Annotated in this window: 62 protein-coding genes (1 of these 62 only partly in view); 25 read left to right on the forward strand and 37 right to left on the reverse strand. The window is 63.3% G+C overall.

The features are described 5' to 3' along the window. The 7 genes from lnt to miaB form a co-directional block, all read right to left on the reverse strand. The coding region (gene lnt / locus MK745_RS16965) for an apolipoprotein N-acyltransferase (RefSeq protein WP_243614418.1) at positions 1-1,089 on the reverse strand (1,089 nt) is incomplete at its 3' end. After that, entirely contained in the window at positions 1,073-1,957 is an 885-nt protein-coding gene (locus MK745_RS16970) for a hemolysin family protein (protein ID WP_243614419.1), read from the reverse strand. The genes lnt and MK745_RS16970, both read right to left, overlap by 17 nt. 30 nt (positions 1,958-1,987) lie before the next feature. Beyond that, entirely contained in the window at positions 1,988-2,482 is a 495-nt protein-coding gene (gene ybeY, locus MK745_RS16975; protein WP_243614420.1) for an rRNA maturation RNase YbeY, read from the reverse strand. Between the two features lie 33 nt (positions 2,483-2,515). Then, positions 2,516-3,553, reverse strand: a complete 1,038-nt coding sequence (locus tag MK745_RS16980) for a PhoH family protein (RefSeq protein ID WP_243614421.1) — start codon at positions 3,551-3,553, stop codon at positions 2,516-2,518. A 151-nt stretch (positions 3,554-3,704) separates the two neighbouring features. After that, positions 3,705-4,004, reverse strand: a complete 300-nt coding sequence (locus MK745_RS16985) for a hypothetical protein (RefSeq protein WP_243614422.1) — start codon at positions 4,002-4,004, stop codon at positions 3,705-3,707. Positions 4,005-4,016: 12 nt separating this feature from the next. Then, a complete protein-coding gene (locus tag MK745_RS16990) occupies positions 4,017-4,571 on the reverse strand; it encodes an OmpA family protein (protein WP_243614423.1) in 555 nt (184 codons plus the stop codon). A gap of 260 nt (positions 4,572-4,831) precedes the next feature. Next, the gene (gene miaB / locus MK745_RS16995; RefSeq protein ID WP_243614424.1) at positions 4,832-6,172 is read right to left on the reverse strand and encodes a tRNA (N6-isopentenyl adenosine(37)-C2)-methylthiotransferase MiaB; all 1,341 of its coding nucleotides are present in this window, start codon (positions 6,170-6,172) and stop codon (positions 4,832-4,834) included. A gap of 122 nt (positions 6,173-6,294) precedes the next feature. Between miaB and MK745_RS17000 the strand changes: the two genes are divergently transcribed. Next, positions 6,295-7,164 (forward strand): hypothetical protein, encoded by an 870-nt coding sequence (locus MK745_RS17000; protein WP_243614425.1) that lies wholly within the window; start codon positions 6,295-6,297, stop codon positions 7,162-7,164. Positions 7,165-7,174: 10 nt separating this feature from the next. On the opposite strand, the gene MK745_RS17005 is transcribed toward MK745_RS17000, so the two are convergent. Further along, on the reverse strand, positions 7,175-8,161 hold the full coding sequence (locus MK745_RS17005; RefSeq protein WP_243614426.1) for an NADPH:quinone reductase: 987 nt from the start codon (positions 8,159-8,161) through the stop codon (positions 7,175-7,177). Positions 8,162-8,252: 91 nt separating this feature from the next. Continuing rightward, on the reverse strand, positions 8,253-8,669 hold the full coding sequence (irrA, locus tag MK745_RS17010) for an iron response transcriptional regulator IrrA (protein ID WP_243614427.1): 417 nt from the start codon (positions 8,667-8,669) through the stop codon (positions 8,253-8,255). Between the two features lie 208 nt (positions 8,670-8,877). Between irrA and fabA the strand changes: the two genes are divergently transcribed. Then, positions 8,878-9,387, forward strand: coding sequence for a bifunctional 3-hydroxydecanoyl-ACP dehydratase/trans-2-decenoyl-ACP isomerase (gene fabA, locus MK745_RS17015; RefSeq protein ID WP_243614428.1), 510 nt, complete (start codon positions 8,878-8,880; stop codon positions 9,385-9,387). 26 nt (positions 9,388-9,413) lie between these two features. Beyond that, positions 9,414-10,643, forward strand: a complete 1,230-nt coding sequence (gene fabB, locus MK745_RS17020; protein ID WP_243614429.1) for a beta-ketoacyl-ACP synthase I — start codon at positions 9,414-9,416, stop codon at positions 10,641-10,643. A 13-nt stretch (positions 10,644-10,656) separates the two neighbouring features. Here the strand turns inward: fabB and MK745_RS17025 are convergent, their stop codons facing one another. Further along, positions 10,657-11,229, reverse strand: a complete 573-nt coding sequence (locus MK745_RS17025; protein ID WP_243614430.1) for a hypothetical protein — start codon at positions 11,227-11,229, stop codon at positions 10,657-10,659. An 80-nt stretch (positions 11,230-11,309) separates the two neighbouring features. Here MK745_RS17025 and MK745_RS17030 point away from each other — a divergent pair, with 80 nt between their 5' ends. Next, on the forward strand, positions 11,310-11,798 hold the full coding sequence (locus MK745_RS17030; protein ID WP_243614431.1) for a MarR family winged helix-turn-helix transcriptional regulator: 489 nt from the start codon (positions 11,310-11,312) through the stop codon (positions 11,796-11,798). Positions 11,799-11,848: 50 nt separating this feature from the next. Next, entirely contained in the window at positions 11,849-12,637 is a 789-nt protein-coding gene (locus MK745_RS17035) for an enoyl-ACP reductase FabI (protein WP_243614432.1), read from the forward strand. A gap of 41 nt (positions 12,638-12,678) precedes the next feature. Here the strand turns inward: MK745_RS17035 and MK745_RS17040 are convergent, their stop codons facing one another. After that, positions 12,679-13,080, reverse strand: coding sequence for a VOC family protein (locus tag MK745_RS17040; RefSeq protein ID WP_243614433.1), 402 nt, complete (start codon positions 13,078-13,080; stop codon positions 12,679-12,681). Positions 13,081-13,208: 128 nt separating this feature from the next. Further along, complete coding sequence (locus MK745_RS17045; RefSeq protein ID WP_243614434.1) at positions 13,209-13,637, reverse strand: FKBP-type peptidyl-prolyl cis-trans isomerase; 429 nt, start codon at positions 13,635-13,637, stop codon at positions 13,209-13,211. A 153-nt stretch (positions 13,638-13,790) separates the two neighbouring features. Between MK745_RS17045 and MK745_RS17050 the strand changes: the two genes are divergently transcribed. From MK745_RS17050 to pdeM, 13 genes are all read left to right on the forward strand, one after another. Continuing rightward, the gene (locus MK745_RS17050; protein WP_243614435.1) at positions 13,791-14,477 is read left to right on the forward strand and encodes a haloacid dehalogenase type II; all 687 of its coding nucleotides are present in this window, start codon (positions 13,791-13,793) and stop codon (positions 14,475-14,477) included. Further along, a complete protein-coding gene (locus MK745_RS17055; protein ID WP_243614436.1) occupies positions 14,478-15,323 on the forward strand; it encodes an alpha/beta fold hydrolase in 846 nt (281 codons plus the stop codon). Beyond that, entirely contained in the window at positions 15,320-16,294 is a 975-nt protein-coding gene (locus MK745_RS17060) for a threonine ammonia-lyase (RefSeq protein ID WP_243614437.1), read from the forward strand. Before MK745_RS17055 ends, MK745_RS17060 begins: the two co-directional genes overlap by 4 nt. Before the next feature lie 23 nt (positions 16,295-16,317). After that, a complete protein-coding gene (locus MK745_RS17065; protein ID WP_243614438.1) occupies positions 16,318-17,511 on the forward strand; it encodes an endonuclease/exonuclease/phosphatase family protein in 1,194 nt (397 codons plus the stop codon). 69 nt (positions 17,512-17,580) lie between these two features. Further along, positions 17,581-18,369 (forward strand): 3-oxoadipate enol-lactonase, encoded by a 789-nt coding sequence (gene pcaD, locus MK745_RS17070; protein ID WP_243614439.1) that lies wholly within the window; start codon positions 17,581-17,583, stop codon positions 18,367-18,369. Then, positions 18,362-19,069, forward strand: a complete 708-nt coding sequence (locus MK745_RS17075) for an alpha/beta fold hydrolase (RefSeq protein WP_243614440.1) — start codon at positions 18,362-18,364, stop codon at positions 19,067-19,069. The genes pcaD and MK745_RS17075 overlap by 8 nt, the downstream gene beginning before the upstream one ends. A gap of 134 nt (positions 19,070-19,203) precedes the next feature. Continuing rightward, positions 19,204-19,794, forward strand: coding sequence for a hypothetical protein (locus MK745_RS17080; protein WP_243614441.1), 591 nt, complete (start codon positions 19,204-19,206; stop codon positions 19,792-19,794). Between the two features lie 81 nt (positions 19,795-19,875). Further along, the gene (locus MK745_RS17085; protein ID WP_243614442.1) at positions 19,876-21,207 is read left to right on the forward strand and encodes a lyase family protein; all 1,332 of its coding nucleotides are present in this window, start codon (positions 19,876-19,878) and stop codon (positions 21,205-21,207) included. Positions 21,208-21,295: 88 nt separating this feature from the next. Beyond that, positions 21,296-22,498 (forward strand): TCR/Tet family MFS transporter, encoded by a 1,203-nt coding sequence (locus MK745_RS17090; protein ID WP_243614443.1) that lies wholly within the window; start codon positions 21,296-21,298, stop codon positions 22,496-22,498. Positions 22,499-22,584: 86 nt separating this feature from the next. Then, complete coding sequence (locus tag MK745_RS17095; protein WP_243614444.1) at positions 22,585-23,811, forward strand: mandelate racemase/muconate lactonizing enzyme family protein; 1,227 nt, start codon at positions 22,585-22,587, stop codon at positions 23,809-23,811. 65 nt (positions 23,812-23,876) lie between these two features. Continuing rightward, positions 23,877-24,209 (forward strand): ArsR/SmtB family transcription factor, encoded by a 333-nt coding sequence (locus MK745_RS17100; protein WP_243614484.1) that lies wholly within the window; start codon positions 23,877-23,879, stop codon positions 24,207-24,209. A gap of 4 nt (positions 24,210-24,213) precedes the next feature. Then, positions 24,214-26,628 (forward strand): ligase-associated DNA damage response DEXH box helicase, encoded by a 2,415-nt coding sequence (locus MK745_RS17105; protein WP_243614445.1) that lies wholly within the window; start codon positions 24,214-24,216, stop codon positions 26,626-26,628. Between the two features lie 106 nt (positions 26,629-26,734). Beyond that, the gene (gene pdeM / locus MK745_RS17110) at positions 26,735-27,397 is read left to right on the forward strand and encodes a ligase-associated DNA damage response endonuclease PdeM (RefSeq protein ID WP_243614446.1); all 663 of its coding nucleotides are present in this window, start codon (positions 26,735-26,737) and stop codon (positions 27,395-27,397) included. Here pdeM and MK745_RS19870 read toward each other — a convergent pair. Then, complete coding sequence (locus tag MK745_RS19870) at positions 27,394-28,260, reverse strand: LytTR family DNA-binding domain-containing protein (protein ID WP_243614447.1); 867 nt, start codon at positions 28,258-28,260, stop codon at positions 27,394-27,396. The genes pdeM and MK745_RS19870 overlap by 4 nt on opposite strands. Positions 28,261-28,368: 108 nt before the next feature. Between MK745_RS19870 and MK745_RS17120 the strand changes: the two genes are divergently transcribed. After that, positions 28,369-28,740 carry a PaaI family thioesterase gene (locus MK745_RS17120; protein WP_243614448.1) on the forward strand — a complete coding sequence of 124 codons (372 nt, stop codon included), beginning with the start codon at positions 28,369-28,371 and terminating at the stop codon, positions 28,738-28,740. Between the two features lie 73 nt (positions 28,741-28,813). Here the strand turns inward: MK745_RS17120 and folD are convergent, their stop codons facing one another. From folD to ruvC, 19 genes are all read right to left on the reverse strand, one after another. Then, entirely contained in the window at positions 28,814-29,716 is a 903-nt protein-coding gene (gene folD, locus MK745_RS17125) for a bifunctional methylenetetrahydrofolate dehydrogenase/methenyltetrahydrofolate cyclohydrolase FolD (protein ID WP_243614449.1), read from the reverse strand. A 51-nt stretch (positions 29,717-29,767) separates the two neighbouring features. Beyond that, complete coding sequence (locus MK745_RS17130; protein ID WP_243614450.1) at positions 29,768-30,073, reverse strand: chorismate mutase; 306 nt, start codon at positions 30,071-30,073, stop codon at positions 29,768-29,770. 57 nt (positions 30,074-30,130) lie between these two features. Further along, positions 30,131-31,807, reverse strand: coding sequence for a formate--tetrahydrofolate ligase (locus MK745_RS17135; RefSeq protein WP_243614451.1), 1,677 nt, complete (start codon positions 31,805-31,807; stop codon positions 30,131-30,133). A 209-nt stretch (positions 31,808-32,016) separates the two neighbouring features. Beyond that, positions 32,017-32,616, reverse strand: a complete 600-nt coding sequence (locus tag MK745_RS17140) for an MOSC domain-containing protein (protein WP_243614452.1) — start codon at positions 32,614-32,616, stop codon at positions 32,017-32,019. 14 nt (positions 32,617-32,630) lie between these two features. Then, entirely contained in the window at positions 32,631-33,407 is a 777-nt protein-coding gene (locus tag MK745_RS17145) for a methyltransferase domain-containing protein (protein ID WP_243614453.1), read from the reverse strand. Between the two features lie 58 nt (positions 33,408-33,465). After that, positions 33,466-35,385 carry an ATP-dependent zinc metalloprotease FtsH gene (gene ftsH / locus MK745_RS17150; RefSeq protein ID WP_243614454.1) on the reverse strand — a complete coding sequence of 640 codons (1,920 nt, stop codon included), beginning with the start codon at positions 35,383-35,385 and terminating at the stop codon, positions 33,466-33,468. 100 nt (positions 35,386-35,485) lie between these two features. Then, positions 35,486-36,697, reverse strand: a complete 1,212-nt coding sequence (gene tilS, locus MK745_RS17155) for a tRNA lysidine(34) synthetase TilS (protein ID WP_243614455.1) — start codon at positions 36,695-36,697, stop codon at positions 35,486-35,488. A gap of 17 nt (positions 36,698-36,714) precedes the next feature. Continuing rightward, entirely contained in the window at positions 36,715-37,545 is an 831-nt protein-coding gene (locus MK745_RS17160) for a tetratricopeptide repeat protein (RefSeq protein ID WP_243614456.1), read from the reverse strand. 13 nt (positions 37,546-37,558) lie between these two features. Then, positions 37,559-38,071: a peptidoglycan-associated lipoprotein Pal gene (gene pal, locus MK745_RS17165; protein ID WP_243614457.1), complete on the reverse strand. Its 513-nt coding sequence runs from the start codon at positions 38,069-38,071 to the stop codon at positions 37,559-37,561. 89 nt (positions 38,072-38,160) lie between these two features. Next, positions 38,161-39,480, reverse strand: a complete 1,320-nt coding sequence (gene tolB / locus MK745_RS17170) for a Tol-Pal system beta propeller repeat protein TolB (RefSeq protein WP_243614458.1) — start codon at positions 39,478-39,480, stop codon at positions 38,161-38,163. Then, positions 39,477-40,559 carry an energy transducer TonB gene (locus MK745_RS17175; RefSeq protein WP_243614459.1) on the reverse strand — a complete coding sequence of 361 codons (1,083 nt, stop codon included), beginning with the start codon at positions 40,557-40,559 and terminating at the stop codon, positions 39,477-39,479. The genes tolB and MK745_RS17175 overlap by 4 nt, the downstream gene beginning before the upstream one ends. 8 nt (positions 40,560-40,567) lie before the next feature. Continuing rightward, entirely contained in the window at positions 40,568-41,038 is a 471-nt protein-coding gene (tolR, locus tag MK745_RS17180; protein ID WP_243614460.1) for a protein TolR, read from the reverse strand. Position 41,039: 1 nt separating this feature from the next. After that, complete coding sequence (tolQ, locus tag MK745_RS17185; RefSeq protein WP_243614461.1) at positions 41,040-41,714, reverse strand: protein TolQ; 675 nt, start codon at positions 41,712-41,714, stop codon at positions 41,040-41,042. Between the two features lie 113 nt (positions 41,715-41,827). Next, positions 41,828-42,214 (reverse strand): tol-pal system-associated acyl-CoA thioesterase, encoded by a 387-nt coding sequence (gene ybgC / locus MK745_RS17190; RefSeq protein WP_243614462.1) that lies wholly within the window; start codon positions 42,212-42,214, stop codon positions 41,828-41,830. Between the two features lie 73 nt (positions 42,215-42,287). Beyond that, positions 42,288-42,830 (reverse strand): RNA 2',3'-cyclic phosphodiesterase, encoded by a 543-nt coding sequence (gene thpR / locus MK745_RS17195; RefSeq protein WP_243614463.1) that lies wholly within the window; start codon positions 42,828-42,830, stop codon positions 42,288-42,290. Then, on the reverse strand, positions 42,830-43,468 hold the full coding sequence (locus MK745_RS17200) for a hypothetical protein (RefSeq protein WP_243614464.1): 639 nt from the start codon (positions 43,466-43,468) through the stop codon (positions 42,830-42,832). The genes thpR and MK745_RS17200 overlap by 1 nt, the downstream gene beginning before the upstream one ends. A 217-nt stretch (positions 43,469-43,685) precedes the next feature. After that, a complete protein-coding gene (gene ruvB / locus MK745_RS17205) occupies positions 43,686-44,714 on the reverse strand; it encodes a Holliday junction branch migration DNA helicase RuvB (protein ID WP_243614465.1) in 1,029 nt (342 codons plus the stop codon). A 6-nt stretch (positions 44,715-44,720) separates the two neighbouring features. Beyond that, positions 44,721-45,419, reverse strand: a complete 699-nt coding sequence (ruvA, locus tag MK745_RS17210; RefSeq protein WP_243614466.1) for a Holliday junction branch migration protein RuvA — start codon at positions 45,417-45,419, stop codon at positions 44,721-44,723. Further along, on the reverse strand, positions 45,416-45,922 hold the full coding sequence (ruvC, locus tag MK745_RS17215) for a crossover junction endodeoxyribonuclease RuvC (protein WP_243614467.1): 507 nt from the start codon (positions 45,920-45,922) through the stop codon (positions 45,416-45,418). The genes ruvA and ruvC overlap by 4 nt, the downstream gene beginning before the upstream one ends. 329 nt (positions 45,923-46,251) lie before the next feature. Between ruvC and MK745_RS17220 the strand changes: the two genes are divergently transcribed. Beyond that, entirely contained in the window at positions 46,252-46,530 is a 279-nt protein-coding gene (locus tag MK745_RS17220; RefSeq protein ID WP_243614468.1) for a DUF1127 domain-containing protein, read from the forward strand. Between the two features lie 171 nt (positions 46,531-46,701). On the opposite strand, the gene MK745_RS17225 is transcribed toward MK745_RS17220, so the two are convergent. The 4 genes from MK745_RS17225 to MK745_RS17240 form a co-directional block, all read right to left on the reverse strand. Further along, positions 46,702-47,055 (reverse strand): hypothetical protein, encoded by a 354-nt coding sequence (locus MK745_RS17225; protein WP_243614469.1) that lies wholly within the window; start codon positions 47,053-47,055, stop codon positions 46,702-46,704. Between the two features lie 326 nt (positions 47,056-47,381). Beyond that, positions 47,382-48,251 (reverse strand): 50S ribosomal protein L11 methyltransferase, encoded by an 870-nt coding sequence (locus tag MK745_RS17230; RefSeq protein WP_243614470.1) that lies wholly within the window; start codon positions 48,249-48,251, stop codon positions 47,382-47,384. Between the two features lie 52 nt (positions 48,252-48,303). Further along, the gene (locus MK745_RS17235; RefSeq protein WP_243614471.1) at positions 48,304-49,659 is read right to left on the reverse strand and encodes an MATE family efflux transporter; all 1,356 of its coding nucleotides are present in this window, start codon (positions 49,657-49,659) and stop codon (positions 48,304-48,306) included. Positions 49,660-49,662: 3 nt separating this feature from the next. Beyond that, positions 49,663-50,898, reverse strand: a complete 1,236-nt coding sequence (locus tag MK745_RS17240) for an MFS transporter (RefSeq protein ID WP_243614472.1) — start codon at positions 50,896-50,898, stop codon at positions 49,663-49,665. A gap of 128 nt (positions 50,899-51,026) precedes the next feature. On the opposite strand from MK745_RS17240, the gene MK745_RS17245 reads away from it, so the two are divergent. The 5 genes from MK745_RS17245 (at position 51,027) to MK745_RS17265 (ending at position 54,990) form a co-directional block, all read left to right on the forward strand. Next, on the forward strand, positions 51,027-52,091 hold the full coding sequence (locus tag MK745_RS17245; protein ID WP_243614473.1) for a YeeE/YedE family protein: 1,065 nt from the start codon (positions 51,027-51,029) through the stop codon (positions 52,089-52,091). 142 nt (positions 52,092-52,233) lie between these two features. Continuing rightward, positions 52,234-52,680: a PACE efflux transporter gene (locus tag MK745_RS17250; RefSeq protein WP_243614474.1), complete on the forward strand. Its 447-nt coding sequence runs from the start codon at positions 52,234-52,236 to the stop codon at positions 52,678-52,680. A gap of 98 nt (positions 52,681-52,778) precedes the next feature. After that, positions 52,779-53,591 (forward strand): DUF4394 domain-containing protein, encoded by an 813-nt coding sequence (locus tag MK745_RS17255; RefSeq protein ID WP_431978984.1) that lies wholly within the window; start codon positions 52,779-52,781, stop codon positions 53,589-53,591. Between the two features lie 215 nt (positions 53,592-53,806). Next, positions 53,807-54,271: a sigma-70 family RNA polymerase sigma factor gene (locus MK745_RS17260; RefSeq protein ID WP_411028168.1), complete on the forward strand. Its 465-nt coding sequence runs from the start codon at positions 53,807-53,809 to the stop codon at positions 54,269-54,271. Further along, a complete protein-coding gene (locus MK745_RS17265) occupies positions 54,268-54,990 on the forward strand; it encodes an anti-sigma factor (protein ID WP_243614477.1) in 723 nt (240 codons plus the stop codon). Before MK745_RS17260 ends, MK745_RS17265 begins: the two co-directional genes overlap by 4 nt. A 117-nt stretch (positions 54,991-55,107) precedes the next feature. Here MK745_RS17265 and MK745_RS17270 read toward each other — a convergent pair whose 3' ends face one another. Further along, on the reverse strand, positions 55,108-55,629 hold the final stretch of the coding sequence (locus tag MK745_RS17270) for a primosomal protein N' (protein WP_243614478.1). The gene runs 1,731 nt beyond the window's last position; only the last 522 of its 2,253 coding nucleotides appear in the window; the start codon falls outside the window, past its right edge; its stop codon occupies positions 55,108-55,110.

The raw sequence follows: 55,629 nt of genomic DNA on the forward strand, positions 1-55,629 counted from the left end.
AAGTCTTGGCCCCGGCCCCGAAGAATACCCCGCCCCGTCCCGCGCCGCGAGGCCGTGAATGCCAACCTGCGCCATGAGATCGCCAAAGGGGACGTATTCCCCGAACGGCACGAGGTGATGTTTGTCGTAGACCCCGGCAACCAACCCGTCCGCACCAAGCACCACAGCGGAATTGTAGATGCGCCGCCCCTCGGTCCGGTTCATGCCAAGCACCACCGGCACACCGCCCGCCGCCGTGGCAATCGTGGTGAGTGTGTTCTGCGCATCGCCAAGACGCACCGGCACCGAAGTCTCGGGCCAGATGATGAGGTCCGGGCGCGTCTCACCGGCCCGCGTCGCGTCAATGGCGCGGCCAAAGTGCTTCCAGACGTGATCGGGATGCCATTTCAAGCGCTGAGGCGCGTTGGGCTGTACAAGACGCAGTACCGGGGCCTCCGGGTCTTGCGCGGGGGGCGCGGCCAAGGGCCAAAGCGCCGCCACCGTCGCCGCCACGCCAAACGCCCCGACAAAAGGCCGGATCGGCAGCACCGAAAGCGCCACCGCCAGCGCGAGGAACAAAAGGTTGAGACCATGCGGCCCGATCCACGCCGCCGCCTGCCCACCGAGGCCATTCACAAGGCCATAGCTCGGCATCGCCCAAGGAAACCCGGTGAACAAATAGGCCCGTCCGAACTCGGCCAACGCCAAAAGCGGCACAAGCGTCCAGGCCGCGCGTCCGGCCCGCCGTGCAAGTCCAAAGGCCAGCGCCCAGAATAGCGCCAGCCCAAGCGCCATCAGGATCAGCGCAAAAGGCGCCATCCATCCGTGGCGGGCACTATCGACAAGGAAGGGCTGCACGATCCAATGCAGCGCCACCGCGAAATACCCGAATCCGAAACAAAGCCCCGCCACCGCTGCGGCGCGCGCTGTTTTCATGGCAGGGAAAAACGCAAAGGCGAGCGCAAAGCCGATCAGGCTCAGAGCCGGGATGGAAAACGGCGCCTGTCCAAGCGCCGCCTCGCCGCCCAATGCGGCCATGAGCAACAGCTGATGAGAGCGCCGCCGCGCCTGCCACCAGCGCCCGAGCGCGACGTCAGCCTGCGGCGGCATCGGCAAAACGCACGCGCAGCCGTTTGATCCGGCGCGGATCGGCGTCGACGATCTCAAATTCGATCCCGTCCGGGTGGCTCACCACCTCGCCGCGCGCGGGCACGTTGCCTGACAGCATGAAGACCAACCCGCCAAGCGTATCAACTTCCTCGGTATCGACCGACGCATGGCTCGTCAGGTCGCGACCAACCTCGGCCTGAAACTCGTCCAGGGGCGCTTTGGCCTGTGCAAGGTAGCATCCCTGCGCCTCCTGCACCCAAAGCTTGTCCTCGTCCACGTCATGTTCGTCTTCGATCTCCCCGATCACCTGTTCGATCAGGTCTTCGATGGTCACAAGCCCGTCCACACCGCCATACTCGTCGATCACCAGCGCCATATGCCGCCGCCCGGCCTGCATCTTGGCCAACAGAACGCCAATCGGCATAGACGGCGGAACATAGAGAAGCGGACGCAGCATCGCCGCGAGATCGAAATCGCCGTTCTCGGCGGCAAACCCGTGCTTGAGCGCAAAGTCCTTGAGGTGAATAAAGCCAAGAGGCGTATCAAGCGTGCCTTCATACACCGGCAGGCGGGACATGCCGCTGTCATGAAAGACCGTGACAAGCTCATCCTTGCTGATGTTGCCCGGCACGGCGACGATATCGGCCATCGGAATGGCCACATCCTCAACCCGCATCCGGCGCAGGTTCATCATGCCGTGTTTTCGGGGGGCCTGGGCAGGCTGCACGCCGGAGGGTGTTCCGGTCGCGGCCTCGCCGGGGCTGAGTGCTTCAACGATGCGGCCAAAGAAGCCGCTACTCTTATGTGTCTGGCCCAACGGCTGCGCGCTCAGCGCTGCGTTAGAGGACCCGTCCTGACTGTCGCCCATTTCACCTTTCCATAGGGGATATGCCCCGTTTCATACCCTATATGGGTCAGCAATGCCCATTTTGCCAAGTATCGCCGTCTCCAGCCCCTCCATCAACGTGGCATCCTTGTCACGGATATGATCGTAACCAAGAAGATGCAGCACCCCGTGCACCACGAGATGCGTCACGTGGTCGGCCATCGGTTTGCCCGCCTCTTCGGCCTCTCGGGCGCAGGTTTCAAAGGCAATCGCGATGTCGCCAAGCTCGGGGTCGAACCCCGGCTCAGGTGGTGCGGGCGCGTCGCCGTCTTGCTCCGCACCCCTCTCTTCCGAGGGCCAAGAGAGCACATTCGTCGCCGCCGCCTTGTCCCGGAAATCCGCGTTCAGTTCAGCAATCCGCGCATCATTGCAAGCCAGAACCGCAATCTCCCAATCCCCCGAGGCGATCCCAAGATGCGCAAGCACGGCCTGTGCCGCCGCCTCTGCCAGAGCCTCAAACCCAAGGGCCTGCCAACGGTCGTCCTCAATGATCGTATCGGTTAGCATGCCCCGCCCTTCGACTCCGCCAAGAAGAGGGGCCTATTCACGGCCCTTCTTGATCATCTCTTCCTGTGCGTCGGCGTCATAGGCTTTGATGATCGCCGCCACAAGCGGGTGGCGCACCACATCGGACGCGGTGAAATAATTGAACGAGATATTGTCGATCCCCTTCAGGAGTCGTTCCGCATCCCGAAGCCCCGACGGCACACCGCGCGGCAGGTCGACCTGACTCCGGTCGCCGGTGATGACCATGCGCGAGCCTTCGCCAAGCCGCGTCAGGAACATCTTCATCTGCATCGTGGTCGCGTTCTGCGCCTCGTCGAGCACCACAAAGGCATTGGCCAGCGTGCGGCCCCGCATGAACGCAAGCGGCGCGATCTCGATACGCTTTTCCTCGATCAACTTGGCAAGCTGCTTGCCCGGCAGGAAATCGTTCAACGCATCATAAAGCGGCTGCATATAAGGATCGACCTTGTCTTTCATGTCGCCGGGCAGGTAGCCGAGCTTTTCGCCCGCTTCCACCGCCGGACGCGACAGGATGATCCGGTCCACATGGCCCTCGATGAACATCGACACACCCACGGCAACGGCAAGATAGGTCTTCCCCGTGCCCGCCGGGCCAATGCCAAAGGCCAGTTCGTGATTGAACAGCGACAGCACATAGGCCTTCTGCGCATCGGTGCGCGGCTCCACGAGTTTCTTACGCGTCTTGATCTCGACCGGACCGCCCTTGAACATCTCAAGCTGATCGCCCGCGCGCGCGCCGGTATCTGCTTCCGATCCGCCCATGCGGATCTCGCGGTCGATGTCACCATGTTCAACGGATTTGCCCGTCTCGAGCCGATGATAAAGCGCCTCAAGCACCTCTCCGGCTTCCTTACGAGCGGCCTCTTCGCCGTGAATGGCAAGCTGGTTGCCGCGGCGCAGAATTTGAACCGAGAGTTTCTGTTCGATGTCGGCCAGGTTGCGGTCATATTCACCGCAGAGGTCGATGAGCAATCGGTTATCCGGGAATTCGACAAGGGTTTCGCCGAGAGAGCCGGACGGGGACGGCGGGGTCAGGACACCTGTGGCCAATCAATTCTCCTGCACATGCGAGTCTATATGTTGAGGGTGCCAAGTCGCGCGCCCATACGCAAGGCAAAGCAGGAGAGATTTCGCGAAGCTGTCACAAAAAAGGGCCGCGTGGTGAAACTCGCGGCCCTTTCCCGAAATGTTTTGACTGGCGTCAGATCGCGTCGCCGAAGGCCGATCCCTTCTTGAACGGACCCGTCGCCACGCCCGGAGGCGCCGCACCGGAACAGACCGGTTTGCCATAGGGATCAAGGCGTTGCGAGAGGTATCCCTCGACGCCGTCATCAATGATCCAGTGGTCACAACCGTTCGGATCAACCCAGATACCGGCCTTGAGCTGGCTGAGGTGTTTGCTGTCAAAGCCGCGGTCGACTGTCTTGTCGACTTTGTTGCCGACGCAGCCCGCAACCGATGTGGCCAAGGCGAGGAGAAGGAGTCCCCGAGAGAGTTTCATATCCATTCCCCCTTAACGAATGCAGATGATTTCGACGCGGCGATTCTGCGCCATGCCGGACGACGACCGGTTCGAAGCACGCGGCATCCGCTCGCCATAACCGCGCACGTCGATCACGCGCGCGCCCACCGAGCGGGCGACCTTGGCCACCGCGTTGGCGCGGTTGTAGCTCAGGCGCATGTTGTATTCGTCGCTGGCGCGGCTGTCGGTGTGGCCGGCAATGATAAAGGCCGATGCGGTCGCGCTGTTGAAGAACTGTGCAAGACGCTGACGGTTCGCCGCGTTGATCGAATAGCGGTCCGTGGCAAAGAACTGGTCCGACGGCATCACGCCGCAGACATTGCCGCGCCGACAGACCGGGATGCCCTGGCGGTTGACGTGGGGCGACATGTAGCCCTCGACACCGTCATCCATGACCCAGTGTTCGCATCCATCCGGATCGACCCAAATGGTCGGAATGTATTCTTGTCCAAGCACAGTTCGCTGGTTCTGTGCCGCTGCGGGCTGAGCGAGGGTAACAAGCGCCAGGCAAACCGCCACTGCTCCCCCGAAAACGGCCCGGATCATGCTTTTTCTCTTATCCGCCACAGCAATATCCTTTGCCAACCTTCGGTCAGGCGAACGCCAAAAGACATCGCGTGACCGATTTCGTAATGTCGGTCACTCTAGCAAATTTGGACACCCTGTGAAGAGAGTTTCACAATATCTGGTAGTCAATTGTGGCAACAATGTGTTTTTTGCCCTGCACCACAGGCGCCAACTGCCCGGTTAAAAGCCACCCTGAGGACAACACATTGAAAGGCGGCGAAATTGTTTCCGCCCCCGCATCAATCCGAGACGACGACACCGGCCAGAGAATTGGCCCCGCTCTCGACGATTCTTACCCGGCGCAGATCGCCGATCCCGGCATCCGTATCCGCAACATGCACCGCGTGGAGATAGTCGGATTTGCCAACCATCTGCCCTTCGAAACGGCCCGGCTTTTCGAACAGAACCCCAACCTCGCGGCCAACCATGCTGTCCTGAATGGCGCGCTGCTGCTCGGTGATGAGGGCCTGCAAACGGTAGAGCCGCTCGCTCGCTTCCGCGTCATCGACAAGCGGACGTTCCGCCGCCGGGGTGCCGGGGCGTGACGAGTATTTAAAGCTGAACGCCTGCCCGTATTGCACCTCACGGATGAGGTCCATCGTGTCCTCGAAATCCTCTGCCGTCTCCTCGGGGAAGCCGACGATGAAATCGCCCGAGATAAGAATATCGGGCCGCGCCGCGCGGATTTTCTCGATCAGGCGCAGGTAGCTGTCGCGGTCATGGCTGCGGTTCATCCGCTTGAGGATCTTGTTGCTCCCTGACTGCACCGGCAGGTGCAGATACGGCATGAGCTTGGCACATTCCCCATGCGCCTCAATGAGATCGTCGCTCATGTCGTTCGGGTGGCTCGTGGTAAAGCGGATGCGCTCAAGCCCATCTACCTTGTCGAGTTCCCAGATCAGCTTGGCCAGCGACCACGTATCGCCACTTGGCCCAGCGCCGTGATAGGCGTTGACGTTCTGACCAAGAAGCGTGATCTCGCGCACCCCGCGCTCCACAAGATCGCGCGCCTCGGTGACGATCCGCTCGACCGGGCGGCTGACTTCGGCACCACGCGTATAAGGCACCACGCAGAAGGCGCAGAACTTGTCACATCCCTCCTGCACCGTGAGGAACGCGGTTGGGCCGCGTTTGGCCTTGGGGCGGCTTTTAAGCCGCTCGAACTTGTCCTCTTCCGGGAAATCGGTGTCGAGCGCCTTTTCCCCGCCCTGCGCCTTGGCTTCCATCTCGGGCAGGCGGTGATAGGCCTGCGGCCCCACGACGAGATCGACAAGCGGCTGACGGCGCATGATTTCCTCGCCTTCGGCCTGCGCGACACAGCCCGCGACGCCGATCTTGAGGTCCGGCTTCTCCGCCTTCAGCCCCTTGAAACGGCCCAGCTCGGAATAGACCTTCTCTGCTGCTTTCTCCCGAATGTGACAGGTGTTGAGCAGGATCATATCTGCGTCATCGGGGCTGTCGGTGGTGACATACCCCGCGCCGCCCATGGCCTCTGCCATGCGCTCGCTGTCGTAGACGTTCATCTGACAGCCATAGGTCTTGATGAAGAGCTTTTTCGTATCGGCCTTGGTGTTGTCCATGTGCCCGGTCCTGTCGCGGTTTCAGGCCGCGTCTCTACATGAAAACCCCTGCCGCTTGCAATGCCCGGCGAATTGACGGAATTTGACAGGAAAGAGCAGTTCGGTTTCACGCAAGGCCCCTCATGACCTACGACACCCTCACAGCCTTCCTGCGCGATGGTGCGGACCATCTGGCCAAAGGGCCTGTGGCGCTTGTGTTCGTGGAGGACGAGGTCGAGATCGACACCACCATCCGCCACCATCAGGCGCTCGGCTTCAAGAAGGTCATCGCCTTCATGCCCGCCGCCTTCCCCCTGCCTGACGATCTACAGGACACCACGGTCCGCGTGACCATGGAACGCCCCACCGGGCAGGCGATGATTGATACCGTAAACAAGATCATCGCCGCAGCGCCCGGCACGTGGTTCTATTATTGCTTCAACGGCGAGTATCTTTTCTTCCCCTTCTGCGAGAGCCGCACCATCGGAGAGATGACCGTGTTCCACATGGAAGAGCGCCGCTTCGCGATGCTTGCCTATGTGGTGGACCTCTACGCAAGTGACCTTGCCGCGCATCCCAATGCCGTCTCCCTCGACGACACGATGCTCGACAAATCCGGCTACTACGCCCTCGCCCGGCCCGACCCGAGCAACCACAATCACCCCAAGGAACGCCAGCTCGATTTCTTCGGCGGCCTGCGCTGGCGCTACGAAGAGCATATCCCGGGACATCGACGTAAGATTGACCGGATCGCCCTGTTTCAGGCCAAGCCCGGCCTCGAACTGCGTGAGGATTTCACGTTCAACGACGAAGAGATGAACACCTATAGCTGCGAGTGGCACAACAACCTGACGGCGGCGGTCTGTTCATTTCGCACCGCCAAGGCGCTCAAGACCAATCCCGGCTCGACCTTCGATATCCAATCCTTCCGTTGGCACAATTCCGTGCCCTTCGAATGGCACTCGCGCCAGCTTCTGGACCTCGGCCTAATGGAACCAGGACAGTGGTTCTAGGACACCGCCCTTAAAACGCGATCAGAACCGCCCCGTCGCGTCCCCCGGCCTCCACCGCCTCATGCGCTTTCGCCGCGTCTTCCGGGGCAAAGACCTGTCCCACGGGCACCTCAAGCGCCCCCTCGTCCAAAGCGCCATGCAACTGTGCGATCGCCGCGGCGCGCTCCGCCTCTGGCAGGATATAGATCAGCACCACATCAAGCGTCAGCGCCTTGAACAGGATTGGGCCAAACGGGATCGTCGGGGCCATGTCCTTGGCCGAGCCATAGATCGCCACCCGCCCGTTCGGCGCCATCACCTCGGCCAGCACCGCGATGTTCGTCCCGAACTCGACCTCGACCGCCGCATCCACAGGCGTGCCGCCATTCGCGGCGAGGATATCCGCGGCAAGATTCTCGCTGTGATAATCAAGCACCTGCGCCGCTCCCGCTTTGCGCATCTTGTCGAAATCCTTCGGCGAACCCGTGGCGATCACCGTCGCGCCGCCCCAGCTCGCAAGCTGCACCGCAAGGTGCCCAACCGTCCCGGCCCCGCCGGAAATCAACACCGTCTTTCCCGCAACATCACCGCCGCCAAACACGCATTGCGCCGCCGTCAGCCCCGGAATACCGAGCACCGCCCCGACCTCAAGCGACACAGCCTCCGGCAGCCGCACCGCCTGTGCCTCGGGCAGTGCGATAAACTCCGCGCAGGTGCCAAGCGCGCGTTGCCATTGCCCATTCCAGAGCCAGACCCGCTCGCCCACGCGGGCCGGATCCACACCTGCGCCCACGGCCTCAATCACGCCCGCGCCGTCACTATGCGGTGCGATTTCGGGGAAGGGCGGCTTGGTCACGCCCGGTCGCGATCCCGCGCGAGCCTTAACGTCCGACGGGTTCACTCCGGAAAACGCCACCCGCACAAGAACCTCTCCCGGCCCCGGTGCAGGCGTTGCGATCTCTTCGACCGACAAGACATCCTTGGCCGCGCCGAACGCACGGTAGATCACTGCTTTCACGATATCCCCTCCCTGTCGCACACACGCGCATCAACCGGACATGAAAAAGGGGCCACCCGGCCCCCGTTCCTGTCAACGTTTCTGCCGCGCCTTACTTGTGGCGCAGACGGATCACCACGTCCACCTTGGAAATCTCCGCCCCGTCCGGCACATCCGGCAGGCGGCGAATCTCAAGCTGATCAACAGGCGCATCCGTGAGCTTACGTTCTTCTTCCCAGAAGAAATGCGGGTGATCGTCCATGTTGGTGTCGAAATAGCTCTTGGAGCCGTCGACCGTGATCTCTTGCATCAGGCCCGCGTCGCAAAAAGCGCGGAGCGTGTTGTAAACGGTCGCGAGCGAGACACTCTCGCCTCCGGCCTTGGCATCCGCGTAAAGGCTTTCGGCAGTGACGTGCCGATCATGCCCATCGCCGACAAGCAGCGTCGCAAGTGCCAGACGCTGACGCGTCGGGCGCAGCCCCGCATTCGCAAGCCATTTCGATCCGTTATCAACAGCAGTCGTGGTCATTCAATCGCGCCTTTCACTTCACAGGGCAACATATATGAAATCAAACCCGTTTTTCAATTGAAAATCAGTCGCAAACCAAGAGCGCCCCGACAGCGGCCTCTCGCCCCATCGTGACCTGTGTTGACCGACGCGCGCACTTGCAGGACCCTTCGGCGGAATGGTAAGGGGGCTTGAGCGAAAGAACGATTATCAAGAAGGGGCAGCCTCTATGGCCGACTATCCCACCAGCTTCGACAAAGAAGACCTGCTCAAATGCGCCCGCGGCGAGCTTTTTGGCGAAGGTAACGCACAGCTTCCGGCCCCGCCGATGCTGATGATGGACCGCATCACCGAAATCTCCGGCGATGGCGGCGCGCATGGCAAGGGACATGTGCTGGCGGAGTTTGATATCACGCCGGACCTCTGGTTCTTCGACTGCCACTTTCCCGGCAACCCGATCATGCCCGGCTGCCTCGGCCTCGACGGCCTCTGGCAACTGACCGGCTTCAACCTCGGCTGGCGCGGCTGGCAAGGGCGCGGCTATGCGCTCGGCGTGGGCGAAGTCAAATTGACCGGCATGGTGCGCCCCGACCGTAAGATGCTGACATACAAGATCGATTTCACCAAAGCGATCCAAACCCGCCGCCTGACCATGGGCGTCGCCGACGGTATCGTCGAGGCAGATGGCGAAGTCATCTACCAAGTCAAAGACATGAAAGTCGCGCTCTCCGAGAGCTGAGCGGATTGCTGAACAGGAGGTCGCACATGCGTCGCGTCGTCGTCACAGGACTGGGCATCGTCTCGTCCATCGGCAACAATGCCGAAGAGGTTCTCGCCTCTCTCAAAGCCGGGAAATCCGGCATCGAAGCCAGCCCGGAAATGACCGAGCATGGTTTCCGCAGCCAAATCGCAGGCACGCTCAAGATCGACCCGTCTGAGCACGTGGACAAGCGCACCCTGCGCTTCATGGGGCCGGGTGCGGCCTATGCCCATATCGCCATGCAACAGGCGATTGCCGATGCGGGCCTCACCGAGGACCAGATCGTCAATACCCGCACCGGCCTCGTCGCCGGTTCCGGCGGTCCTTCGACCTCGGCCATGCTCGCCGCGCATCAGGTGGTGCTGAAATCCGGTGCGACCAAACGTATCGGCCCCTTCGCGGTGCCGAAATGCATGTCCTCGACGATCTCCGCGAATCTCGCGACCGCGTTCTCGATCAAGGGCATCAACTACTCGATCACCTCGGCCTGCTCGACCTCGCTGCACTGCATCGGCAACGCCGCCGAACAGATCATGATGGGCAAGCAGGACGTGATGTTCGCAGGCGGCGGGGAAGAGCTCGACTGGACGCTCTCCTGCCTGTTCGACGCCATGGGCGCGATGTCCTCGAAATATAACGACACGCCCGAAGCCGCCTCGCGCGCCTTCGACGAGACCCGCGATGGTTTCGTGATCTCCGGCGGCGGCGGCATCGTCGTCCTCGAAGAGCTCGACCACGCCCTCGCCCGCGGCGCAACGATCTACGCCGAAGTCACTGGCTTTGCCGCGACCTCGGATGGTCACGACATGGTCGCCCCTTCCGGCGAAGGCGGCGAACGCGCCATGCGCCTCGCGATGGAAACCCTTCCCGAGGGCCGCAGCGTCGATTACATCAACGCCCACGGCACCTCGACGCCGGTGGGCGATGTCGGCGAAGTCGAAGCCGTGCGCCGCGTGTTTGACGGCAAGGCCCAGCCGCCGATCTCCTCAACCAAGTCGATGACCGGCCACGCCCAAGGCGCCGCCGGTGCGCTCGAGGCGATCTTCTGCCTCCTGATGCTCAAACACGATTTCATCACCCCGTCGATCAACGTCGAAACCCTCGACCCGGCGATCAACGAGGGCGAAATCGCGACCAAGCTGGTCGAGAACGCGGGCCTCGACACCGTGATGACCAACAGCTTCGGCTTTGGCGGCACCAACGGCTCGATGCTGCTGTCGAAATACACGGGCTAATCGCCCGCTTCACCTATCCAAGAGCAGGGCGCCCGATGAGGCGCCCTGTTGCGTTGAGAAGCAGGCTCACCAGAAGCGTCAGCATGGCAAGGGTGAGAAGCGCGAACTTGGCCACGGCAAAGCCCGAATATGGATAGGCAAGCCAGTCCGCAAACCCCTGCGGGTTGGCGAGCATCGCGAAGGAGACCGCGTTCTCGAGCGCGTCCATCCCCGCCCCCGCGACGGCAAGACACGCCGCGCCGATCCCGACCTTGCGGGCAAGGCTCCCTGCGCGCGCGCCCCGCGCAACAAGCGTCGCAAGACACCAACCAAGACACATCACGGCAAGGATGAACCCAAAGTCGATGATCTGTGTACGCAAATAGATATCGAGCGTGCCCGCCTCCTGCATATGGGCGTAAAACCCCTTGATCGCCGGACCGCTGAACGTGGTCTGGCCCGTGGCGTAATCCACGGGATGCTGGCTCGCGGCATAGGAGGCATCAAGCTGCGCCTTCACCGCCTGAAAACCGACAAAGCTCAGAACCACGAGCCCAAGGTGAATCCAAAGCCGAAGGGAAAAAGTCTTATCAATCAAACGCAACATCGCGAATCTCCATTTATATTCCATGGAATATAAATTACATTCCAGGGAATAATTCAATCCCAAAACCGCGCCGAGACCCCATGCCCCCCGAAATGCCCCACTCCATCGACACGATTCTCGAGGTCACGACCCGGTTCGGCATCACCTCGCAACTCTACCAGAGCCTGCTCGCTCGCCGCCTCGCTGCCCATGACCTCACCCCGGCACAGCTTTCGGTCCTCGCCCACCTGTCGCGCCGCCGCCGCCCCGACGGCACACCCGACGCCCAGCGCATCACCGAAATCGCCCATGCGGTCGAGGTCCGCCAACCGGCGGTGACCAAGATGATCGCCAAATTCGCGGCCCACGACTGGGTGCGCCTCGTCGCAACACCCCATGACCGCCGCGCCCGCGCCGCCCAGATCACGGAAGACGGCGCCGCGCATCTGCGCGCGGTGCAAAAGGCCCTGATCCCCGACCTGCCCCGATGGTTCGCCGACTGGACCCCAGAAGAGCTCGACGCCTTTCTCACGTCGCTCACCCGGTTTAGCCATTTCCTTGACGCGCGCCGCGATCAGGGCCCGACTTGACCTAGAGGAAGAAAACGGCCATTTGGAAGCCGACTGTAGAGGGACAGAAAATGCAGCAACTTTCCGGAAAACGCGGCCTGATCATGGGTGTCGCCAATGAACGCTCTATCGCTTGGGGCATTGCAAAGGCCATGGCCGAGGCCGGGGCGGAACTCGCCTTCACCTATCAGGGCGAAGGTTTTGGCAAGCGCCTCGCCCCGCTCGCTGAAAGCGTCGGAAGCGATTTCATGGTCGATGTGGACGTCACCGACGACGCCTCCCTCGACGCGGCCTTCGCAAAGCTGCAAGAGCGCTGGGGCACGATTGATTTCCTCGTCCACGCCATTGCCTATTCGGACAAGAGCGAACTTGCTGGGCGTTTCGTCGATACGACCCGCGCCAACTTCAAGAACTCCCTCGACATCTCCTGCTATTCGCTGATCGAGGTCGCCCGCCGGGCGCACCCCCTGATGAAGGACAATGGCGGCACGATCCTGACCCTGACCTATCAGGGCTCCAACCGCGTGACCCCCTATTACAACGTCATGGGTGTCGCCAAAGCCGCACTCGAGGCCGCGACCCGCTACCTCGCCAACGATCTTGGCCCCGATGGCATTCGCGTCAACGCGATCTCCCCCGGCCCGATGAAGACCCTCGCCGGGGCCGCTATCAGCGGTGCGCGCAAGACCTTCCGTCAGACCGAGGAAAACGCCCCGATGCGCTCCAATGCGACGCTCGAGGCCGTGGGCGGCACCGCCGTCTACCTTGCCTCGGACTCCGGCGCCTTTACCACGGGCGAGATCATCCGCGTCGACGGCGGCTATCACATCCTCGGCATGCCGCAGCCGGAAAACCTCTGAGACAAACGGCGAAGGCGGTTCGAAAAGCCTTCGCCGCCGCTCTACCCGTCGCGCCCCGGCTCATCCGGATCGCTTGAGAAAAGCGCGATCTTGTTGCCCTGTGGATCGCGCAGATAGCCGACATAGGCCTCGCGAAACCCCGGCGCGCCCTCGTCGGTGCCCCCGGCCGCAAGCCCTGCCGCATGAAGCGCGCGCACCTGTGCCTGCCCCCGCAGCTCAAATGCCACCATCGCGCCGTTGCCCGCAGAGGCCGGTCGCCCATCATAGGTCGGCTTGACGTAGAAATCCGGCAGGAGAGGACGCTCCCCCGGCGCAACGGGCAGTGCATAGCTCAACCCCTCCGGCCCCTCGCGCAGCGCATAGCCGAGCGCGGGCAGGATCGCGTCGTAAAACCGTCGCGCGCGCGAAACATCGTCCGCGCCCACCGTGACATAAGCAATCATCTCGCGTCTCCGCTCCCAAATACCTGGCTGGCCGCATCCCAAAGCCTAGACCCAAGCCAACGACACAGGCAAAAGAAAAGCCCGCAGGGCGCACCTGCGGGCCAATCCAAAACACGATGCGCCGGGGCTTAGCCGATCGAGACAAGCTCGAGCGCAAATGTGAGGTCTTTGCCCGCAAGCGGGTGGTTCGCGTCAAGCGTCACCGCTTCGTCGGTGATCGCCACGACGGTCACCGGCACAACCTGCCCCGTGGGCGACTGCATCTGAAGCTGAATACCAACCTCGAGCGGGATCTCGTCCGGGATCTGCGCGCGCGGCACGTCCTGACGGGCTTCCTCGTGCACCGGGCCATAGGCCTCATCGCTCGGAATCTCGATGGTCTTCTTCTCACCCACTTCCATGCCGGTCACGCCCGTATCAAAGCCGGGGATAACCTGACCAGAGCCCAGCGTGAACTCAAGCGGGTCGCGGCCTTCAGAGCTGTCAAAGACCGATCCGTCGCTAAGAGTGCCGGTGTAGTGGATACGGACGGTGTCGCCCGATTTTGCAGCCGTCATGTTCTGTCCAATTCTGTCTGGCTCTCGACCGGGCGCCCCGGTCGAATGGTAAAGGGCGCACCCTAGTGATTCGTGCTTCGAATTGCAAATAGACCCCTTCCCGTTTGACAGCCCCGCCCCGCCTGTCACTATGCCCTCGAAGGGAGACCGCGCATGACTATCACCACCTGTATCTTCGATGCCTATGGCACGCTCTTCGATGTGGCCGCCGCCGCCCGCGAAGCCGCTGCCGAGCCGGGACGCGAGGCTTTTGCCGAACATTGGCCAAAGGTCGCAGATCACTGGCGCCTGAAGCAGATCCAATATAGCTGGCTTCGCGCCGTGACCGGGGCACATACGGATTTCTGGGAAGTGACACAGAACGGTCTTGACTGGGCGCTCGAAGCAAGCGGCCTTGCGGGCGACGCCCCCCTGCGCGAACGTCTCTTGCAACTGTACTGGGAGCTGTCCGCCTACCCCGAGGTGCCGGCCATGCTCGACGCTCTGAAATCCGCTGGCTTCAATACCGCGATCCTCTCCAACGGCTCGCCCGCCATGCTCGATGGCGCAGTGCAGAGCGCCGGGATCGGCGCGTTGCTCGACGATGTTCTGAGTGTCGAAAGCGTCGGCATCTTCAAACCGGCCCGCGCCGTATACGACCTTGTCGGAGATCGCTTCGGCTGCGCCCCCCACGAGGTGCTCTTCGTCTCCTCCAACGGCTGGGACGCAGCGGCAGCCTCGGGCTATGGTTTTACCACGGCTTGGGTCAATCGCGCAGGCGATCCGATGGACCGCCTGCCCTGGACACCAGAGCATGTCCTCTCGGACCTGACCACAATCCCCGATCTCGCAGGAGCCTGAATGCCAAGCTATACCTCCTCCGACGGCCTCACCCTCCACTACACGGATGAGGGCAATGGCCTGCCGGTCCTCTGCCTGTCGGGTCTGACCCGCAACGGCACGGATTTCGACTATGCCCTGCCCGCCCTTTCGGATGTGCGGGTGATCCGCCCCGATTATCGTGGGCGCGGCCAATCCGACTGGGCCGCCGATCCGATGACCTACACCATCCCGCAGGAGGCGCAGGATATCCTCGCCCTTATGGACCATCTTGGGCTCGAGAAGGCCGCCATCCTTGGCACCTCGCGCGGAGGCCTCATCGCGTTGACGCTGGCCGCCATGGCGCCTTCGCGCCTGCTTGGCGTGTGTTTCGTGGACATCGGGCCAGTGATCGAGCTTTCGGGCCTCGAAGTCATCATGGGCTTCCTCGGGCGCAACCCGACCTGGAAAACCCATGATGAGGCCGTCGCGGTGTTCGGCGCGCGCATGGCCGGGTTCGATGGCGTCCCCGAAAGCCGTTGGCGTGAGGAGGTCGAGAAGCACTTTGTCGAGACCCCGGATGGCCTCAAGATCAACTATGATCCGAAACTGCGCGACGCCGTCGCCGCCGGGTTCGACCCCGAGGCCGAAGCGCCCGATCTCTGGCCGCTCTACGAGACGCTCACAGACCGTCCCCTCGCGGCGATCCGCGGGGCAAACTCTGACATCCTGAGTTCCGAGACCCTCGCCCATATGGCGCGCCGCGCGCCCGGCTTGATCCATGCCACCGTACCCAACCGGGGCCATGTGCCCTTTCTCGACGAACCGGAGTCCATCGCCGTCCTCAAGGACTGGACCGCCGCCCTAGACAAGGCCCAGATGCCATGAATATCGACATGATCCGCGCCGCCGCGACCCGCCTCGAAGGCCACGCGCGCCGCACCCCGCTCCTGACCTCGCCCTTTCTTGACGAGATCGCGGGCCGCCGTGTCATCGTCAAACCCGAATGCCTGCAACATACCGGTTCGTTCAAATTCCGTGGCGGTTGGTCCGCGGTCTCGGCGCTTGATGAGGCGACACGCAAACGCGGTGTCATCGCCTATTCCTCCGGCAACCATGCCCAAGGTGTTGCCTATGCCGCCGCCCAGCATGGCGCGCCTGCCGTGATCGTCATGCCCAATGACGCGCCACGCCTCAAGATCGACAACACCCGCGCCCTCGGGGCCGAGGTGGTGCTATATGATCGCCCCGGTGGCCAAGCGCGAGAAGAGGTGGGCGGGCGCATTGCCGAGGAACGCGGCCTCACCATCATCCGCCCCTATGACGAACCGCAGGTGATCGCCGGCCAGGGCACCTGTGGTCTCGAAATCGCCGCCCAAGCCGCCGAGATGGGCGTGACTTCGGGCGATGTCCTCGTCTGTTGCGGCGGTGGCGGACTGACTTCGGGCATTGCCTTGGCGCTTGAGGCGGACGCCCCCGCGTTTCGGGTGCGCCCCGTAGAACCGCAGGGTTTCGACGATGTCGCACGCTCGCTCACCTCTGGCCAAATCGAACATAACGCCAAAACCTCCGGCGGTCTCTGCGATGCGATCATCACCCCCGCGCCGGGCGAGATCACCTTCCCGATCCTGTCGCGCCTCTGCGGCCCCGGCATCGTTGTAACCGAAGACGAAGCACTGCACGCCATGGCGCTCGCCTTCCTACGCCTCAAAATCGTTGTCGAGCCCGGCGGCGCCGTGGCGCTTGCCGCAGCACTTTTCCACGGTGACGCAATCGAAGGCGACGACGTGGTCGCCGTCACAACCGGCGGCAATGTCGACGCGGAGGTCTTCAAACAGGCCCTCGACCGCTTCGCCTGATCCTCTCGGCCCAAGGACGCACCATGACCCGCTTCACCATCGCCTCTTTCAACGTCAAGAACCTCATCGGCCCGGACAAGGAGTTCTATGAATTTCAGTCCTACACCCCCGAGGAATACGCCTGGAAAGAGGATTGGATGGCGCAACAGCTCTTTTCCATGGACGCCGACATCATCGGCTTTCAGGAGATTTTCGAGGAGGACGCCCTGCGCAATGTCATCGCCGAGGCCGACCGCATCGGCCTCGAGAGCAACGACGCCGTGCTGCCCTCAAAATCCAAGAGCTACCGCAAAAAGGCGATCTTCCGCAAACTCGGGTACACCCCCTATACAGGCGCGGCCCTCGCCTTTGCCCCCAATGCCAACGACACCGGCCTGCCCGGCCAACGCCGTCCCGGTGTCGCGATCCTGTCGCGCTTCGGATTTGTCGGCACGCCCGAGATCATCCAAGACCTTGATGAACCGCTCGATATTCCCTTGCGCGACCTGACCGGCGACGGCGCCGGACGCTACCGCCTGCCGCGCCTGTCGCGCCCGATCCTCAAAGCGCGCGTGCCCGTCGGCAACCGCACGATCACCGTCTTCAACTGCCATCTGAAATCGAAACTCGGCGAATTCATCACCCCCGAAGGCGCCGACTATGCCCCGGAATCCGACCTGACCAACTATGACCCCGTGGGCCGTGCCCTCGGCTCTCTGCGCTCTGCCCTGCGCCGCATGGCCGAGGCCTGGGTCTTGCGCCGCGAGATCGTGGCCGAACTGGACGCAGGCCACCCGGTCATGGTGCTTGGCGATTTCAACGATGGCGAACACGCCGTCTCGTCCGAGATCATCTCCGGCGAGCAACCCTTCCGCAATTATTCATGGATGCTGCGCCACGACGCCAAGGACTATAACGACCGCTACTCCAAGGAGGAGAATGTCGCCATCACATCCGCCGTCATCGCCAACCGCCTGACAAGCGCCGAACGCCTCTTCGTGCGCAAGTCCCTGCGCGACATGGTCTATACGGCGGCTTTCGGCGGCGTCTACGAAAGCCTCGATGAAATCTACCTCTCGCACCATTTTCACCCCGACAATGAAGCCCGTATCGGCGACATGGAATATTTCTCGGTCTTCAATGACCACCTCACCGACGGAAGCCACGCCGAAGCCCCCTATAATAAACTCGCCTCCGACCACGGCCAGATCATGGCCCATATGCATCTGCGCGACTGAGCGCTTGCACCTGCCTGCGCAGCGCGCCACTTTAGCCGCCACCTTGAAAGACAAACGGAGCCCGCGCCCATGAAGATCGCAGACCTAGGCGATGTCCGCCTGCATTACCGGATTGATGGCGACCCGTCTGGCGCGCCCATCGTTTTCGCCAATTCCCTCGGCACCGATCTGCGCCTCTGGGATCCGGTCCTGCCGCACTTGCCCGAAGGTCTCCGCATCATCCGCTTTGACAAGCGCGGCCACGGCCTCTCGTCCTGCCCGCCCGGCCCCTATTCCATGGGCGCGCTGGTGCGCGACACCGAAAAGCTTCTCGATCTGCTCGAGGTCAAGGACGCGATGTTCGTCGGCCTTTCCATCGGCGGCATGATCGCCCAAGGGCTCGCCGTCAAGCGGCTCGACCTCGTGCGCGCCATGGTACTGTCGAACACGGCGGCCAAAATGGGCACCAAGGAGATGTGGGAGGACCGCCTCAATACCGTGAAACGCGAAGGCATCGAGGCACTCGCCGATCCGATCATGGAACGCTGGTTCGGGCGTGATTTCCGCGCCACGGCCGAGCTTGAGCTTTGGCGCAACATGCTCGTGCGCCAACCCGCCGAAGGCTATGCCGGCTGCTGCGCCGCTATCGCGGGCACCGATTTCTACACGCCCACCTCCGGCCTGCGCCTGCCCACGCTCGGCATCGCAGGCTCCGAGGACGGCGCCTCTCCGCCCGATCTCGTGCGCGAAACCGTGGACCTCATCCATGGCTCGAAATTCGAACTGATCCGCCGCGCCGGGCATCTGCCTTGCGTCGAAAAGCCCGAGGACTACACCGCCCTCCTGGCCACATTCCTCAAGGAAACCGGTCATGTCTGATATCCTGCTCGTCCACGGCTCCTGTCACGGCGCTTGGTGCTGGCGCGACACAATCCCCGCGCTCCAGGCGCTTGGCCATGCCTCCCGCGCCATGAACATGCCAAGCCACGGCGGCGATCCCACACCGCTCTCCGAGGTGACGCTCGACGCCTGCACCCAGTCCGTCGTCGAGGCCCTTGGTGACGAAACCGTGGTCGTCGCCCATAGCTGGGGCGGCTTTCCCGCCACGCTTGCCGCCGACATCGCGCCCGATCGCATCACGCATCTGATCTATCTCTGCGCCTATGTCCCGCTTGAGGGCCACTCCCTCGTCGATATGCGCAAACTCGCCCCGCGCCAGCCGATCCTCAAGGCGGTTGACCGCGATCCCTCGGGCCTTTCCTACGGCATCAAACCCGACCACGCGCGCGAGACCTTCTATGCCGATTGCCCCGAAGGCACGACCGAGTACGCCCTCGCCCATATCTCGCAACAGGCAACCCTGCCGCAAACCACCCCGGCCCACCTTGGAACCGGGCATCTCACCGTGCCACGAAGCTATATCCGCTGCCTTCAGGACAACGCCATCCCGACCGAATTTCAGGCAAAGATGGTCGCCGACTGGCCGCGCGGATCGGTGCATGAAATGAACACCAGCCATTCGCCCTTCTTCGCTGATCCCGCTGGGCTTGCCGCACTGATAACTCGGATTATCGCCTGATCGCGCATCTTGCAGGCAACCGTTCCTGCAAAGATTAATATATTATTAACAAATACATTTTTCCGTTGCGTCCGCGTCATGTTCTTATGTTAGTCAAGTGTCCAAGACTTCATCGCGACACAAGACATTTTTTCATGACGACTCGACAAGAACTTCACGCCCTGTTGCGCGCCCTCAGGTGGTTTTCCCTCTTGGCCATGGTCCCATTTCTGGCACTCGCCCTGCTCGATCGGATCGCGCTCGCGCCTTCTTTTCTTGCCCCTCTGGCCGGGGCGGCGGGCAAATGGCTCATCGTCGCCCTGATCTTGGCGAGCTTGTTCTGGCTCTTGGCCTATTGGATCGATCCCTACCGGCGCGGCGCGGTGCCGGTCGAGGCGCTTTTCGCCAAAGCCAAGCGCAAGCGCCAGTTGCGCCGCCCCCTAAGCCGCCCCGAACGACTCTGCTATGACGCACTGAGTTTTTACAACCCGATCAAAGCACATGGCCTGGCGCAAGGCATCGACACGCTCGGCACGGATCGCGCCCGCGCCAAGCTTTATATCCTGCGCGAGGTCTATCTCGAGAAATCGCACGTGATTCTGACCAAGGCGCTGGATCGCTATGAAGCCGCCCCAAAGACCTTTGCGGCCCAAGCTGACGAATTCGAAACCGCTCTCACAGAGGCAGGCTTCCACCAACTTCCGGGCCGCCTGACGACCCGCCTCGAGGAAATGCTACGAGGGTAATGCGGGCGAAATAGCTGGCTGACTTTCCCCGGAAACCGCGCTACCACGGGCCGCAACACCGATTGCCCGAAGGACGCTACCATGGCCGCTTCCCTCTTCGATAGCCCGCACTACGCTCGCCTCTTCCCCACGGGCGAGGCCGGTCGGCTCTTTTCCGACACGGCAGAGGTCCGTGCCATGCTGCTCGTCGAAGGCACACTGGCCAAGGTGCAGGGAAGCCTCGGCATCATTCCCGAAGATAGCGCCTTTTTCATTCACCGCTCCGCCATGGAGGTGCAGATCGACCCGGCAGGCCTTGCCGAGGCGACCGGGACCAACGGCGTCTCTGTTCCCGGCCTCGTCGCCGGGTTCCGCAAAGCGATGGAAGCGCCGGATCATGCGCAATATGTCCATTGGGGCGCGACCTCGCAGGATGTGATCGACACCGGCCTCATGCTGCGCCTGCGTTCGCTCCTGTCACTCTGCGAGAAAGACCTGCGTGAAACGCTGACCGCCCTTGCCGCGCTGGCCGAGACCCATGCTGACACCCCCATGAGCGCCCGCACCTATGGCCAACACGCGACCCTGACCTCCTTTGGCGCGCAAGCCGCCGAATGGGGCAATCCGCTCTTCGGCCTGTTGAACGAACTCCCCGCCCTGCGCGAGGCCTGCCTCATGGTCTCGCTCTCCGGCGCCGCCGGAACCGCAGGCGCCTTCGGCCCAAAGGCCCCGGCGATCCGCACGGCGCTCGCAAAAGAGCTGAACCTCGCCGATCCCGGCAGAAGCTGGCACACTGACCGCACACCGATCCTGCGCATCGCGGACTGGCTGACCCGCCTCGCACAGGCGCTCGGCAAACTCGGAGAAGACCTGATCGCCATGGTCATGTCGGGCATTGGCGAGGTCGATCTCGGCGGTGGCGGCGGCTCCTCCACCATGCCGCAGAAACAGAACCCCGTCGCCCCCTCCGCCCTCGTGGCTCTGGCCGCGCAGGCGCGGGGCCACCTCGCGACCCTGCAAGGCGCGTCGCTCCAGAAACACCAACGCGACGGCGCGGCCTGGTTCACCGAATGGCTGACCCTGCCCCAGCTCTGCCTCGCCGCTGCCTCTGCGCTGACCATTGCCAAGGACCAAGCCGCCCGCCTCTCCCCGCGTCTCGACGCAATGGCCGAGTCGGTCGATGATCCGCTCGGCCTTGTCCATGCCGAGGCGCTCTCCTTTGCGCTCGCCGCGACCATGACCCGCCCCGACGCACAGGCCGCGACCAAGGCGCTCTGCAAAGAAGCCTTGGCCAGCGACACACCGCTTGCCACGCTGACAGGCCGCGACCACCCGGCGCTCGACACCGCGACGCTCTTTGCGCCCGCGCATCAGATGGGACAGGCCCCGGCCGACGCCCGCGCCTTTGCCGCCAAGGTCGCCGCCCTCTCCTGACCGCTTACCTCTAGGGCAGCAGAAGATAAGCGTTGCATTCTCGTGCGCCGTCCCCAAATTGTCCTGCATTGTTTCGCGGGATAGTCCAATGCGCCCCAACCTTCCGGTTCTCTTTATCTTCCTGACCGTCACGATCGACGCGATCGGCATCGGCCTCATCTTCCCGGTCATGCCTGATCTGATCCGCGACGTGACGGGCGGTGCATTGGCCGACGCCGCGATTTGGGGCGGCATCCTCTCTGCGGTCTTTGCCTTGATGCAAGTGCTTTTCGGCCCCGCCTTGGGGAGCCTCTCGGATCGTTTCGGTCGACGCCCGGTGCTGTTGATCTCGCTTTCAATCATGGCGATCGACTATGTCATCATGGCCATTGCAGGCTCGATCTGGCTCTTGCTGTTCGGGCGTATCATCGGTGGCATCACCGCCGCGACCCATTCCACCGCGACCGCCTACATGGCCGACATCTCCACCCCCGAAGAGAAAGCCCGCCGCTTCGGCCTCATCGGTGCAGCCTTCGGCGTTGGTTTCGTGCTCGGCCCAATCCTTGGCGGCTTGCTGGCCGAATTCGGCACCCGCGCGCCTTTCTGGGCCGCCGCCATCCTGACAAGCGCCAACCTCCTCCTTGGCGCGCTCGTCCTCAAGGAGACCGTAACCGACGCCATCCGCCGCCCCTTCACCCTTGCGCGCGCCAACCCTTTCGCCGCCCTGCGCGCGGTATCTCGCCTGCCTTCGCTTGGCCCGCTCCTCTGGGTGCACTTTCTCTTTCAGGTCGCAACCGCCGTCTACCCCGCCATCTGGGCCTTCTTTACCGCTGAACGGCTCGGCTGGTCGCCGGGGATGATCGGCCTCTCGCTCGCGCTCTACGGTCTCGGCTTTGCTATTGTGCAAGGTACACTCGTCGACCCCGCCATTCGCCTCCTCGGCCATCGCGGCACAGTGCGCGCAGGTCTCTTTATCGAACTGGCGTCGCTGATCTTCCTCGGGCTGGTGACAAGCCCCGTCCTCGTGCTCGCCGTGATCCCCTTTTCCGCCCTCGGCGCCGTGGGGATGCCCGCGCTTCAGGGGATGCTCTCGCGCCGCACACCTGACAATGCCCAAGGCGAGCTACAGGGCGTCATGGCAAGCCTCGCGGCCCTCGCCCTGATCGTCTCGCCGCTTGCCATGACGCAGACCTTCGCCCTCTTTACCCGTCCCGATGCCGCGCTTTATGCCCCCGGTGCGCCCTTCCTCCTTGCCGCGGCCCTCATGGCATGCGCCGTGGCCGTCCTTCTGCGCACCCCGCGCCTCACCTGAAGACGCCGCGAAACGGGGCCACGAATGGTTTGCCTTTTTGTCGCACCTGCCCGAAGCTGATCCAAATCAGGCAAAGGACACCCCCCATGCGATTGCAGGATCTCGACATCATTGTCACAGCGCCCCCGGCCCCCGGCTGGGGCGGACGCTACTGGATACTGGTCAAGGTCACGTCCGACACCGGGATCACAGGTTGGGGCGAATGCTATGCCGCCTCGGTCGGCCCCGACGCCATGACCCACGTGATCCGCGATCTGTTCGAACGGCATTTCTTCGGCGAGAACCCGGAAAATATCGAACGCCTGTTCCGCAAATCCTATTCCTCCGGCTTTACCCAACGCCCCGACCTGACCGTTATGGGCGCCTATTCGGGGCTGGAAATGGCCTGCTGGGACATTCTCGGCAAAGACCGCGACCGCCCTGTCTATGCCCTGCTCGGCGGGTTGATGAACGAACGGCTGCGCGCCTATTCCTACCTCTACCCCCTGCCCGAACATTCAATGGAGGACTTCTGGACCTCGCCCGAGATGGCCGCCGAGTCCGCCCTCGACCTCGTGGCGCGCGGCTATACCGCGGTCAAGTTCGACCCGGCAGGCCCCTACACGATGCGCGGCGGCCATATGCCCGCCATGTCCGACATCACCACCTCCGCCGCCTTCTGCAAGGCGATCCGCGAGGCGGTGGGCGACCGTGCCGATCTCCTCTTTGGCACCCATGGACAATTCACCACCGGTGGCGCCATCCGCCTCGGTCAGGCGATCGAGCCCTATTCCCCGCTCTGGTTCGAGGAACCCGTGCCGCCGGACAACCCCGCTTCCATGGCCGAGGTCGCCCGCGCCGTGCGCATCCCCGTCGCCACCGGCGAGCGCCTGACAACCAAGGCGGAATTCGCCGCCGTCCTCGCCGCCGGGGCCGCCACGATCCTGCAACCGGCGCTTGGCCGATCCGGCGGTCTCTGGGAGACCAAGAAGATCGCCGCGCTGGCCGAAGTCCACAACGCGCAAATGGCGCCGCATCTCTATGCCGGACCCGTTGAATGGGCCGCCAATATTCATCTCGCCGCCTCGATCCCCAACCTTCTGATGATCGAAACCATCGAGACCCCGTTCCACGACGCCCTCATCAAATCCAAGATTCGCGTCGAGGACGGCTTTGTGCTGCCCCCAGAAGATCCCGGCCTCGGGATTGAAGTGGACGAAGACCTCGCCCGCGCCCACCCCTATACCGGCACCGGGCTGCACCTCGAGATGCGCGACGCGCCCTGCGACTATGCCAATGGCAACAATTTTCAGGGGGGCGCCCCCGCGACATGATCTCGCACTCTGCAAATTCCCGTGCTATATCTGCGCAACAAACCAAAGGACATGCGACCTTGAAGATGGACGAAATCCCCGCCCCGCCTTCCGAAATGGCCCGCAGCGCCGCCAGCGCCGCAGCCTATCTCAAGACCCTCGCCCATGAAGGGCGGCTGATGATCCTCTGTCATCTCGGGTCCGGGGAGAAATCGGTTGGCGAGCTGGAACAGCTTCTCGAAATCCGTCAGGCCGCGGTGAGCCAGATGCTCGCCCGCCTGCGCGAAGAGGGCCTCGTCCAGACCCGCCGCGACGGCAAGACCATCTTCTACAGCCTCGCCGACGAGAGCACCGCCGAAGTGATCGCCATGCTCTACCGCCTGTTCTGCGGCCCCGGCACGGACGCCTCCGAGGCCTGATCCCATGCCGCTCCCGGCCCTGCCGCCTGCGCTCGCGGATTGGTTCGCCGCGCGCGGCTGGTCGCCCCACCCGCATCAAATCGAGATGCTGGCGCGTGCTGATGCCCCCGCCACGCTTCTCATCGCGCCCACCGGCGGCGGCAAAACGCTTGCGGGCTTCCTACCAACACTGGCCGACCTCGCGAGTGCCCCCCATGAGGGGCTGCACACGCTCTATATCTCGCCGCTGAAGGCGCTTGCCGCCGACATCAAGCGCAACCTGCGCCGACCCGTCGAGGAGATGGGCCTCGCCATCCGTATTGAGGACCGCACCGGCGACACCTCGCAATCCCGCCGCAAGGCCCAGCGCGCCGACCCGCCCCATATCCTGCTGACCACGCCGGAAAGCCTCGCGCTCCTGATCTCCTACCCCGACGCCCCGCATATCTTCCGGGGCCTCAAACGCGTCATCGTGGACGAGGTGCACGCGCTGGCCGAGAGCAAGCGTGGCGATCAGCTCATGCTTGCGCTCTCGCGCCTGCAAACGCTCTGCCCCGACCTGCGCCGCACCGGCCTTTCCGCGACGGTCGATGACCCCGCCGCCATCGCCAGCTTCCTCGCCCGGCATCCCGATCCTTGCGACATCCTCGTGGCCGATCCCGGCCCCGATCCTGACATCACCATGCTTGAGACGGACGAGGCCCCGCCCTGGTCCGGCGGCGGCGCAGCCTACGCGATCCCCGCGGTGATGGAACAAATCCGCCGCCACAAGACAACGCTCATCTTTCACAACACCCGCGCCCAGGCCGAAATTTTCTTTCACAACCTCTGGCTCGCCAACGAGGACGCCCTGCCTATTGCGGTGCATCACGGCTCCCTCGACCGGGCCCAGCGCGAACGGGTCGAGGCCGCAATGCAAGAGGGCGCTCTGCGCGCCATCGTCTGCACCGGCTCTCTCGACCTCGGCATCGACTGGGGCGATGTGGACCTCGTGATTCAGGTCGGCGCGCCGAAGAACGTCAAACGCCTTGTGCAGCGGATCGGCCGCGCCAATCACCGCTACAACGCCCCTTCCAAGGCGCTCCTTGTGCCCGCTAACCGGTTCGAAGTCGTCGAATGTGTCGCCGCGCTCGAAGCGGTGCGCGCCCATGCGCTGGACGGTGCGCCGCGCGGCCCCGGCCCCCGCGATGTCTTGTGCCAACATATGCTGCTCACCGCCGCCTCCGGTCCATTCGACGCCGACGCGCTCTTTGCCGAAGTCACAACCGCTGGCCCCTACGCCCCCCTCACGCGCGCGGCCTTCGACGCCTGCCTCGATTTCTGCGCCACGGGCGGCTATGCCCTGCGCGCCTATGACCGCTGGCAGCGCCTGAAACAAACGCCGGACGGGCTTTGGCACCTGCGCGACCCACGCACGGCGGCGCGCATCCGCATGAACGCCGGAACGATCATCGACACCGAGACGCTCAAGGTTCGCATGGCCCGAAGCCGTGGCGGCAAACCCTTGGGCGAAGTCGAAGAGGCCTTCGCCGCAACCCTGACACCGGGCGACACCTTCCTCATCGGTGGCAAGGTCGTGCGCTATGAAGGCCTGCGCGAGATGACCGTCGAAGTCTCCCGCTCCGCTGCCAAGAACCCCAAGGTCGCCGTCTTCTCCGGCACCAAGTTCGCAACCTCGACCCAGCTTTCGGATCGCATTCTGCGCCTCCTGCAACAAGACGACTGGCCCAACCTGCCCGATCACACCGCCGATTGGCTTTCCCTCCAACGCTCCCTGTCACAGCTCCCTGCCCCCGACCGTCTACTGATCGAAAGCTTCCCGCGCGATGGGCGCGAAAATCTCTGCATCTACGGATTCGCAGGCCGCAACGCGCAACAAACCCTCGGCCTCTTGATCACCAAACGCATGGAGGAAATGGGCCTCGCGCCGATGGGTTTTGTCGCCACCGACTATGCAACCCTGATCTGGGGCCTCGATGCGCTGCACGACCCCGCGCGCCTTCTCGACCCCGTGACTCTGCGCGACGGGTTCGACACATGGCTCTCCGAGAATAGCCTGATGAAACGCACTTTCCGCGCCTCCGCCACCATCGCGGGCCTGATCGAGCGCAACATCGCAGGCCAGCGCAAGTCTGGACGACAGGCGACATTCTCCTCCGATATCCTCTATGACACGCTGCTGAAATACGACCCCGACCACCTTTTGATGTCGATCACTCGCGAAGAAGCCATGCGCGGTCTTGTCGATTTCTCGCGCATCGAAGACATGCTCGCCCGGATCGGGGATCGTATCGACCTCTGCCGCTGCGATCACGTCACCCCTCTGGCCGCTCCGCTCTTTCTTGAGGTCGGCAAGGTCCGGATCGACGGCGCCGCCGAAGAGCGCCTCCTTGCCGAAGAAAGCGCCCGCGTCATGGCCGAGGCCGGCGTCGCCCCCTGACCCGAGCGGCGGAATTCCGCACCGACGCAATACCGACGTCATACCGACGCGATACAGACCCCTGTTTTTCCTTGTGAAACGCCCCCGTTTCGCGCACCAATATGCCATGCAAAGCGTGCCCTTTACCCTTGCCGGAACCCGCCTCGAAGCCCTCGGCTCCGGCGCGCTCTGGTGGCAGGACCGCAGCCTCCTTTGCGTCTCTGATTTGCATTTGGGAAAGTCCGACCGCCTTGCCCGCAACGGTGCCGCCCCCCTGCCCCCATACGAGACCCGCGACACGCTCCTGCGGCTTGAGGCGGACCTGACACAGACCGGCGCCGGAACGGTCATCTGCCTCGGCGATAGCTTCGATGACCTCGCCGCGCTTGAAAGCCTGTCCGAAGATGACCGCCTCTGGATCGCACGGCTTCAGGCCGGGCGGCGCTGGGTTTGGATCGAAGGCAATCACGATCCCGGCCCGATCGACCTCGGCGGCAGTCACCTCTCTGAACTGCCCGCACCGCCCCTGACCTTTCGACATATCGCGAAACCGGGGAAAAGCGGCGAAATTTCAGGCCATTACCACCCCAAGGCGACGATCCGCACGCGCCACCGCACGATCACGCGCCCGGCTTTTCTGTTTGATACGGACCGGGTGATCCTCCCCGCCTATGGCACTTATACGGGTGGCCTGCGCAGCCACGATGCTGCACTCACGTCGCTTATGCGCCCCGAGGCCCGCGCCATCCTGACGGGGCCGACACCGCGCCTTGTCGACATGCCACGCTAAAGAAGCCCCGCCTCTTCTAAGATCGGTCGCGCGCCCCGGCTGACCGGCACCCGCGCGCCTGTGTGCAGGCTGAGGAAAAGGCGGCCTTGGTCGCGCACCACCCCATCAATCGCCTCTCGGGCGACCCAATGGGACCGGTGCACCCGCAGCCCCGGCACTCCATCCATCGCATCAATCGCATCCGCAAGCCGCATCCGAAGCGACGTCGTGCCCTTTTCCGTGTGCACATCCACATGATGATCGCAGACCGACAAATGCAGGATCGTCTCCCCCGCGTCTTCCGGCAAGCGTCGCAGCAAAACCGGCCGCGCCCCCTCCGCCGCTTCCGGTTCAGGATCTGAGCGCGGCTCTTCCTCCGCAACCGTAGGGGGCGCAGATTTGGCCCCGCGCCGCACCACCAATTGGCGCAGGAACACCACGCCCACAGTCACCAAGAGCACGTTCACGAACAAAACGGGCAGGTCCGGCGTCATCGGCCGAGCGTGGGTGAAAAGCTGCGTCACGCCCCAAACACCGCCGGTCACGAAGACCGCCGTGAGCACCGCGCCGCCAAGGGCCTCCCAAACGCTGCCAGCCTCGGCGCCAGCCAGGGCGATCAAGCCGAACGCCGTCCGACCAAGCAGGATCGACACCACGGACACAAGGCCCCAGTAGACCGCTCTCTCGGAAAGGGACATGGCGTCAAAGGTGCCGAACGGTCCTGCGAACGCGCCGATCAATGCAGCAAGCAAAGCAATCGCGATGATCTCCACCGAAAGGAGTTTCCGGTATGAACGCAAGAAGTCTGCCGCTCGCTCTGTCACCGTATCCGCCTGTGCCGTTTCGTCATTCCGCGCAAAGCCCTCTTGACGCGAAGGGCGCACGCTTGAACCCTGATTATGCATGACGCGACAAAATCGAGAAGGGGAATGTAAGTGGCTTTGTCACCGCAAGTAATTCAGAAACTCCATAAAAGTTTCGCCGCTCAGGCCATGATGGACACGATCGGGGCCTCGATCGAGGACATTTCCAAGGGCCAAGTGACCCTGATCAGTGAGATTCGCCCCTCCTGCCTGCAACAACACGGTTTCGGCCATGCGGCCCTGACCTTCGCGCTTGGCGATACGGCGGCGGGCTACGCGGCGTTGAGCGTCATGCCAGATGAGGCCGAGGTGTTGACCACGGAAATGAAGATCAACCTTCTCGCGCCCTCCAAGGGCCGTCGCCTGCGCGCCGTGGGGCGTGTCATCAAACCCGGTCGTCGCCTCGTCATTACCCAAGCCGATGTCTATGCCGAAGACGAGAGCGGCACCGAGACCCATATCGCGCTCCTGACTGGCACGATGATCCCCGTTCTTCCATAGGCCATAGAAAAAGGGCCGGTCCCTCGCGACGCAGCCCTTCTTCTTCTCTGTGCAAATACTCCCGCCGGAGGCGTCAGGCCGTCAGGCCTTCTGGCTCGGCAAGCCCGTTCGCGCGGCAGCAGGCCGTCACGGTGTTCGCGAGCAGGCAGGCAATGGTCATCGGACCAACACCGCCCGGCACCGGGGTGATCGCGCCGGCCTTCTCGGCACAGCTTTCGAAATGGCAATCGCCGACGAGGCGCGTCTTGCCTTCGCCCTTTTCCGGTGCGTCGATGCGGTTGATACCCACGTCGATCACCGTCGCCCCTTCCTTGATCCAGTCGCCCGGCACCATCTCGGGACGGCCCACGGCGGCGACCACGATATCGGCGCGGCGCACGACCTCGGGAAGGTCTTTCGTGCGCGAATGCGCGATGGTCACGGTGCAGCTATCGCCAAGCAGAAGCTGCGCCATCGGTTTGCCGACGATGTTCGAACGTCCAATCACAACCGCATCCATGCCCGACAGGCTCCCGTGATGGTCGCGCAGCATCATCAGACAGCCAAGCGGCGTGCACGGCACCATGCTCTTCTGTCCGGTGCCAAGAAGGCCAACGTTGGAGATGTGGAACCCGTCCACGTCCTTTTCCGGTGCGATGCTGTTGATGACGAGATCTTCGTCGAGATGCCCCGGAAGCGGAAGCTGCACGAGGATACCATGCACCGCCGGATCCGTGTTGAGCTTGTCGATCAGCGCCAGCAGGTCCGCCTCGGACGTATCGGCGTCGAGCTTATGCTCAAAGGAATTCATGCCAACTTCGACGGTCTGCTTGCCCTTGGAACGCACATAGACCTGACTTGCAGGATCTTCGCCCACGAGCACGACCGCGAGGCCCGGCGTGATGCCGTTCTCTTCCTTAAGACGCGCCACGTGATGCGCAACTTTCTCGCGCACCGTCGCCGCAAAGGCTTTCCCGTCAATGATCTGCGCCGTCATGTCTGTCTTCCTTCTGCTCCACCCGGACAACGCCCACCAGCGCCCCGAGGTTCAATCTCCGCCAATCTGACGGGCTTCACGGGCAATGGACCACTCGATCAGATCCCGCCAAAGCCCTTCAGCCAAATCGGGATCAAGCCCTTCACCCTCTGCCGCCAGACGCACCTTGGTCACCACGTCTTCGACCCGATCAGGTATGCGCGCGGGCAAGCCGGTCTGCGCCTTAATCTCGATCGCGCGGTCAATGTATCCCGCTCGTAGCGCCAGAAGCGAAATGAGCTTCCGGTCAAGGTCGTCGATTTCGCCGCGCAGCACTTGCATCGTGTCGCATGCACCGGGCGATTTCGGCTTGGTCATCTTTGCTCGCTCCTGTGGCGCAAATCGCTTTGCGCCACAGAAATCTCATTTTGTCGCTTAGAACAAGCCCTCGATTTCGCCTTCTGCGTTGAGCCGGATATTCTCCGACGCAGGGCGCGACGGCAGGCCCGGCATGGTCATGATCTCGCCGCAGACGACGACGACGAACCCCGCGCCCGCGCTGAGACGCACTTCACGCACCGGCACCGAGTGACCAAGCGGCGCGCCGCGCAGGTTCGGGTCGGTCGAGAAGGAATACTGCGTCTTGGCCATGCAGATCGGCAGGTGGCCATAGCCCGCCTCTTCCCACTGGCGAAGCTGGTCGCGGATTTTCTGATCCGCGAGAACCTCGTCGGCGCGGTAGATGCGCTTGGCGATGGTTTCGATCTTCTCAAACAGGCTCAGCTCATCGCGGTAGAGCGGCGCGAACTGGCTGACGTTGGCATCCGCGATCTCGGCCACACGGGTGGCGAGCTCTTCGGTGCCTTCCGAGCCCTTGGCCCAGTGCTGGCAGAGGATCGCTTCGGAGCCCTGCGCCTCGACATAGTCCTTCACGGCCTGCACTTCGGCGTCGGTATCGGTGACGAAGTGGTTGATCGCGACGACAACCGGCACACCAAAGGTCTTGAGGTTCGAGATGTGACGGCCAAGGTTCGGGCAGCCTTCCTGAACCGCTTCGACGTTCTCTGCACCAAGGTCCGCCTTGGCAACACCACCGTTCATCTTCATCGCGCGCACGGTCGCAACAAGCACCACACAGTCGGGCGCAAGGCCGGCCTTGCGGCACTTGATGTTCATGAACTTCTCGGCCCCGAGGTCGGCACCGAAACCGGCTTCGGTCACGACATAGTCAGCCACCTTGAGCGCGGTGGTGGTTGCCGCCACCGAGTTACAGCCATGCGCGATGTTGGCGAACGGGCCGCCGTGTACGAAGGCCGGGTTGTTCTCGAGGGTCTGCACGAGGTTCGGCTGCATCGCGTCCTTGAGCAGAACGGTCATCGCGCCGTCCGCCTTGATGTCGCGGCAGTAGATCGGGGTGCGGTCACGGCGATAGGCCACGATCATGTCGCCAAGGCGCTTCTCGAGATCTTCGAGGCTGGTCGCGAGGCAGAGGATCGCCATGACTTCCGAGGCCACGGTGATGTCGAAACCGGTCTGACGCGGGAACCCGTTGGCCACGCCACCAAGCGAGGTCACGACATCGCGCAGCGCGCGGTCGTTCATGTCGAGCACGCGTTTCCAGGTCACGCGGCGCTCGTCGATCTCGAGCGTGTTGCCCCAGTAGATGTGGTTGTCGATCATTGCCGACAGGAGGTTGTGCGCTGCGGTGATGGCGTGGAAGTCGCCGGTGAAGTGGAGGTTCATGTCCTCCATCGGCACGACCTGCGCATAGCCGCCGCCTGCCGCGCCGCCCTTCATCCCGAAGTTCGGGCCAAGCGATGCTTCGCGGATACAGATCGCCGCTTTCTTGCCGATACGGTTCAGACCGTCGCCAAGACCCACGGTGGTGGTGGTCTTGCCTTCGCCGGCCGGGGTCGGGTTGATGGCGGTCACAAGAATGAGCTTGCCGTTCTCGTTGCCCTGCACGGAGTTGATGAACTCTTGGCTCACCTTGGCCTTGTCATGGCCAAACGGCAGGAGCGAATCCGAGTCGATGCCCAGCTTCGCGCCGATCTCTTGGATCGGCTTCTTGTTTGCCTCGCGGGCAATTTCGATATCTGTTTTGTAGCTCATGGCGATCCCTGTCCAGGCGGGGTTGGTTGAATTCTGCCCATTTGCATAACCCCTCAGCAACCTGAGTCGGGTCGCATTTCCGACATTTCCATCGCCGCTTGCGTCCAACATGTCGCAGCGGTTTCTTTTCGGAAACGTTTCTGACCGGCCCGGAAACGCAAAAACGCCCCGGTGAGGGGCGTTCTGTAAAATCAGCGATGAGTCCGCAGCTACTGCGCACGCGCCTCGTCGAGAGCGGCCCAGGGTCGTTGGTCGGGGATATGCAAGCGTAGGATATCGCCAATCCGGATCACACCCTCGCGCTCAACCCAGCCTACGACACCACGTTTGCCTTCCGCGGCCTCCTTGAAGGCCTTGCCTGCACCGGGCTGTTCTTTCTCGATGACGCGGCCGGGCAGGACACAGGGGCGGTTCTCCATGTCGATCACAATGGTCGCGCCACTATCGGCCTGAAGCCGCGACGAGGGCGGCAGGTGGCTGAAATCCGGCAAGCCGCGCAGGATCATCGACGCTCCGACCCATGCAGGATCAAACTCTTCCACGCCAATCGCCTCGGCCACCTGTTCAAGCTCTTCCGCCGACAAAAGCGACAACTGCCGGGAATTGGCGATTTGCGTGCCCCGCGGATGTTGCGAAAGCACCCTGCTACACGAGGCCCGCGTCAACCCGCCATGGCATTCCCCCTCCACGCCGGCAAACCCGAGCGCCATTTCCTCAAGCGGCTCTGCGCGCAGGTCTTCGACACTGTCGGCCACCCTCCCGAGCCACAACACCTCGGCAAAAAAATCAGTTGGTTTCAGGGCGGGCATGGCTTTCCCTTTCTTCAGGACAAGGCGCGCTGCAGCACAAAAAACAGGCGGCGGAACGGGAACAAGACCGTCCCATCCGCGCGCAGCGGGTAGGCTTTCGCCATAGCTGCTTCATAGGCCTCGATCAAGCGGGCCTGATCCTCCGTATCCCCTGCCGCCTCAAGATAGGGGCGCCCATAGGTGCTTTCGGAAAAGAGCCGTACAGGATGGCCATCCGCCGCCGCGGGCAGGTTCTGGTAATACTCCGTTTCCCAGATGTGCAAGGCACCCAACGGTGAAAGCAGATCGAAATAAGCGGCCGGGTCAAGAACCTCGGAACGCTTGCCAATCTCCCGATCGCCAAACAGGGCGGCAAAGGCCTCTCCCCAGCCCCGATGTGACGGCGCGTGGGTCTGATGTGGCATCTGCACGGCAAGAACGCCCCCCGACACGAGGCATTGCGCCAGACGCGGCAATAGCGTCTCATGCTCATCGAGCCATTGCAGGGCCGCATTGGAAAACACGAGCGCAGGGGCGGTATCGGGCTCCCACGCGGCGATATCGGCCTCAAGCAACTCGCTGAACCCCTCGGTCTCGAGCGCCTTGCCAAGCATTTTCGGAGAGCGGTCCACGCCAACAAGACGTCGACCCGGATACCGCATGGCAAGCGCAGCCCCCATGACACCACTGCCACAACCAAGATCCACGATATCACCGCCCGGCACGTCTCCGACCCGCGCCAGAAGATCTAGCGCTGGCTGAAGCCGCACATCGGCGAACCGGCCATAGCTATCAGGTCTCCAATCCCTCATCGCATCTTGCCTCCCCTCATCATAAAAAAGGCCGGGGTTTCCCCCGGCCTTCCTGTCGTCATGCTGTCGGTTCCGGTTCCATACCGCCATCGCCCTCAGGCTTCTTGCGCGGTTTGGTCTTCGGGATCGCAGTGACCGAGGGCGCATTGCCTTCACCCTCGTCCCCGGCGTCGTCCTCGCCCGATTGCGGCGGCTCGCCCCGCATCACGCGTTTGATCTCGTCGCCGGTCAGCGTTTCGTACTCAAGAAGCCCCTGCGCAAGGCGCTCCCATTCTTCGTTCTTCTCGGTGAGAACCTTGTAGGCGCGCTCATAGCCCCCTTGGATGAGGCGCTTAACCTCTTCCTCGATAAGCTCCTTCGTGTGCGCCGAGACCGAGAAACCGCCGGTATTGCCCTGATAGCCCTCATGCGCCTCGGCATAGTCGATATTGCCGACCTTGTCGGACATGCCCCAGCGCATCACCATGGCACGCGCCAACTGGCTCGCCTGCATGATGTCGCCCGCCGGGCCGTTCGACACGTGATCTTCGCCGTATTTGAGGATCTCTGCGGCCTTGCCCGCCATGGTCATGGCAAGCTTCTGCTCGCATTCATCGCGGTGATAGTTGAGACGGTCCATCTCAGGCAGGCTGACCACCATCCCCAACGCGCCACCACGCGGAATGATCGTCGCCTTATAGACCGGATCACAGAGCGGCAGCTCGAGGCCGACAACGGCATGGCCCGCTTCGTGATAGGCGGTCTTTTCCTTCTGGTCCTGCGTGAGCACCATCGAGCGACGCTCGGCCCCCATCATGACCTTGTCCTTGGCGTTCTCGAAATCTTCCATGGTCACGAACCGCCGTCCCACGCGCGCCGCCATAAGCGCCGCCTCGTTCACGAGGTTGGCAAGGTCCGCCCCGGAAAAGCCCGGCGTGCCGCGCGCGATGATGCGCAGGTCGACATCCGGGCCAAGCGGGGTCTTGCGGGCATGGACGCCAAGGATCTTCTCGCGGCCCTTGATATCGGGGTTGCCCACGGTGACGTTGCGGTCAAAACGACCGGGACGCAGAAGCGCCGGGTCAAGAACGTCTTTACGGTTGGTCGCGGCAAGGATGATGACGCCTTCATTGGCCTCGAACCCGTCCATCTCGACCAGAAGCTGGTTGAGCGTCTGTTCGCGCTCGTCATTGCCACCACCGATGCCAACACCGCGCGACCGGCCCACGGCGTCGATCTCGTCGATGAAGACGATACAGGGCGCGTTCTTCTTCGCCTGCTCGAACATGTCGCGCACACGGCTTGCGCCGACACCGACGAACATCTCAACGAAATCCGAACCGGAAATGGTGAAGAAGGGCACGCCCGCCTCGCCCGCAATCGCGCGCGCAAGAAGCGTCTTACCCGTACCCGGAGGGCCCACAAGAAGCGCGCCTTTCGGGATCTTGCCGCCAAGGCGCGAGAATTTCTGCGGGTTGCGCAGGAATTCAACGATCTCTTCAAGCTCTTCCTTGGCTTCGTCGATGCCTGCCACGTCGTCAAAGGTCACGCGGCCATGTTTCTCGGTAAGCATCTTGGCCTTGGACTTGCCAAAGCCCATCGCGCCGCCTTTGCCGCCGCCCTGCATCCGGTTCATGAAATAGATCCACACACCGATCAAAAGGAGGAACGGCAGCAGGCTCAGGATGAACGACTGAAAGCCCGATTGCTCTTGGCTCTCGGCCTTGATCGGGATGCCATTGTCGATCAGAAGCTTGGTCACTTCTGCGTCTTCCGGCTTGATGGTGACAAAATCGCCGCCGCTCGTCGTCCGGTAGCGAACCTGTTCCCCGTCGAGCGTGACGCTGCTGACGTTGCCATCATCGACGGCCTGCACGAACTCCGAATAGCCGATCTCGCGGCTTTGCAGGTTGTTGTTGCCACCGCTGAACAGGTTGAAAAGGGCGAGGATCAGCAGAAACAGAACCACCCAAAATGCAATGTTGCGTGCGTTGCCCAAGGCAAAATCTCCCAATCATTGAGTTCCGCTGTCCGTAGCACAGCGGGCTACACTCCTAAATAGAGATCAGAGCATTATGTTCAATGCGTGAATCGCGGCATTAGCGCCTCGGAGGGGGAAAACCGCTCCGTTCCGGGCAGAGTTTCGCCCGCCAGCCTGCCCCGTGACCGGCTAGGGGTGCGGCGACAAGCGTCCCCGCGCGCCAGACCGAAGGCGATGCGATAAGGCTCTGGCGTGGCAAACCGGCCGCGCGCCAATCCTCGACCTCGGCCAGCCCCGCCTCTCCCAACGCGCGCAAGACCTCGCCGCCCTGCCACGGCCCCTCGACATGCCAACGCCCGTCCCAGAGCGGCCCCGCGCTCTCGTTTTCCATCACCGCCCGAGGCTCGCGCGCAATACGCAAGCGCCCGCCCTCAACCGTAAGAACACACCCCGCCAAGGTGCCGCCCTGCCCCGCGCTGATCTCCTCCAAAAGCCGCTGCACCGGCGCGCGCCGCGGGGCATAGTCGCCGCCGCTGACCCATTGAATCCCTGCCACGAGAAGCCGCCGCCGGATTTCCTCCGGCACCGTTCCAAACGCCGCCAGATCGACACGCAAATCCCCCGCCTCGATCTGCACCGCGTCCTTGGCCACCTGCGCCACCTGCCAGTCAAGTGCCGCGCGCACGTCGGCCATGTTCTCGCTCACCGTGGCAAGCGCTTCCGCATCGACCCCGATCTCGGCCAGTTCGCCAAGCGCGCGCCGTGTCTTCACTCGGTCAAACCGCGTGTCGTCATTCGACGGGTCTTCGATCCAATCGACGCCCCGCGCCTTTAGCATCTCGCGCAGATCCCCGCGTCGCTGTCCAAGAAGTGGTCGCCCAAACGCCTGTCTCTCGCGTTCGAACCGTGCCGCCATCGCCGTAAGCCCATCAACCCCGGCCCGGCGCGCAAGCCGCATCAACACCGTTTCCGCCTGATCGTCCATCGTATGCCCAAGGAGCACGCAATCGAGCCCTTCGCGCCGCGCCCACTCCGCAAGCAAACGATACCGCGCCGCGCGCGCCTCCGCCTGCACGTTTCCCGACCCATCCCAGCCACGCCAGGCCAGAACCTCATGCGCCACACCGAGCCCCGCGCAGGTCTGTGCAACCGCCGTGGCCTCCGCTGCCGCCTCTGCACGCAACCCATGATCGACCGTCGCCGCGACGAGGCGCACGCCCGCCGCCGCAGCCCAATCTGTCGCGAAAATCAATAGCGCCGTGGAATCGCTGCCGCCCGAAACGGCAACGCCCACGGCGCGCAAATCCTGTCCGTTGAAAAAGTCGTTCAATGCCGCGCCGGGCGTGCTCAATTGCACCCCAGCGACTGCATTTCCGCTTGCGCCGGACCGATCATCGCCGATCCCGGATGCCGCGTCTCGACCTCGCCAAGCGTGACGCAGGCCTCGCTCACCTTGTCGAGCAACCCGAGCGCGCGCCCAAGGTTATACAGGGCTTCATCCGCCACATCGCTCTGCGGGTATTGCGAATAGCTGTCGAGATAGGCCCGCGCCGCCGGGGTAAGCCGCTCCATCGCCTCGAGCGCCTGCCCTCGGCGCAGATACGCCTCGGCCTCAAGCGGGCTTCCGGGATAGGTCTCGAGGAAGGCCTCGAACTGATCCGCCGCGCTTTGAGCATCGCCGCCTTCGAGCGCCGCACTGGCGCGTTCGAAATCGGCACGCTCACCAACAGCAAGCTGTGTCGAGGTCTCCATGCTCCCGTCCGAAAGCGACGGAACAGTCGGCGCAGGAGAGGTCTCCACGTCGCCGCCAAGCGTCGTCGTCTCGCCAAGGTCGCTCACGTCGCCCCCTTCAAGCTCGACAAGCCGGAACTCAAGATCGCCAATGCGGTTGGTGCCGTCCTGCACCACGCTGTCGATCCGCTGCTCAAGCCGCTCGGTGCGCCCGGTGAGGCGCTGCACTTCGGCCTCGATCGCATCGATACGTTGCAAGGTGGTGCCGCTGGTGTTGACGCCCGTGGGCGATCCGGTCGTGGACAATTCCCGCTTGAGGCTCTGGATCTCAACATAAAGAACCGAAAGCTGCTGGCGGATATCGGCCAGCGTTTCGCTGTCCTGGGCAAGGGCCGCACGCGGCCCCACCCCGATCATCGCCACGAGACAAATCGCAATCAGGCGCATAGCCGTCCCCTGCTCAGAAGTTCACATCAGCCTTGAGAACCGTCACAGCGCGGCGGTTCTGCGCATAGCACGCCTCTGCCGAGCAAACCTCGATCGGGCGTTCCTTGCCATAGCTGACCGTGCTCAGACGCGACCCTGCGACACCGCGCGACACAAGGAATTCCTTGACCGAGCTGGCCCGGCGCGCGCCAAGCGCGAGGTTGTATTCCCGCGTGCCCTGCTCATCCGCATGGCCCTCGATCACCGCGTTGTAATCGGTGTTCTCCATAAGCCAATTGGCCTGCGCCAGAAGCGTCAGGCGGCCTTCCTCGGAAAGCGTCGACTGATCGACGACGAAAAGAACCCGGTCGCCAATGCGCTCACGGAAATGCGCCACGGAGGTGGGGTCGTCCACACTGCCATCTTCGAATTGGCCGCTGCCCGGTCCGCCGGCCGATCCGCCGCCAAGCCCGAAAGCGCCCGAATTGCTACAGCCTGCCAGCGCCAGCGCCGCGACCAGAAAACCGATCTTCGTTATCGCGTTCATGTTATGCCTCGTTTCCTCAATGCCCGTTCCAAAACGTTTCTTTAGGGCCTGTTCTATCACATGCTGCGCCTGTTGAAAACGCGCGCAGCTTATTCCTGAAGGGGCGACCAAGCCGGGTCCGACCCGCCGCCACTGATCTTGACCTTACGCAGGTTGCGCCCCGATACATCGACCGAGTAAAGCGCCGACGCGCCGCTTGCCCCTTGGGTTTCGCGGGTGAACATGATGACCCGCCCATTCGGCGCCCACGTCGGCCCCTCGTCAAGGAACGACGCCGTGAGCAGACGCTCTTCGCTGCCATCCGTGCGCATCACACCGATATGGAACCGGCCCTTGTTCTGCTTGGTAAACGCGATGAGATCGCCGCGCGGACTCCAGACCGGGGTGCCATAGCGACCCTGCCCAAAGCTGATCCGCTTCGGCTCTCCGCCGCCCACTGGCATTACATAAAGCTGTTGCGTGCCCGAACGGTCGCTCTCAAAGACGATCTGACTGCCATCGGGGCTAAAGCTCGGCGCGGTGTCGATCGCGGGCGACGAAGTCAGGCGCTGCGGCCGTCCGCCCGTAAGCCCCATACGATAGATATCCGTATTGCCATCCCGCGTGATCGACAGAAGCAGGCTCTTGCCATCGGGCGCAAAGCGCGGCGCAAAGGACATGGTGCCCGCCTCACTATTCAGCACCCGGCGCTGCACGCTGCCCACATCGAGGATATAGACCTGCGGAAACCCCGTCTCATAGCTCGTATAAAGCACCTTGTCGCCGGTGGGCGAGAACCGCGGTGCGAGCACGATCGAGCTTGAATCCGTCAGATACTGAAGGTTCGCCCCGTCATAATCCATGATCGCGAGGCGCTTCTTGCGGTCATCCTTGGGGCCGGTCTCACTCACGAAGACCACACGGCTGTCGAAATAGCCGCCCTCGCCGGTGATCCGGCTATAGACCGCATCGGCCACCTTATGCGCCATCCGCCGCCAGCCATCGACCGTGCCTTTGAACCGCAACCCATTGCCAAGCTCTTGGCCCGCAAAGACGTCATAGACTCGGAACTTGACCTCAAGGTTGCTTCCCGACACCGACACCGCCCCGGTGATGAGCGCCTGCGCGTTGATCGCTTTCCAATCGGCGAACTGCACCGGAGAGGAAAAATTGCTGATCTTGGCGATATGCGCCTTCTCGGGAATCTCCCGGAAAAGCCCGGTTCCCGAAAGATCCGACGCGATCACATCGGCAAGTTGCGCGGCATAGCCATTCGCCGCGCTGTTCTCGGCCACGAAATCGGGCACGGCATAGGGTAAGGGCTCGACCACACCATCGGTGATCTCGATCCGAAGCGGACCGCCTTGGGCCATCGCCATTTGCCCCAGAACCGTCAGTCCCATCAGAAGAGCTGCTAGAAGTCGCATCATTTCAGCCTCATTTTCTCCGGATTAAACGTGATTTCGATCTCACGCCAATGCTCATACTTGTCGATCGGCAATTTATAGCCACCCTTCTGGCAACGCAGGATCGCGCGCCGAGCCGCCTCGAAGGCCACTTTCGTCGCCTGATCGTCGCCGCCTTCCGCCCGCAAGAGAGAGATCGCCCCATCGACCTTGCCCTCGCGCGTCATGTTCATCGCCACCGTGACCGTGACATTCGCCGCCTGGCTGCCCACGTCCACGACCCAGCAGTTCTGCACCGAGATCCGTAGCGCGTCCTTCTCGCCCCGTGTCAGTGGCGGACCGCTCGGCGCGGCAGGGGTCTCGGCCTGCTCCTGCGCCCCGGCCTCGGCCAACGCCGCCGCGATGGCATCGTCGGCATCGTCCTTCGGCTCCGGCGCGCTCTCGGCCTCCGCTGCACGACGCGGGCGCAGCTGCGGACGCACCGAGCTTTTCGGCGCAAGCTCCTTGGCCTCGGTGACGATCTCCGTGCTTGCCGCTTCCGGCGCGGTCGCCTCTTCCGGCTCCTGCGGCGCGGCGTCGGGGCTTTCCTCCGGCGTCACCGCCTCGCGCACCGTGTCGTCGATCTTCACATCCGGCTCCGGCGGCGCAACCGGCTCGGGCGCGACGCGCGGTGCGGGCTGAACCGTCTCCGGCTCTGCCTCCTGCGGCTGCAACGCAGCAATGTCCTCGCTCGGCGGTGTCATGTCCGGCACCTCATCGATCAGTTCCGCCGGCGCAGGCACCTCCACGGCGCTCAGGTCCGGCGCATCCTCGGTCTCTGCCGCCTCGGCGCTTTCCGGGCGGTTCTGATCCGGCGCTTCATCCGGCTCTGCCCCGCGAAACGGCTCCGCCTCCGAAAGCTCTGGCGCCACCGGCACTTCCACATCCGTCTCCGGCTGCGGAACCTGGTCCGGCGCGCTCAACGCGGCGAACTCCGCCTCGGTAATGACCGCGACGCCCGCGACCTCGAACGGCTCCGGCGTGCTCTGAAACACAGAGCCCAGAAGCGCCCAGCCGATCAGACCCACATGGGCCGCGCCAGAGATATAATGCCCGATATGCACCGCGCGCCTCAGTTGTCACCCATGTCGGGGCCACCGATATCCGTCACCAGCCCGATATCCGAGAACCCCGCCGCGTTCAGCGCGCCCATGACCTGCACCACCATTTCATACGGCAGCGCCCCATCGGCCCGCAGATAAATCCGCTGCGAAGCGCGCTCGACCGCCACCGCGCGCAGCTTGTTCACAAGCTCCTCCGGTGCGACCGGCGAATTCATGATCGCAAGCGTCCCATCCGCCGCGATCGTAATTGCAAGTGGCTCTTCCTGCTCGCCCGGTAAGGGGTTCGCCGCCGTCTTCGGCAGTTCCACCGGAACGCCCACCGTCAGAAGCGGCGCCGCCACCATGAAAATGATAAGCAGAACGAGCATCACGTCGACAAAAGGCGTCACGTTGATCTCGGCCATCGGCTGACTGCGCCGCCGCGTTCTGCGCCGCCGCTTGCCGCCGCCCTCGGCCCCTTTCATGACCCCGGCACCCATATCAGGAATCCAGCTGTCGGCTAAGAATGGTGGCGAACTCATCGGCAAAGGCCTCATAGCCCGCGATGATCCGGTCGCTATCCGCACTCAACTTGTTATAGAAGATCACCGCCGGAATGGCCGCCAAAAGGCCAAGCCCCGTCGCCAAAAGCGCCTCGGCAATCCCCGGCGCGACAACGGCTAGGTTCGTGTTCTGCTGCGCCGCGATCTCGATAAAGGCATTCATGATGCCCCAGACCGTCCCGAACAGCCCGACAAACGGCGCGGTCGAGCCGACCGTGGCAAGGATCGGCAAGCCCTTCTGCAAGACTTCCGCCTCTTTCACGATGGCGACATCCATGCTCCGGTCGATCCGGCTCGTGGCGTTTGCGATAAGCCCCCCGTCCTGTCGGTGGCTCCGGTGCCATTCCGTCATCCCGGCGGCAAAGATACGCTGCGACCGCCCCGAAGGCGTCGGGCCGATCTCTTCATAAAGCTGATCGAGCGGTTCCCCGGACCAGAACGCCCGGTCAAACCGCGCCGCCTCGCGTCGCGCATTGCGGAAAAGAATATGTTTCTGGATGATCACTGACCACGACCAGAACGATGCCACCACGAGGAGCATCATCACCAGTTTCACGGTCAGGGTTGCGCGCGCGAAAAGCGCCCACATCGAAAAATCGACTGCTGCTTCCATATGCCTGCTCTGCCTTTGGGCCGTCTTGTTGCGGCCATCTGTTTGGCAGGAATCTACAGGAAAGACACGGGGAAAGCCATCAAATAGGCGTCATTGGCGCGTTATGGCCCGCTTCAATGCACCATCTGGCGGATATTCGCCGGAAGTCGCACCGGTTGACCGGCTTCGTTCATACACACAACGGTCACCATCGCGTGAAACAGCACTTCCTCACCCCGTTTGACCCGTTGTTCCATGACGAGCCGCGCCGCTGTGACGCTCGCCACCTCGGTTTCCACGATCAATTCATCGTCAAGTTTAGCCGAGCCAAGATAATCCGCCTCGACCCGGCGCACGGCGAAAACGATTCCCTCCGCTTTCATCTTGAGTTGATCCATACCGATCTCGCGCACCCATTCGCTGCGCCCGCGCTCGATGAACTTGAGGTAGTTGGCGTAATAGACGATCCCGGCCATGTCGGTGTCTTCGTAATAGATGCGAATGGGCAGGGTGTATGTCACGGTCCGGATCCTCTCGGCTCAAATGCGCCGCCACCAAAGCAAGAAGCCGCGCGCCTGTCCAGTGCGCACATCCTCACCCCAACGGATAGCCCGCCAACACGTCATGCACCGCGCCATCTGGATGCAGTTCAGACCCAAAAAGACAAAGCGCGGCAATCGGTGCCTCGGGGAACTGCCAATCGCCATGCCGGACCATGAACTGGCCGAGCTTGACGGCCTCGTCCTCGCTCATGTCCCGGCGAAACCGCGCCAACGTGACATGCGGACGAAACCGCTCGCGCGACAACTCAACCCCGACATCGCGCGCCACACGCCGCACCGTCCGGTGCAGCGCCACAAGCGCCGCGCCGCCTTCCCCCTTGGCATAAAGCACCCTCGGTCGCGCCCCACCGAAAAGTTCCAAGCCCTGCAACGCGAGGTGGATTTCCGGCAGGCGCTCGCCCTGCAACGCCTCGTGCAACTCGGCCAAAACCGCCTCCGGCTGATCGTCAAGAAAAGCCAGCGTCAGGTGCAGGTTCTCCGTCGGCGGCTTGCGCCCAACCCGCAACTGATCCTGAAGCGACGCCACCGCCGCGCGCATCTCCTCGGGCAGATCAAGCGCGAGGAAGGCCCGCATCAGCCCGCATCATCCTCGAGCCGTAGCCGCGCAAAAAGGCGCAGCGCGTGGCTCGGGTCATCGGCAGAGGGCGGCATCATCCGATCATAGGCGGCGGCCAGAACCGCAGCGATCTCCGGGCGCAACACCGTCGCGCCACTCTCCGGCAAAACCGCCAGCGGCGAGGTCTCGGCAAAAGCGCGCGGCCCCCAAAGAAGCATCACCTGCACGGCCTGCGCCAGCGCAATGCTCTCGGCAGGCAGCTTGGCCATCTCCCCGTCCATGCGCACAAAGACAAAGGCCGCCTTGATCGCGCCGTGGTCGTCGAACCGGAACGCCCGGTATTGCCGCGCCCCTGCCGCCTTGAGCCGCCCAAGAAGCGGCTCAAGATCGGGGATCAGGCGATCAAGATCCGGCACCGACGCCAACTCGTCCCAATCACGCAGGAAGAAGACCATCAGGTTCACGCCAAGCTCCGGGTCGGTCTCGGCCATCTGGTGCCCAACAAGCGTCACCACCGCCTCCACCGCGCCCTTGACCGTCGCCAGCGTCGCATCCTCGACCCCGAACACGATCGGCGCGATGGGCCGCCCCCAGCGCGCAAAGGCGTAGGATCCGTCCTTTTGGCTGAACAACTCCTGAACCTGTTCCGGCGTCATGGCGCTCTCCTCATGCAAGCGCGCGCCTGATCCCACGGATCACCGCCCCTTGGCAAGACCTCCCGCCCCTTGGAGACGCAGCAAAGCTGCGCCCCGCAAGCGTTGGGCGTGGCTGGGGGCGCTGCCCCCAGACCCCCGGAGTATTTCTCCAGAGAAGAAGACAGGACCGTTCAGCCTTTCTTCTCTGTGGCAAATACTCCCGCCGGAGGCATGAAATCTATTTCCCGAACAGGTCGGTCTGATCCGCCCGTTTTGGTGCCTCGATGCCAAGATGCCGCCACGCCTTCTGCGCCAGCATCCGCCCGCGCGGCGTGCGCTGCACCAATCCCTGCTGCAAAAGGAACGGCTCGATCACCTCTTCGATCGCGTCCCGGCTCTCGCTGAGCGCGGCCGAGATCGTGTCGATCCCCACCGGCCCGCCGCCATAATTCTCGGCAATGAAGCGCAGATAGCGCCGGTCCGCCCCATCAAGGCCAAGCTGATCCACCCCGAGCCGCGTCAGCGCGCTATCGGCGATCTCCCGGCTCACCGTGCCATCGCCCTCGACCAGCGCGAAATCCACCACCCGCCGCAAGAGCCGTCCGGCAATCCGCGGCGTCCCGCGCGACCGCCTTGCGATCTCGCGCGCACCCTCGCCGACGGCCGGCACGTTGAGCTTCGTCGCATTGCGCGTCACGATCTCGTTCAGCTCATCCTCGGTATAAAACTGCAACCGCGTCGGAATACCGAACCGGTCCCGTAGCGGTGTCGTCAAAAGCCCGAGCCGCGTCGTCGCCCCGACAAGCGTGAAGGGCTGCAACTCGATCCGCACCGTGCGCGCCGCCGGCCCCTCGCCAATGACGAGGTCGAGTTCGAAATCCTCCATCGCCGGGTAAAGCACCTCTTCGACCGCCGGGTTGAGCCGGTGAATCTCGTCGATGAACAGAACGTCGCGCGCCTCGAGATTGGTCAGGATCGCCGCCAGATCGCCCGCTTTGGCCAGCACCGGGCCAGAGGTCATGCGGAAACTCACCCCCAGCTCGCGCGCCATGATCTGCGCCAGCGTCGTCTTGCCAAGCCCCGGCGGCCCATGAAAGAGCGTGTGGTCCATTGCCTCGCCACGTCGCCGCGCGCTCTCGATAAAGACCTTTAGGTTCGCCCGCGCCTCGGCCTGGCCGATGAAATCGCCAAGCGCCTGTGGCCGCAGCGCGCGGTCTGCGTCTTCCGGGCGCGACTCTGGCCGCAATGTCGGGTCGGGCTGATCCATCATCCCTTATCCTTTCGGCGCAAGGAGCTTGAGCGCGGCGCGGATCAACGCCGCCGTCTCCGCCTCTGGTGCCTCTCCCGCGGCCTCGGCCACCGCCGCCGCCGCTTCGCCCGGACCATAGCCGAGGTTGCCAAGCGCTGACAGGGCTTCTGCCTGCGCCGAGGCCGATCCCCCGCCGGTTTTCTTGGCCGTTTTCTGACCCGCGCGCGCGGGTTTCCCCGCCGGCCCCTCATCGTCGATCACGCTGGCCTCCGCAGGCACCTCGCCCAGTGCCTCCGCCATCGTCCCACCAAGCGCCATCACCGCTGGCGCCTTGTCCTTCAACTCGATCACCACCCGCTGCGCCGTCTTCGGCCCGACACCCTTCGCCGCCTTGAGCGCCGTCGCATCGCCAAGCGAGATCGCCCGACTGACCCCGTCCGCCCCGAGCGCTCCGAGAATGGCAAGCGAGGCCTTCGCGCCGATCCCCTGCACGCTCATCAACAACCGATGCCATTCCTTCTCGATCAACGTCGTGAAACCGAACAACTGCAACAGGTCTTCGCGCACGAGGAGGTCGGTGTAGACCGCCGCAACCTCGCCCTGCCCCGGCAGGGCCGCCATGGTGCGGTCGCTCACATAGACGACATAGCCAATACCGCCGACATCGATCAGCACATGATCACTCGCGCGGTATTCGATCCGTCCGGAAATCTTGCCAATCATGTGCCCACCTTCCGCAGCGCGGCCTCCATGCCGCCGCCGGCCCGCGCATAATGGGCATGACAAATCGCAATGGCCAGCGCATCCGCCGCGTCCGGCCCGTTGATGACCGCTCCCGGCAATTGTAGCTTGACCATATGCTCGACCTGATGCTTCTCCGCATGGCCGACCCCGACCACCGTCTTCTTGACCTTGTTGGGCGCATATTCCCCAATCACGAGCCCTGCCTGCGCTGGCACCAAGAGCGCGATCCCCCGCGCCTGGCCAAGCTTGAGCGTGCCGACCGCGTCCTTGTTGACAAACGTGTTCTCGACCGCCGCGTGATCCGGCTCAAACCGCGCCACCACGGCGCTGAGCTGTTCATGCAATGACAGCAGCCGCGTCGCCAGTTCTTCACCGACAGAATGGCAAATTCCGTTGCCCACATGGCTGATTCGGCTGCCTTCAACGTCGATGACGCCCCAGCCCATGTTGCGCAAACCGGGATCAATTCCCAAAACCCGCATCTTTCTGCCCCGCTGCCCTGCGAAATGTTGCTTTTTTGAACCACTAGCACAAAACCGGAACATTCGCCAAGAGCCTTGCAAGAAACGCATGACCGATGACGAGCCATGTCGTTTTTGCATCGCGACGGTCAAAAACGACACCCCATCAAGTCACAGCGACGGCAAACCCATGCATTTTTCATAAGTTTTTCAAATTGTTAAACGCACGCGACCTATGCACAAACATCATATCACCCTTGCATTTTTTATTGCTTGTTTCATGTGCATGCCGCTCCTATTTGCGGCTTTACGAAAACGCTGACCATAACTCGAACAGAAGGACTACTGACATGGCTGCATTCGACACCAACCGTTTCTCGACCTCCCCGGCGGGGTTTGCCGGCCATATTGGCCAGACCTTCGTCTCCATGACCGCATTTGACGCCGCCGCTCAGGGCGCTGTCCGCGTCTCCCTCGCGGACCGCTTCGGCGCTTTCGTGGCCTCCGTCGCCGCGTCCTATGCCGACTGGAAAGACCAGCGCGCAACCCGCATCGCGCTGTCCGCCCTCTCCGACCGCGAGCTCGACGACATCGGCCTCTCCCGCGCCGATCTCGACGCGCTGCGCTGACGACGTTCGGAAACGACGACACCGCCGTTTTCGGATCTTCGGATCAGATCGACCGCACCTCCCTCGGGGTGCGGTCTTTCTTTTGTGCCAAGGGAACTCTCACGCGATCGCCCCGCTCAAAAGAAAACGGCCCCGGGAGAGAGACCGGGGCCGCCTGCTGATTTGGAGGGATCAGCTAAGTGTCTTGATCTGCCGGGCGACCCAGCTTGAGATCGGGTCCGGACGCATCGTCCAGGTGCCGATCTGTTCAAGCACAGTCGACGGGCGCAGCCGCCCGATCTCCGACTTGTAGAAATCCGCGCCAAGCCGCGCCATCACGGCGCCCTTGAGCATGAAAACCGCCGCCAGCACCATCAGGATACCGGTCCAGGGAATACGCATGGAGGGACGTGCGCCCCGGATGACAACATATCCGTTCGGCTCACGATGAACGCTGACCCGGCTCGACGTGTCACGGGTCGCCGTCTCGTTCAAATCATAGATCCGCGCAACGCGGGCCTGAAAATCTTTGTAAGAGTCGCTCATGGCAGAGGTCACATTCTGTTCGGCCCCCACCAAACATGGTCTGATTGGCTCCGAAATGTGGCGAAACTAAGGCAAACCCCCTCAAATCAGGCCAGTTTTAGACAATTACCGTCCAATTTTCGACTGATCGAAAGTAATTTGGAAACAATGGCTTGAGAGTTTTCCCTACGTTTCCAAACGGGCAACAGAACGCGAATCGTCGCCCCGTCCTTCACCTTTGTGAAAATACTCCCGCCGGAGGCATTTCCGCAGGCAGCGCGCCCTTGGGCGCGATGACGAGAAAACCTGCGCGCGGCCGTGGCCGCGCCCCTGTTAACCGCCGTGCCTCAGCGCCGGGTCAAGGTCAGGGTCGTCCACTCGCCGATCTCTTCGCGCGTATGCACGTCGAACCCCGTCGCGTCATAGGCCGCAACAACCTCGTCCGCCTGCTCGTTGAGGATTCCTGACAGGATCGCATATCCGCCGCTGATGATATTGGCCCCCATATCCGGCGCGAGGTCGATCAACGGTGCTTTGAGGATATTGGCAAAGACAAGGTCATAAGGCGCGCGCGCCGCAAGGTCGGGATGACCGAACCCCGCCGCCTCAAGACAGACCACACGCCCCTCGAGCCCGTTTGCCGCCACATTGGCCTCTGCCACGTCGACCGCGACCTGATCGATATCGCTCGCCAGAACCGTCTCTGGCCAGATCCGCGCCGCCCCCATGGCAAGCACCGCCGTGCCACAGCCGATATCGGCGACGTTCTTGCCGACAAACCCTTCATTGGCCAACCGGTCCAATCCCTTGAGACAGCCAAGCGTCGTGCCGTGATGCCCAGTGCCGAACGCCATCGCCGCCTCGATCAAAAGCGGCTCCGCGCCCTCGGGCACCTTGTCTGCATCATGGCTGCCATAGACAAAGAACCGCCCGGCCTCGACCGGGGCCAGCTCACGTTTGACCTTGGCGACCCAATCGGTTTCCGGCAGTTCGGACACCACGAACGGCTTGGCCTCAAACGCCACCGCCAGAACCGCCAATGCGGCTGCGTCGGGCGCCTCGGTGAAATAGCCGCCCACTTCCCAGAGGCCCGATCCATCCTCGATCTCGAACACGCCAACGCCGGTCGGCTCGGGCTGCAGGCGTTCCATCGCCTCACCAAGAGAGTCGGCGGGGGCTTTCCCGGCAAGGGTCGTGAAGGCGGTGAATGTGGGCATGTCGAAGGCTCCTGTGCTCTGCCAAGCGGCGTAGGCCCAAGGGCTCGTCCCGTCAAGGGCGCGCGCGCTGCGGTGGGGTCTCCTGCCCGATCCGGGCAAGGAAGGCACGGCTCCACGCCGCCGCGAACAGCCCGACAATGGCCCCGACAAGCGCCTGCGCATAGACCACGCCTGTCGCCCCGTACCATTCGGCAAAGACCCATGCCGCCGGCAGGATCAGAACCCCATCGCGAAGCCAGTTGATCACTGTGGAGCGCGTCGCCTTGCCTAGGTTGTTGAAGGCCGCGTTGGCAACATAGGCCGCACCGACGAACACAAACGCCCCCGCCCCGACCCGTGCGAAGGTGAGGTAGACCGTCTCGCCCACCCCGATCAGGCCGAACCCTTTGACCACCATCGGCGCCGTCGCCGCCAGAAGCGCCCAGGCGAGGAGGGTGTAGCCCGCGCAGAAAATGAGCGCATCGCGGAAGGTCGAGCGCAGCCGGTCATGCAGCCCCGCCCCGAAATTCTGCCCAAAGATGCCGCCAATCGCGCCCGAAAGCGAGAAGATGCCACCAAAGGCCACCACGGTCAGCCGGTTCACCACCGCCCAGGCCGCCACCGCGTTGTCGCCAAAGCTCGCGATGACCCCGGTCAGAAGGTAGTTGGCAAAGGGTGTCGCCATCTGGGTGAGGATTGCCGGAACCGCCACCGCCACGAATGGCCGGATTGCCCGACGCACCGCCCACACCTCGGGACGCGCGAAAAGGTCATGCACGCGGATCGCGAACAAAAGCGCCATCCCCGCCATCACGAACCGCGACAGGACAACCCCGAGTGCTGCGCCATCAAGGCCAAGGCCAAGCGTCAGGATCAGGATCGGATCCGCCACCATCGCCACCGACCCGGAGGTCAGCGTGACCAACATCGACCGCCGCCCATCGCCTTCCGCCCGAAGCGCCGCCTGCCCGGCAAGCCCGGCCCCCATGACAAGAAGCGAGGGCATGGAAATCAGCACATAACGCTCGGCGAGGGCAAGCGTCTCGCCCTCCGCCCCGGCAAGCCGCAACATCGGGTCGCGGAAAAGCACGATGGACAAGGCCACAAGCCCCTGCACAAGCACCGTCAGGATCAACGCCGCCGTCGCATCATGGCGCGCCCGCGCGCTTTCTCCCATGCCAATGCGGCGCGACACGATGGCGGTTCCCGCGATCATCAGGCCAACACCGACCGAAACCGCAAAGAACTGGATCGCAAAGGCATAGCCTATGGCCGCCACGAGCTTGGGATCGCCGATCCGTGAAATCCAGAACAGGTTGGCAAGGTCGACAAGGAAGACAAAGGTGATGCCTGTCGTCCCGGCAAGGGTCATGCGCACCACATGCCCCATCGTCGGCCCATCAAGAAATCTACCGCGCTTGCCGTCCATGACCTACTCCGCCGGCGTCGCCACGCGCATCCGCACGAGCCGCGTCTCGTTGCCCTTCTCAGGGTGGCGCGGCACAAGGAGCGACAGGCAAAGCGAGGTGCAGGCCATCCCCGCTGCGAGGATGAACACCGCGCCGGGCGAGGCCAGCCACAACAGCCCAAGAAGCACCGGCAGGAACACCGCCGCGATATGGTTGATGGTGAAGGCAACCGCCGCCGTCGGCGCAATATCCTCGGGGTCGGCGATCTTCTGGAAATAGGTCTTGAGCGCAAGCGCCAGCGCAAACAGCATATGATCCACGACATAAAGCGTCGCGGCAAGGACCACGCCCCAGCCAAAGAAATAGATGCCGCCGTAAAGAAGGAACACGATGGCAAGGCCCGCATATTCGAAAATGAGCGTCCGCCGCTCTCCGAACCGCGCCACGGCCATGCCAAAGATTGGCGCAAGCACCATGTTGGCGACAAGGTTGATGAGGTAAAGCGCCGTGATCTCGTGCACCTCAAACCCGAACCGCTCAACCATCATGAAACCAGCAAAGACGACAAAGATCTGCCGCCGCGCCCCCGCCATGAACTGAAGCGCGTAATAGAGCCAATAGCGTTTCTTCAACACCATCTTACGCACCTGCGGCGTGCGCTCCTCAAACTGCGGATAGGCAAAGAAGGCAAAGATCGCGATCACCGCCGTGATCCCGCCCCCGGCAAGGTAAACGCTGTTGTAGGACAGGTCGAATGCCTTCCACGTCAGGACAATCGCGCCATAGGCCACAAGCGTCGCCGCCGATCCGGCCGCGAGAAGCCAGCCAAGCACCTTCGGCGCGCGAAGCTTGTCGAGCCATTGAAGCTGTAGGGATTGGTTCACCGTCTCGTAATAGTGAAACCCGATCGAGCTGAGCATGGTGATCGTCAGGATCCCCGCAAGCGACGGAAACCACGCCGTGACCGCCGTCGCGGCCCCAAGAAGAAGGAGCGAGACAACGCCGAGAACCTGCTCACGCATGACAAGAAGAAGGGCAATCACACCAATGGCGAAAAAGCCCGGAATCTCGCGCACCGTATGCAGAAGGCCAATGTCTGAGCCGTCAAAATCCGCAACCTCGATGACGAAGTTATTCAACAAAGCGGACCACGTATTGAACGCGATCGGCATCCCCAAGGCCATCAGGAACAAAAGGGCCACTGGCCTGCGCCAGACCGGAAGATCCTGCGCCTCGTCAAGACTCATTTTACGCAACATGTATTGCGATTACGCCTTTCCCTGACAAAAGGCGAGACGTTTCACATCCTTTTGTGATCTGAATCAAAGCAGCTCTGCCCCTTGCGCGCCTATATCCTCGCAATTGCGAAAAAGGATTTGGAACCGCCATGGATGTTCTCGCCCTTGTCGAACGTATCGGCGAAGCGCCGACAGCCGCCCTTCTTGGTCTTTTGACCGGTGTCATCTTCGGGGTCGCGGCCCAGCGCTCGCGCTTCTGCCTGCGTGCCGCAACCGTGGAATTCGCCCGTGGTCAGCTTGGCGACAAGGTCGCGGTCTGGCTCCTGACCATCTCGACCGCCATCGTCTGGGTGCAGGGCGCACAGGCGCTCGGTCTGATGTATTCCGCAGACGCCCGCATGATGGCCGTCCCCGGAAGCTGGTCCGGTGCCATCCTCGGCGGGCTGATGTTCGGCGTCGGCATGGTGCTGTCGCGCGGCTGTTCCGGCCGTCTCCTCGTGCTTGCCGCCAATGGCAACCTGCGCTCGGTGGTCTCCGGCCTGATCTTCGCCGTGGTCGCCCAGATGAGCCTCAAGGGAATCCTCTCCGGCCCCCGCGACTATCTCGCGGGCCTCTGGGTGACCTCGGGGGGACGCAACCTCGACCTGATCGCTTTCTTCCGCCTGCCCGAGCTTTCGGGCCTCGTCTTCGGCATCCTGATGGCGATCCTCGCCCTTATCATTGCCCGCAAGAACCGCCTCGGTGCGCGCCGCCTGATCTTTGGCGCGGGCGTCGGTTTTGCCGTCGCCGTCGGCTGGGTCGCCACCTACGAGTTGGCGCAGGTCGCCTTTGAGCCCGTGCAGATCGAAAGCGCGACCTTCTCCGGCCCCTCGGCCCATACGTTGATGTTCTTCCTCGACCGCGATGCCGTGCTTGAATTCGACGTCGGCCTCGTGCCGGGCGTTGTGATCGGCTCTTTCCTCGCCTCGATCCTGACGCGTGAGTTCAAGTTTCAGGGCTTTGACACCGAAAGCAACATGCGCCGCGCCATGTTCGGGGCCGTGCTCATGGGGTTCGGCGCCATGCTCGCTGGCGGCTGCGCCATCGGCGCGGGCGTCACCGGCGGTTCGATCTTCGCGGGCACCGCTTGGATGGCGCTCTTCTGCATGTGGATCGGCGCCATGGCGACCGACATTCTCATCGACCAGCGCGGCCGCGCGCCCGCCGCCGCCTGACACCATCGCGCGCGGGGCCCGGCACATCCGAGGCCCCGCTTGAAACCCACCCCCCGAGCTTCTATCTAGACCCCGTTGCGAGGACGACCTCCCCATAACGGCACCATTCCGGGACGGCCCGGCCCGATAGAAGACCCGCCCCATGCGCTCTCCGCTCGACCGTCTCCGCCACGCCCTCAGCTTCGAAATCATCGCCCTCCTGATCGTCGTCCCCCTCGGCGCGCTGATCTTTGGCATCTCCCTCCACGATACCGGCGTTGTCGCCCTCGTCAGCGCCACGCTCGCGACGCTCTGGAACCTGGCCTATAATTACCTCTTCGACCTCGGCCTCAAGCGGCTGACCGGCTCAACTTGGAAAACCACGCCCCTGCGCCTTGTCCACGCGGTCTTGTTCGAGGTCGGCCTCCTCTTTGTCCTGATGCCCTTCATCGCTTGGTATCTCGACATCTCGCTCTGGCATGCCTTCGTGATGGATGTCTCCTTTGCGGCGTTCTACATGGTCTACGCCTTCGCCTTTAACTGGGCCTATGACCGCCTTTTCCCACTCCCCGAGTGGCACCACGACAGCGCCGCAAACAAGGCGTTGTGAAAAAAATTTGCGTCCCCTGCATCCAAACGCCCCCGACCACGAGTCCTAGAGAATAGGAAGCTGCGGATTGGCCGCAGTCGAACAGACTTGAGGACGATATGATGAACAAGACCGTTTCCGCCCTGAGCATTGCTACTCTTCTGGCCTCCGGCGCTGCCGCGCTGGCCGATGGCCACGGGGATCACGACCTGATGGCCATTGGCCTCTCCGGCGACAAGACCCTGCACAAGATCGACGCCAAGACCGCCACCGTCAAAGCCTCGATGGACGTGGACGGCGTCGACAAGCTCCTCGGCATCGACCTGCGCCCCGCGACCGGCCAACTCATCGGCGTCACCGCCGGGTTCGACATCGTGGAAATCGACCCGATGACCGGCAAGGCCATGGTGATCTCCACCATGGACAAGGAACTGCCGATCATGGGCGACGCGCCCGTCATCGTCGACTTCAACCCCAAAGCCAACAAGCTGCGCTTCATGTCCGGCACCACCAACCACCGCGTCGATATCGAAAGCGGTGCGGTAACGGTCGATGGCTCGCTCGCCTTTGAAGAGGCCGACATGCACGCAGGCGAAGCCCCGGCCATCGTCGCAGCCGCCTATATCAACTCCTATGGCAAGCCCGACGCGACCGCGATGTATGACATCGACAGCACCATCGTCGCGCTGATTCAGCAGACTTCGCCCAATGACGGCACCCTCGCCGCCATCGGCAAGCTCGGCATCGACGCCGCCGACACCTATGCTTTCGACATCGCGACCAACGCCGAAGGCGAAAACACCGCCTGGCTCGTCGCCTCCGGCATGATGCACACTGTGTCGCTTGAAACCGGCGCGGTCGAGGAAAGCTGGGAGATCAAGGGCGCGGATGGCGTGGCCGTGCGCGACATCACCTTCATGACCGCGAAGTAATCGGAAAAGAGTGGTCCCTCCGGCTGGCGCGCCCGCGGTTGCGCGTCAGCCACCTTTCTCCAACCCGTTTGACAGGCGACACCGTGCACAATACCTCTTTTCGCATCGCGGCCCCGCGTTGGGACCGCAAGAGGGAAGCAGACAAGCGCGTGACGGACTATGCAAAGCTGATCAAGGCCTGCGCGGCTGGTGACAAATCCGCCCTGCAAGAGATCATGCACGCTGAAGGCGGGCGGATGCTTGGCGTCGCGCGGCGCATGTTGCGCCGCACCGACCTTGCCGAAGACGCGCTACAGGATGCACTTGTCCTGATCTGGCAGCGGGCGCACCAGTTCGACGAGACCCGCGGCACGGCCAAGGGGTGGCTCTATACCATCCTGCGCAATCGCTGCCTGACCATGTTGCGCAACGAGGACCGCACCGATCCCATGGCCCCCGAAGTTGTGGAACACGCGCTCAACGACCGCGAACTCGACACCGCCTTTGACCGGCTCGACAGATCGACCGACCTGCGCCGCTGCCTCGAAAGGCTCGACCTCAACACACGGCGGGCGATCTTGGCCTCTTATATCCTTGGCCATAGTCACGGAGAGATTGCCGGTCGCATGGCGGCCCCGCTCGGGTCTGTCAAATCGTGGGTCCGGCGGGGGCTGGGCAAACTCCGGGAGTGCCTGTCATGACAGATCGTTCTCTTGAGACCCTGATGGACGAAATCGCCCTCGGCCTTGCCGACGAGGCGGAAATGGCCGATCTCGAGGCCCGCGCCCTCGACGACCCGGCCCTCGCCGCGCGTCTCGACTTTGCCCGCGCCCGGTTTGCGCCGCTTGATGAGACCGCCGATCCCCTGCCCCTGCCCGCCGACTTCTGGAGCCGCGTCGAGCCCGCGCTCGACACCGCGCCCGCCAAGGCCGACGACGAGTCGTCCGCGCCGTCCAATGTCGTTCCCCTTGCCCCGGCACAAACTGCGCTTGGCCGCTGGCGCGCGACCGCTCTTGGCAGCATCGCGGCCTCTCTCCTGCTCGCTGTGCTTGTCGGCTGGATGAGCCTCATGCAGCCCGACCCGGTGGTGATCGCCGTGCTCGTCAACGATAGCGGCGAGGCCATCGCCCTCGTCGAAAGCGGCGCCGACAACACCACCCGCGTGACACTCCTCGAAGCGCCGAACGTCCCCGACGATCAAGTGATGCAAGTCTGGACCAAGCCCGAAGACGACGGCCTGCCGGTCTCGCTCGGTCTGCTGTCCTCGGGCACCTCGATGACCTTCACCATCGAAGGCCTGCCAACGCCCCATCCGCAGCAGCTCTACGAGATCACCTTCGAACCCGCTGGCGGCTCTCCGACGAACCTGCCGACCGGGCCGATCCTTGGCAAAGGTCTCGCCAAGGAACCTGTGACCTGACAGCGCGCGTTACGTTTCCAATCTTTTGATCTCTGTGAAGAAATCCGCTTACGCCCCGCGGCGCACATACGCGATACCGACGCAATACCGACGTGATACCGACATTGGTTTTTCGCGTTAATAGAAGCTCTGCGGGTCGATATCGACGGCAAGGCGGATATCCCCCTTCAGGCGGAATTGCCCAACCCATTCGGCCAGTGCCGGCTGAAGCCGCACCCCCTTGTCCGCCTTCACCAACAGGCGCACCCGATGCCGCCCCCGAATACGCGCAATCGGCGCTGGTGCCGGTCCGTAAACCTGCGCCCCCACCGCCCTTAACGGCCCATCCTGCCGGGCCAGCGCATTGCCAAGATCAAACACCTGCTGCACGTCCGGCGAGGACAAAATGATCCCCGCCATCCGCCCATAAGGCGGCACGCCCGCCGCCTGTCGCTCGCGCGCCTCCGCGCTCCAGAAACCTTCCTCGTCGCCTGCCATGATCGACCGGATCACCGGATGCTCCGGCTGAAAAGTCTGCAGCAACGCCAAGCCCTTACGCTCTGACCGCCCGGCCCGCCCCGCGACCTGCCGCATGAGTTGAAAGGTGCGCTCGGCGGCGCGCAAATCTGAACCCTGAAGCCCCAAATCCGCGTCGATCAC

Origin of the sequence: Shimia aestuarii (assembly GCF_022814865.1) — a bacterium.
In the GTDB taxonomy this organism is placed as follows: Bacteria; Pseudomonadota; Alphaproteobacteria; order Rhodobacterales; family Rhodobacteraceae; genus Shimia; species Shimia aestuarii_A.

Excerpts from the sequence above, each read along its gene's own strand:
- ruvC (WP_243614467.1), bottom strand. The coding sequence starts at position 45,922 with ATGCGGGTTTTGGGAATTGATCCCGGTTTGCGCAACATGGGCTGGGGC.
- MK745_RS17035 (WP_243614432.1), top strand. The coding sequence starts at position 11,849 with ATGCAGCAACTTTCCGGAAAACGCGGCCTGATCATGGGTGTCGCCAAT.
- tolQ (WP_243614461.1), bottom strand. The coding sequence starts at position 41,714 with ATGGAAGCAGCAGTCGATTTTTCGATGTGGGCGCTTTTCGCGCGCGCA.
- irrA (WP_243614427.1), bottom strand. The coding sequence starts at position 8,669 with ATGACCACGACTGCTGTTGATAACGGATCGAAATGGCTTGCGAATGCG.
- MK745_RS17075 (WP_243614440.1), top strand. The coding sequence starts at position 18,362 with ATGTCTGATATCCTGCTCGTCCACGGCTCCTGTCACGGCGCTTGGTGC.
- tolR (WP_243614460.1), bottom strand. The coding sequence starts at position 41,038 with ATGGGTGCCGGGGTCATGAAAGGGGCCGAGGGCGGCGGCAAGCGGCGG.
- pdeM (WP_243614446.1), top strand. The coding sequence starts at position 26,735 with ATGCAAAGCGTGCCCTTTACCCTTGCCGGAACCCGCCTCGAAGCCCTC.
- MK745_RS17145 (WP_243614453.1), bottom strand. The coding sequence starts at position 33,407 with ATGAGGGATTGGAGACCTGATAGCTATGGCCGGTTCGCCGATGTGCGG.
- ruvB (WP_243614465.1), bottom strand. The coding sequence starts at position 44,714 with ATGGATCAGCCCGACCCGACATTGCGGCCAGAGTCGCGCCCGGAAGAC.
- MK745_RS17230 (WP_243614470.1), bottom strand. The coding sequence starts at position 48,251 with ATGCCCACATTCACCGCCTTCACGACCCTTGCCGGGAAAGCCCCCGCC.
- MK745_RS17135 (WP_243614451.1), bottom strand. The coding sequence starts at position 31,807 with ATGAGCTACAAAACAGATATCGAAATTGCCCGCGAGGCAAACAAGAAG.
- MK745_RS16970 (WP_243614419.1), bottom strand. The coding sequence starts at position 1,957 with ATGGGCGACAGTCAGGACGGGTCCTCTAACGCAGCGCTGAGCGCGCAG.
- MK745_RS17080 (WP_243614441.1), top strand. The coding sequence starts at position 19,204 with ATGACGACTCGACAAGAACTTCACGCCCTGTTGCGCGCCCTCAGGTGG.
- MK745_RS17030 (WP_243614431.1), top strand. The coding sequence starts at position 11,310 with ATGCCCCCCGAAATGCCCCACTCCATCGACACGATTCTCGAGGTCACG.
- MK745_RS17100 (WP_243614484.1), top strand. The coding sequence starts at position 23,877 with ATGGACGAAATCCCCGCCCCGCCTTCCGAAATGGCCCGCAGCGCCGCC.
- MK745_RS17040 (WP_243614433.1), bottom strand. The coding sequence starts at position 13,080 with ATGATTGCTTATGTCACGGTGGGCGCGGACGATGTTTCGCGCGCGCGA.
- miaB (WP_243614424.1), bottom strand. The coding sequence starts at position 6,172 with ATGGACAACACCAAGGCCGATACGAAAAAGCTCTTCATCAAGACCTAT.
- MK745_RS17225 (WP_243614469.1), bottom strand. The coding sequence starts at position 47,055 with ATGAGCGACTCTTACAAAGATTTTCAGGCCCGCGTTGCGCGGATCTAT.
- MK745_RS17120 (WP_243614448.1), top strand. The coding sequence starts at position 28,369 with ATGATGGACACGATCGGGGCCTCGATCGAGGACATTTCCAAGGGCCAA.
- pal (WP_243614457.1), bottom strand. The coding sequence starts at position 38,071 with ATGAACGCGATAACGAAGATCGGTTTTCTGGTCGCGGCGCTGGCGCTG.
- thpR (WP_243614463.1), bottom strand. The coding sequence starts at position 42,830 with ATGCGGGCCTTCCTCGCGCTTGATCTGCCCGAGGAGATGCGCGCGGCG.
- MK745_RS17245 (WP_243614473.1), top strand. The coding sequence starts at position 51,027 with ATGGATGTTCTCGCCCTTGTCGAACGTATCGGCGAAGCGCCGACAGCC.
- tolB (WP_243614458.1), bottom strand. The coding sequence starts at position 39,480 with ATGATGCGACTTCTAGCAGCTCTTCTGATGGGACTGACGGTTCTGGGG.
- MK745_RS17090 (WP_243614443.1), top strand. The coding sequence starts at position 21,296 with ATGCGCCCCAACCTTCCGGTTCTCTTTATCTTCCTGACCGTCACGATC.
- MK745_RS17255 (WP_431978984.1), top strand. The coding sequence starts at position 52,779 with ATGATGAACAAGACCGTTTCCGCCCTGAGCATTGCTACTCTTCTGGCC.
- MK745_RS17220 (WP_243614468.1), top strand. The coding sequence starts at position 46,252 with ATGGCTGCATTCGACACCAACCGTTTCTCGACCTCCCCGGCGGGGTTT.
- folD (WP_243614449.1), bottom strand. The coding sequence starts at position 29,716 with ATGACGGCGCAGATCATTGACGGGAAAGCCTTTGCGGCGACGGTGCGC.
- MK745_RS17235 (WP_243614471.1), bottom strand. The coding sequence starts at position 49,659 with ATGGACGGCAAGCGCGGTAGATTTCTTGATGGGCCGACGATGGGGCAT.
- MK745_RS17140 (WP_243614452.1), bottom strand. The coding sequence starts at position 32,616 with ATGCCCGCCCTGAAACCAACTGATTTTTTTGCCGAGGTGTTGTGGCTC.
- MK745_RS16990 (WP_243614423.1), bottom strand. The coding sequence starts at position 4,571 with ATGATCCGGGCCGTTTTCGGGGGAGCAGTGGCGGTTTGCCTGGCGCTT.
- MK745_RS17060 (WP_243614437.1), top strand. The coding sequence starts at position 15,320 with ATGAATATCGACATGATCCGCGCCGCCGCGACCCGCCTCGAAGGCCAC.
- MK745_RS17200 (WP_243614464.1), bottom strand. The coding sequence starts at position 43,468 with ATGACGCCGGAACAGGTTCAGGAGTTGTTCAGCCAAAAGGACGGATCC.
- MK745_RS17160 (WP_243614456.1), bottom strand. The coding sequence starts at position 37,545 with ATGCGCCTGATTGCGATTTGTCTCGTGGCGATGATCGGGGTGGGGCCG.
- MK745_RS17050 (WP_243614435.1), top strand. The coding sequence starts at position 13,791 with ATGACTATCACCACCTGTATCTTCGATGCCTATGGCACGCTCTTCGAT.
- ybeY (WP_243614420.1), bottom strand. The coding sequence starts at position 2,482 with ATGCTAACCGATACGATCATTGAGGACGACCGTTGGCAGGCCCTTGGG.
- MK745_RS17240 (WP_243614472.1), bottom strand. The coding sequence starts at position 50,898 with ATGTTGCGTAAAATGAGTCTTGACGAGGCGCAGGATCTTCCGGTCTGG.
- fabA (WP_243614428.1), top strand. The coding sequence starts at position 8,878 with ATGGCCGACTATCCCACCAGCTTCGACAAAGAAGACCTGCTCAAATGC.
- MK745_RS17065 (WP_243614438.1), top strand. The coding sequence starts at position 16,318 with ATGACCCGCTTCACCATCGCCTCTTTCAACGTCAAGAACCTCATCGGC.
- MK745_RS17000 (WP_243614425.1), top strand. The coding sequence starts at position 6,295 with ATGACCTACGACACCCTCACAGCCTTCCTGCGCGATGGTGCGGACCAT.
- MK745_RS17095 (WP_243614444.1), top strand. The coding sequence starts at position 22,585 with ATGCGATTGCAGGATCTCGACATCATTGTCACAGCGCCCCCGGCCCCC.
- pcaD (WP_243614439.1), top strand. The coding sequence starts at position 17,581 with ATGAAGATCGCAGACCTAGGCGATGTCCGCCTGCATTACCGGATTGAT.
- fabB (WP_243614429.1), top strand. The coding sequence starts at position 9,414 with ATGCGTCGCGTCGTCGTCACAGGACTGGGCATCGTCTCGTCCATCGGC.
- MK745_RS17105 (WP_243614445.1), top strand. The coding sequence starts at position 24,214 with ATGCCGCTCCCGGCCCTGCCGCCTGCGCTCGCGGATTGGTTCGCCGCG.
- MK745_RS17265 (WP_243614477.1), top strand. The coding sequence starts at position 54,268 with ATGACAGATCGTTCTCTTGAGACCCTGATGGACGAAATCGCCCTCGGC.
- MK745_RS17250 (WP_243614474.1), top strand. The coding sequence starts at position 52,234 with ATGCGCTCTCCGCTCGACCGTCTCCGCCACGCCCTCAGCTTCGAAATC.
- MK745_RS17045 (WP_243614434.1), bottom strand. The coding sequence starts at position 13,637 with ATGACGGCTGCAAAATCGGGCGACACCGTCCGTATCCACTACACCGGC.
- ruvA (WP_243614466.1), bottom strand. The coding sequence starts at position 45,419 with ATGATTGGCAAGATTTCCGGACGGATCGAATACCGCGCGAGTGATCAT.
- MK745_RS16985 (WP_243614422.1), bottom strand. The coding sequence starts at position 4,004 with ATGAAACTCTCTCGGGGACTCCTTCTCCTCGCCTTGGCCACATCGGTT.
- MK745_RS17025 (WP_243614430.1), bottom strand. The coding sequence starts at position 11,229 with ATGTTGCGTTTGATTGATAAGACTTTTTCCCTTCGGCTTTGGATTCAC.
- MK745_RS17130 (WP_243614450.1), bottom strand. The coding sequence starts at position 30,073 with ATGACCAAGCCGAAATCGCCCGGTGCATGCGACACGATGCAAGTGCTG.
- MK745_RS17055 (WP_243614436.1), top strand. The coding sequence starts at position 14,478 with ATGCCAAGCTATACCTCCTCCGACGGCCTCACCCTCCACTACACGGAT.
- MK745_RS17260 (WP_411028168.1), top strand. The coding sequence starts at position 53,807 with ATGCACGCTGAAGGCGGGCGGATGCTTGGCGTCGCGCGGCGCATGTTG.
- MK745_RS17085 (WP_243614442.1), top strand. The coding sequence starts at position 19,876 with ATGGCCGCTTCCCTCTTCGATAGCCCGCACTACGCTCGCCTCTTCCCC.